General features: G+C 69.9%; 42 protein-coding genes and 4 pseudogenes. 29 read left to right on the top strand and 17 right to left on the bottom strand.

The annotated features are described in order from the left end of the window. Positions 1-153: pseudogene (locus DT019_RS37405) on the top strand (IS256 family transposase); the annotation flags it as partial. 137 nt (positions 154-290) lie between these two features. Here DT019_RS37405 and DT019_RS37400 read toward each other — a convergent pair. Together DT019_RS37400 and DT019_RS37395 are read right to left on the bottom strand one after the other, a co-directional pair. After that, positions 291-1,052, bottom strand: a pseudogene (locus tag DT019_RS37400) (metallophosphoesterase family protein). 341 nt (positions 1,053-1,393) lie between these two features. Then, on the bottom strand, positions 1,394-1,834 hold the full coding sequence (locus DT019_RS37395) for a hypothetical protein (RefSeq protein ID WP_114041458.1): 441 nt from the start codon (positions 1,832-1,834) through the stop codon (positions 1,394-1,396). 333 nt (positions 1,835-2,167) lie between these two features. On the opposite strand from DT019_RS37395, the gene DT019_RS40620 reads away from it, so the two are divergent. Further along, on the top strand, positions 2,168-2,404 hold the full coding sequence (locus DT019_RS40620; protein WP_223279963.1) for a hypothetical protein: 237 nt from the start codon (positions 2,168-2,170) through the stop codon (positions 2,402-2,404). A gap of 132 nt (positions 2,405-2,536) precedes the next feature. Further along, positions 2,537-2,779 (top strand): histidine kinase, encoded by a 243-nt coding sequence (locus DT019_RS40615; protein ID WP_223279962.1) that lies wholly within the window; start codon positions 2,537-2,539, stop codon positions 2,777-2,779. A gap of 111 nt (positions 2,780-2,890) precedes the next feature. On the opposite strand, the gene DT019_RS37385 is transcribed toward DT019_RS40615, so the two are convergent. Continuing rightward, a complete protein-coding gene (locus DT019_RS37385) occupies positions 2,891-3,577 on the bottom strand; it encodes a response regulator (protein ID WP_114041457.1) in 687 nt (228 codons plus the stop codon). Between the two features lie 1,257 nt (positions 3,578-4,834). On the opposite strand from DT019_RS37385, the gene hypF reads away from it, so the two are divergent. The 5 genes and pseudogenes from hypF to DT019_RS37365 all read left to right on the top strand — a co-directional run bounded on the left by hypF (position 4,835) and on the right by DT019_RS37365 (position 9,336). Beyond that, positions 4,835-7,132: a carbamoyltransferase HypF gene (gene hypF, locus DT019_RS37380; protein WP_114041456.1), complete on the top strand. Its 2,298-nt coding sequence runs from the start codon at positions 4,835-4,837 to the stop codon at positions 7,130-7,132. Between the two features lie 5 nt (positions 7,133-7,137). After that, positions 7,138-7,308: a HypC/HybG/HupF family hydrogenase formation chaperone gene (locus DT019_RS40610; RefSeq protein WP_223279961.1), complete on the top strand. Its 171-nt coding sequence runs from the start codon at positions 7,138-7,140 to the stop codon at positions 7,306-7,308. Positions 7,309-7,808: 500 nt separating this feature from the next. Next, complete coding sequence (locus DT019_RS37370) at positions 7,809-8,276, top strand: Crp/Fnr family transcriptional regulator (RefSeq protein ID WP_114041455.1); 468 nt, start codon at positions 7,809-7,811, stop codon at positions 8,274-8,276. A gap of 4 nt (positions 8,277-8,280) precedes the next feature. Then, positions 8,281-8,454, top strand: a pseudogene (locus tag DT019_RS40605) (CBS domain-containing protein); the annotation flags it as partial. A 171-nt stretch (positions 8,455-8,625) separates the two neighbouring features. After that, positions 8,626-9,336: pseudogene (locus tag DT019_RS37365) on the top strand (response regulator). Here DT019_RS37365 and DT019_RS37360 read toward each other — a convergent pair. Both DT019_RS37360 and DT019_RS37355 read right to left on the bottom strand, forming a co-directional pair. After that, complete coding sequence (locus tag DT019_RS37360; protein ID WP_114041454.1) at positions 9,266-10,975, bottom strand: GAF domain-containing protein; 1,710 nt, start codon at positions 10,973-10,975, stop codon at positions 9,266-9,268. The pseudogene DT019_RS37365 and the gene DT019_RS37360 overlap by 71 nt on opposite strands. Positions 10,976-11,408: 433 nt before the next feature. Then, complete coding sequence (locus DT019_RS37355; RefSeq protein ID WP_114041453.1) at positions 11,409-11,906, bottom strand: hydrogenase maturation protease; 498 nt, start codon at positions 11,904-11,906, stop codon at positions 11,409-11,411. A 170-nt stretch (positions 11,907-12,076) separates the two neighbouring features. Here DT019_RS37355 and DT019_RS37350 point away from each other — a divergent pair, with 170 nt between their 5' ends. From DT019_RS37350 to DT019_RS37330, 5 genes are all read left to right on the top strand, one after another. Further along, positions 12,077-12,946, top strand: coding sequence for a universal stress protein (locus tag DT019_RS37350; protein WP_114041452.1), 870 nt, complete (start codon positions 12,077-12,079; stop codon positions 12,944-12,946). Positions 12,947-13,019: 73 nt separating this feature from the next. Further along, complete coding sequence (locus DT019_RS37345; protein WP_114041451.1) at positions 13,020-15,365, top strand: phosphoketolase; 2,346 nt, start codon at positions 13,020-13,022, stop codon at positions 15,363-15,365. 27 nt (positions 15,366-15,392) lie between these two features. Beyond that, complete coding sequence (locus DT019_RS37340) at positions 15,393-16,238, top strand: universal stress protein (RefSeq protein WP_114041450.1); 846 nt, start codon at positions 15,393-15,395, stop codon at positions 16,236-16,238. Between the two features lie 191 nt (positions 16,239-16,429). Further along, on the top strand, positions 16,430-17,353 hold the full coding sequence (locus tag DT019_RS37335) for a hypothetical protein (RefSeq protein WP_147267405.1): 924 nt from the start codon (positions 16,430-16,432) through the stop codon (positions 17,351-17,353). Between the two features lie 1,101 nt (positions 17,354-18,454). Then, complete coding sequence (locus tag DT019_RS37330) at positions 18,455-18,958, top strand: RICIN domain-containing protein (protein WP_114041448.1); 504 nt, start codon at positions 18,455-18,457, stop codon at positions 18,956-18,958. A gap of 84 nt (positions 18,959-19,042) precedes the next feature. Here DT019_RS37330 and DT019_RS37325 read toward each other — a convergent pair whose 3' ends face one another. From DT019_RS37325 to DT019_RS37305, 5 genes are all read right to left on the bottom strand, one after another. After that, positions 19,043-19,654 (bottom strand): two-component system response regulator, encoded by a 612-nt coding sequence (locus DT019_RS37325; protein ID WP_114041447.1) that lies wholly within the window; start codon positions 19,652-19,654, stop codon positions 19,043-19,045. Between the two features lie 522 nt (positions 19,655-20,176). Beyond that, positions 20,177-20,383, bottom strand: coding sequence for a GAF domain-containing protein (locus DT019_RS37320; RefSeq protein ID WP_114041446.1), 207 nt, complete (start codon positions 20,381-20,383; stop codon positions 20,177-20,179). A 110-nt stretch (positions 20,384-20,493) separates the two neighbouring features. Next, positions 20,494-21,057 carry a bile acid:sodium symporter gene (locus DT019_RS37315; protein WP_189390290.1) on the bottom strand — a complete coding sequence of 188 codons (564 nt, stop codon included), beginning with the start codon at positions 21,055-21,057 and terminating at the stop codon, positions 20,494-20,496. Positions 21,058-21,440: 383 nt separating this feature from the next. Further along, the gene (locus DT019_RS37310; protein ID WP_114041444.1) at positions 21,441-21,779 is read right to left on the bottom strand and encodes a DUF1801 domain-containing protein; all 339 of its coding nucleotides are present in this window, start codon (positions 21,777-21,779) and stop codon (positions 21,441-21,443) included. Between the two features lie 284 nt (positions 21,780-22,063). Then, positions 22,064-22,438, bottom strand: coding sequence for an STAS domain-containing protein (locus DT019_RS37305; protein WP_114041443.1), 375 nt, complete (start codon positions 22,436-22,438; stop codon positions 22,064-22,066). Between the two features lie 237 nt (positions 22,439-22,675). On the opposite strand from DT019_RS37305, the gene DT019_RS41185 reads away from it, so the two are divergent. Further along, complete coding sequence (locus tag DT019_RS41185; RefSeq protein ID WP_114041442.1) at positions 22,676-23,161, top strand: transposase; 486 nt, start codon at positions 22,676-22,678, stop codon at positions 23,159-23,161. Positions 23,162-23,215: 54 nt separating this feature from the next. On the opposite strand, the gene DT019_RS37295 is transcribed toward DT019_RS41185, so the two are convergent. After that, the gene (locus tag DT019_RS37295; RefSeq protein ID WP_114041441.1) at positions 23,216-23,626 is read right to left on the bottom strand and encodes a nuclear transport factor 2 family protein; all 411 of its coding nucleotides are present in this window, start codon (positions 23,624-23,626) and stop codon (positions 23,216-23,218) included. A gap of 363 nt (positions 23,627-23,989) precedes the next feature. Between DT019_RS37295 and DT019_RS37290 the strand changes: the two genes are divergently transcribed. The 8 genes from DT019_RS37290 (at position 23,990) to DT019_RS37260 (ending at position 30,712) form a co-directional block, all read left to right on the top strand. Further along, complete coding sequence (locus tag DT019_RS37290; RefSeq protein ID WP_114041440.1) at positions 23,990-24,832, top strand: SGNH hydrolase domain-containing protein; 843 nt, start codon at positions 23,990-23,992, stop codon at positions 24,830-24,832. Positions 24,833-24,846: 14 nt separating this feature from the next. Beyond that, a complete protein-coding gene (locus DT019_RS37285; protein ID WP_114041439.1) occupies positions 24,847-26,076 on the top strand; it encodes an acyltransferase family protein in 1,230 nt (409 codons plus the stop codon). A gap of 124 nt (positions 26,077-26,200) precedes the next feature. Beyond that, positions 26,201-26,899, top strand: a complete 699-nt coding sequence (locus DT019_RS37280; RefSeq protein ID WP_114041438.1) for a response regulator transcription factor — start codon at positions 26,201-26,203, stop codon at positions 26,897-26,899. Further along, positions 26,896-28,344: a sensor histidine kinase gene (locus DT019_RS37275; RefSeq protein WP_114041437.1), complete on the top strand. Its 1,449-nt coding sequence runs from the start codon at positions 26,896-26,898 to the stop codon at positions 28,342-28,344. Before DT019_RS37280 ends, DT019_RS37275 begins: the two co-directional genes overlap by 4 nt. Next, positions 28,341-28,877, top strand: a complete 537-nt coding sequence (locus DT019_RS37270; RefSeq protein WP_114041436.1) for a GerMN domain-containing protein — start codon at positions 28,341-28,343, stop codon at positions 28,875-28,877. The genes DT019_RS37275 and DT019_RS37270 overlap by 4 nt, the downstream gene beginning before the upstream one ends. 574 nt (positions 28,878-29,451) lie before the next feature. Continuing rightward, the gene (locus DT019_RS37265) at positions 29,452-29,850 is read left to right on the top strand and encodes an STAS domain-containing protein (protein ID WP_147267404.1); all 399 of its coding nucleotides are present in this window, start codon (positions 29,452-29,454) and stop codon (positions 29,848-29,850) included. A gap of 403 nt (positions 29,851-30,253) precedes the next feature. Continuing rightward, positions 30,254-30,415 carry a hypothetical protein gene (locus tag DT019_RS40020; RefSeq protein ID WP_189390289.1) on the top strand — a complete coding sequence of 54 codons (162 nt, stop codon included), beginning with the start codon at positions 30,254-30,256 and terminating at the stop codon, positions 30,413-30,415. 72 nt (positions 30,416-30,487) lie between these two features. Next, positions 30,488-30,712 (top strand): hypothetical protein, encoded by a 225-nt coding sequence (locus DT019_RS37260; RefSeq protein WP_114041463.1) that lies wholly within the window; start codon positions 30,488-30,490, stop codon positions 30,710-30,712. 269 nt (positions 30,713-30,981) lie between these two features. Here the strand turns inward: DT019_RS37260 and DT019_RS37255 are convergent, their stop codons facing one another. Next, a complete protein-coding gene (locus DT019_RS37255) occupies positions 30,982-31,446 on the bottom strand; it encodes an SRPBCC domain-containing protein (RefSeq protein WP_114041434.1) in 465 nt (154 codons plus the stop codon). Between the two features lie 94 nt (positions 31,447-31,540). Here DT019_RS37255 and DT019_RS37250 point away from each other — a divergent pair, with 94 nt between their 5' ends. Further along, entirely contained in the window at positions 31,541-32,254 is a 714-nt protein-coding gene (locus DT019_RS37250; protein WP_114041462.1) for a TetR family transcriptional regulator, read from the top strand. 480 nt (positions 32,255-32,734) lie between these two features. On the opposite strand, the gene DT019_RS41180 is transcribed toward DT019_RS37250, so the two are convergent. Next, entirely contained in the window at positions 32,735-32,965 is a 231-nt protein-coding gene (locus DT019_RS41180; RefSeq protein WP_411292773.1) for a polysaccharide deacetylase family protein, read from the bottom strand. A gap of 160 nt (positions 32,966-33,125) precedes the next feature. Here DT019_RS41180 and DT019_RS37240 point away from each other — a divergent pair, with 160 nt between their 5' ends. The 3 genes from DT019_RS37240 to DT019_RS37230 all read left to right on the top strand — a co-directional run bounded on the left by DT019_RS37240 (position 33,126) and on the right by DT019_RS37230 (position 34,601). Continuing rightward, positions 33,126-33,356 carry a hypothetical protein gene (locus DT019_RS37240; protein ID WP_114041433.1) on the top strand — a complete coding sequence of 77 codons (231 nt, stop codon included), beginning with the start codon at positions 33,126-33,128 and terminating at the stop codon, positions 33,354-33,356. After that, a complete protein-coding gene (locus tag DT019_RS37235) occupies positions 33,346-33,603 on the top strand; it encodes a hypothetical protein (RefSeq protein ID WP_114041432.1) in 258 nt (85 codons plus the stop codon). The genes DT019_RS37240 and DT019_RS37235 overlap by 11 nt, the downstream gene beginning before the upstream one ends. Before the next feature lie 770 nt (positions 33,604-34,373). Next, on the top strand, positions 34,374-34,601 hold the full coding sequence (locus DT019_RS37230) for a hypothetical protein (protein ID WP_114041431.1): 228 nt from the start codon (positions 34,374-34,376) through the stop codon (positions 34,599-34,601). A 243-nt stretch (positions 34,602-34,844) separates the two neighbouring features. Here the strand turns inward: DT019_RS37230 and DT019_RS37225 are convergent, their stop codons facing one another. Next, complete coding sequence (locus DT019_RS37225) at positions 34,845-35,375, bottom strand: GNAT family N-acetyltransferase (RefSeq protein WP_114041430.1); 531 nt, start codon at positions 35,373-35,375, stop codon at positions 34,845-34,847. 273 nt (positions 35,376-35,648) lie between these two features. On the opposite strand from DT019_RS37225, the gene DT019_RS37220 reads away from it, so the two are divergent. Beyond that, complete coding sequence (locus tag DT019_RS37220) at positions 35,649-36,101, top strand: GNAT family N-acetyltransferase (protein WP_223279960.1); 453 nt, start codon at positions 35,649-35,651, stop codon at positions 36,099-36,101. A 123-nt stretch (positions 36,102-36,224) separates the two neighbouring features. On the opposite strand, the gene DT019_RS41175 is transcribed toward DT019_RS37220, so the two are convergent. Then, on the bottom strand, positions 36,225-36,641 hold the full coding sequence (locus tag DT019_RS41175; protein WP_411292772.1) for a transposase: 417 nt from the start codon (positions 36,639-36,641) through the stop codon (positions 36,225-36,227). A 477-nt stretch (positions 36,642-37,118) separates the two neighbouring features. Here DT019_RS41175 and DT019_RS37210 point away from each other — a divergent pair, with 477 nt between their 5' ends. Together DT019_RS37210 and DT019_RS37205 are read left to right on the top strand one after the other, a co-directional pair. Beyond that, a complete protein-coding gene (locus tag DT019_RS37210) occupies positions 37,119-37,724 on the top strand; it encodes a hypothetical protein (protein WP_114041428.1) in 606 nt (201 codons plus the stop codon). A 91-nt stretch (positions 37,725-37,815) separates the two neighbouring features. After that, the gene (locus tag DT019_RS37205) at positions 37,816-38,529 is read left to right on the top strand and encodes a class F sortase (RefSeq protein WP_223279959.1); all 714 of its coding nucleotides are present in this window, start codon (positions 37,816-37,818) and stop codon (positions 38,527-38,529) included. A 1,320-nt stretch (positions 38,530-39,849) separates the two neighbouring features. Here the strand turns inward: DT019_RS37205 and DT019_RS40015 are convergent. Both DT019_RS40015 and DT019_RS37195 read right to left on the bottom strand, forming a co-directional pair. After that, the gene (locus DT019_RS40015; RefSeq protein WP_189390286.1) at positions 39,850-39,999 is read right to left on the bottom strand and encodes a hypothetical protein; all 150 of its coding nucleotides are present in this window, start codon (positions 39,997-39,999) and stop codon (positions 39,850-39,852) included. A gap of 265 nt (positions 40,000-40,264) precedes the next feature. Beyond that, positions 40,265-40,954 (bottom strand): anti-sigma factor domain-containing protein (locus DT019_RS37195; RefSeq protein WP_114041426.1); only part of this gene is annotated, 690 nt, incomplete at its 5' end.

The following is a 40,954-nucleotide window of genomic DNA, read 5'->3' as shown; positions in this document are numbered from 1 at the left end:
ATCCGCCTGGTCGGCGCCGTCCTGGCCGAGCAGAACGACGAATGGACCGAGGCCCGCCGCTACATGGGACTCGACCTCCTCGCCAAGGCCCGCCTCCACCCGATCGAGTCAGAAACCCACGACACCGACCCACCCACCGAACTCACCGCATAGCCTCAAAACGAGATCACCGAGTGACCGTCGATACACCACTCCCGCGGACGTGACCGGACCCGGCAGCGTCCGCTGCCTGCTTGTCGTGGCGGCTTCCCGGGCCGCGGGCGCGCCACGCTGGTGGCGTCGGGACACCGTCACGGTGCATCACTGCGTCCGTCCCGCGGCGCGAAGGCTTCGAGAGCGTCTGCGTCGGTTGCCCGGGCATGAAGGAAGTAGTCGGCCCACTCGGCGATTTCGGGGTAGGAGGAGTCCTGTGTGACCTGGGTGATCGCGGCCTCCACGTCGAAGTCGGTCGATCGCAGTTCGACGCCGGGGCCCAGGAGTGCCCAGTGGGCCCCGGGCCGTCCGTAGGGCATGCCGACGCTGCCGGGGTTGATGACGAGTCGGCCGTGGGCGAGACGGACAAACGGCATGTGTGTATGTCCGCAGACCACCGTACGGACATCCGGGTCGAGCTCGCTGAAGACCTCTCGCCAGCGGTCAAGGCGTCAGTCCACCAGGACGACCTCTTCATCGTCACGAGGGGTGGCATGGCAGAACAGCGTCTTCCCCAGGCCGCGCACTGGCAGAGAGACTGAGCGGGACAGTTGGCCGAGATGGTCGAGGTGGTCTTCGCGTAGTTGTTCGGCGGCCCAGGGAGCGATTGGATCGGGGATCGAGTCGCGTTGGCCCCGGCGGTATTCGAGGAGTTCGCGGTCGGCGTTGCCGCTGATCCAGACGATGCGGTCGCCGAGACTGATCAGCAGGTCGAGAACCTGGGTCGGCTGCGGGCCAGCGATGATGTCGCCGGTCAGCACGATGCGATCGGCGGCGCTTACTTCTGGTTCGGCGAGCACGGCCTCCAGGGCGGGCAGGACTCCGTGGATGTCGGACAGGACGGCTACTCGGTTCAGCATGGTCACCACTGTGGGATGAGGTGCGATCGGAGGCGGGACCGTTCGCCGGACGCGTAGTTCAAGTGGTGACTGCTGCAGCGCGTGCGGTCATGGGCGTGCTTATTCCGGATCCTCCTCATCAACGCTGGTGCCGATCACCGTGGTTCGCGGTGCGGGTGGGCGGCTCACTCGGCTTGCCCCAGCGGCGGACTCGCGAAGCCGGACGATCTCCTCGTGCTGCGCGTCGGCCAGCAGAGGACGACCGCGCGGTGACCTGGAATGTCTCCACACGATAGTGATGCGGCCCGGATGTGGCCCGCCGATTCCTGGGCAAGGGCATACGGAGCGGCGCTCGACGCCGGTCAGCGCCCTCCGGGGAAGGCGGCGCGCAGTGCAGAGCCGCGGGTCATGAACGCGACTCGGATGACGGGCAGCATGCAGACGCCCTGCATCATGATGTACCACGGCGGACAGACACCGGGGATCAGGTCGACGCCGATGATCGCGATCGGCATGATGACGGTGAGAGCCCTCACGCGCTCGAAGGCCCGTCGAGATCCCCGGGAAGCGGATCCTGTCATCCGGTAGATCAGCAGGGCGACTACGGGCAGCAGGACTGCCCGGACCCACATGAACGTGTTCACCGTGGAACCGCTGACCGATACCGCGATGACCGCGAAGAGGGCGGTGGCGCTCAGTGCGCCGTGAACCTTGATGCTGCTCTTCGCTGCGTCGAAGGCCCCGTGGGTGCGGGGGGTGTTGAGGAGTGCTGCCTCGGCCGTGGAGTGCGCGTTGTTTTCCATGCTTGCGACGCTATGAATTGCTTGGCTGACGCGGTATCCGCCTGGACACACAGGCGGGTGGGGCTAGCCCCACTCCCTGCCCGAACAGGGAAGGAGCGGGCTCCGCGCGGTGCACAGGGGGAGCACCGAACGGCAAGCGAGGGAGGGGTCATGAGGCAGCTGGGTTCGTGGCGTGCGTCGGTGTGGGTTTCGTGCGGGGATGCGTCGTGGCGGTCGCCAGCATGCTGGTCCCAGCCGTGTGGGCCGCCGCCGCGGGGCTGGGGATCTGGTGGTGGCGGGAAACCCGTGGTCGTGGGTGGCGCCGCCCGTGCTGGTGGACGGGGGAGGCTCGCGTTGTCCGGCCCGGTCTGCCGGATGGTCCGCTTCCTCGTCGCGAGATGGACCGCCACCGCCATCCCTGCCGGATACCGGCAGGCCGGGCCGGTGATGCGGATGTCCACCGGCTACTGGCGGAACGGCTTCTCCTACGAGCGCAGCCGCCGGGACGCCCACCTGGACAAGAAGAGGCGGGTCCGGTGGAGAGCCCCAGCCAACTGGCGCGACCTGCGGTTCACGGGGATATGCCGCTGACCGGGGGCGTGGTCGCCGCCCTACCGTCGGCCGGGGTGGCCGCGGCGGCCCTCGGGCTCGGCAGGCCGGGGCTCGCGACGCGCCTCGCCGGGCGCTCGGCCTGGTCGTGGCCGTCGCCTCCGCCCCGTACGCTTGGCGGCTCGTCGAGCTGATCGCTGTCCGCTTCCTGCGTCGGTTACCTGCGATGGTGCTGACGGACCGGAGGATGAGCTGACCGCTCAGCGCGCGGACTCGAGGGTCGCGCAGGCTGCCGAGATCCGCCGGATCGAGCGGGACCTGCACGATGGGGCGCAGGCTCGCCTGGCTGCACTCGGGCTCTCCTTGGCGACCGCTGAGAAGCTGATGGAGAGCGACCCGCCCGCCAACGCGTCCTAGATCGCAGGGTGGTCGTCCGTGAGCGGGGGAGAGGGGCGCGGTATGGGCCGTAGCCGCTCTCCCTGGCCTTCTCCGGCGGCCCGTCCGAGCCGGGGTCGCCCCTGCGCGCGGTCAGCGTTCCTTGTCCGTCATGTGGTTGAACTGCGTCGCCAGGACGGCCGCTTGGATACGGCGTTCCACTCCCAGTTTCGCGAGCAGGCGCGACATATGGTTCTTGACGGTCTTCTCGGACAGATAGAGCCGCTGGCCGATCTGTCGATTGGTCATGCCTTCGCCGATCAGGGCGAGGATGCTTCGCTCGCGTTCGGACAGTCCGGCAAGCCGCGGATCTTCCTGCGCAGCCTCGGGTCCGCGCAGGCTGCTCATGAGACGGGCGGTGGTGGCGGGGTCCAGCATGGACCGGCCAGACGCGACGGTTCGCACCGCGGTGACCAGGTCGGCCCCTTTGATCAGCTTCAGGACGTATCCGGCGGCTCCGGCCATGATCGCGTCGAGCAGCGCGTCGTCGTCGTCGAACGACGTCAGTATCAGGCAAGCCAGTTTCGGCAGCCGGGACCGCAGTTCGCGGCAGACGGTGATGCCGTCGGTGTCGGGCAGCCGGATGTCAAGGACCGCCACGTCCGGGCGCAGCGCCGGGCCACGGACGAGCGCCTCCTCGCCCGTGGACGCTTCGCCGACCACTTCGAGATCGGGCTCGGCGTCCAGCAGGTCGCGAACTCCACGGCGTACGACCTCGTGGTCATCGAGGAGGAGGATCCGGATGGGGGCTTGCGAAGAGAAAGGGCGCGTGTCACTCACGTGTGTCTCCTGCCTCCTGGTCACGACGGCTCCAGGGTGTCGGGCGGAGCGGTGCAGTGGCAGGGGCCGAACGGCCCATTGATCTGGAGGCCGCGCGAACGCGAGGGGCGCTCGTAGCGCGAATCGGCCAGGGAGACAACGCCTCAGGGCTAGGGGACTTGGGCGGCCCGGTCCGGGGCGGGTGGCCTTCGGCGGTCGACGCGAGGGGCCCTTGTCGAAAACACCGCCCCGGCCCTCGGTTTCCGGCGGGCTCGCGCAACAGACTCTGCTCCGCGCGCACGGTGACTGCACCAGCGACGAGCCATCCCCAACGGGCAGGCTGGTGAGCCAGTTTGAGCCGCCGTAGTGGACCGGCGCCGTTATGGCTTCTGCGTTCAGGGGCGCGCATGGTCCTGCCGGAGACCACTCACGGCTCCGACGTGAACGCCCTGCTCTGTGCCACTGCCTTGCTTCGAGACCAGAACGCCCTGACGTCCAATGGGCGGCTGGTCGGACGGTTGGGCCGCTGACACGCTGCTCGCCAGGCCGGTTGGCGGTGAGTCGGGATGGTCGTGGAGCCAACCTCGGCAGGATCCGCGGCGATGACCGGGAACGCTCGCATGTTCGGGCATCGGGGTCGCTGGTTCGCCGGTACCGGTTCTCCCGGCACCGCGACAGCGAGCGGTCCTCAGCCTGACGGGTCAACGCACATCGGGGCAGCCGTGTGGTGAGCGCTGAGGCGGGGAGTCCCGGGTCGCTGTTCCCCAGTGAGGGGCGGCCACCGCCGGGAGAGAAAGCGACGACGGCGGTGACCGCCCTGCGCGCGGTGGTGGGTTGTCCCCCCCCTCCGCATCACCGCGCGCACGGTGTCCTCACCGGGAAGCCGGAGCATGCGGGAGACGCTCCGGCTCGACAGTCCGGGAGGACCCGGGCCGTAGCCGTGTATGTGTCGCTGCGGACACGGCTCCGGCCGCCTGTAAAAGCGCGCCGTTCGGGGCTCGGGGTCTCGGAGCCGCCCAAAGACTCTTGCGGCAGCCTAAAACCACCGGGTGCCTGTGAACAGACGACATCCGGGCATCGGCTGGCCGGGAGGGCGAACCGGGCCGGCGGGAAGGGCCGTTCGGCCCCTGCCGCCGGGCGATGGGGCAATCGCAGACTGAGAGCATCCCGGGGCTCCCCGGCGAGGAGAGGTTATGGCCGACCGGACACGGTCCGCTGGGGCACGGCTCGCCCTTGCGTGGCCGACCGACCGGGCCGCCCGGGGCTGAGGAGAGCTTCATGGATCAGCGTGTTGCGGTGCGTTTCGACGTGGTGGGAACCGTTCAAGGGGTTGGCTTCCGCCCCTTTGTCCACCGCCTTGCCACGCAACTGCGCCTGGACGGCTGGGTGTGCAACAGCGGGGGCCACGTGGCCGGCGCGGTGGCCGGCCCACCGGAGGCAGTCCGCGCCTTCCGACAACTGGTGCGTACCGACGCCCCCGGGGAGGCACGGGTACGGAAGGTCCATCTGACGGCTTTGTGCGGGAGCTCGCCGGTTCCCGGCTCCGGGTTCACCGTTCGGACCAGTACCGCCGCACCTGTCGCGATGGCGGGTCCCAGAGAGGTTCCGCCGGACGCAGCCACCTGCGGGGCCTGTCTGCACGAGCTGTTCGATCCTGCCGACCGCCGGTTCCGCTATCCCTTCATCGCGTGTTCCGACTGCGGGCCGCGCGCTACCGTCATCGAGGCGCTGCCCTACGACCGGGACCGCACCACGATGCGCCACTTCCCGCTGTGCCCGGCCTGCTCGCGGGAGTACACCGATCCCCTCAACAGGCGCTTCCACGCCGAGCCGCTTGCCTGCCCGGCCTGCGGGCCCGAACTGAGCTGGGAGGGGCTGCGCGGAGAGGCCGCTTTGCGCTCGGCCGTCACGTGCGTGGCGGACGGAGGGATCATCGCGGTCAAGGGGCTCGGCGGCTACCAGCTGGTGTGCGATGCGACCGCCGAGGCAGCCGTCGCCGAGCTGCGTCGGCGCAAGGACCGCCCGGCCGAACCGTTGGCCGTGATGGCTCCGGATCTGCGCACCGTACGGCGGTTGGCCCGGGTTTCAGCCACTGAGCGAAAGCTCCTGGCCTCGCCGGTGCGCCCCGTTGTGTTGCTCGCCGCCCGCGAGCACACGCCGGTGGCTGCCGCTGTGTACCCGGGGGTCCGGCGTATCGGCGTGTTGCTGCCGACCACGGGCCTGCACCATCTGCTGCTCGGCGAGCTGGCCGGCCCGCTGGTCGTCACCAGCGGCAATCAGGCAGGCGGCCCGATTGTCACCGATGACGCGGAGGCCCGGCATGCGCTTGGACCGGTTGTCGACGGCTTCCTGGGCCACGACCGGCCCATCAGGGTCCGGTATGACGACTCGGTGGCGCAGGCCGTCGGGCGCGCGGTGGTCACGATCCGACGGGCCCGGGGCCTGGCCCCGGGCCCGGTTCCGCTGCCCTGGCCTGCCCGGAGCGCGCTGGTGGCCGCCGGTGCTCAGCTTGAGCACACGTTCACCCTTGCGGAGCGACGCAGCGCTCATATCGGCCCGCACACCGGCGATTTGGCTGATGTGGCCTCTCTGGAGGCCTTCACCAGTGCTTACCGCGACCTCAAAGCCCTGACCGGTATCGAACCGCGGGCGGTGGCTCATGACCTGCACCCCGGGTACCTCTCGACGCGATGGGCTCACAGGCTGCGGCTGCGGCGGATCGCCGTGCAGCACCACCATGCCCACCTCGCCGCGTGCGCCGCCGAGCACGGCCTGCGCTCTCCCTTCCTGGGCGTGGCCTACGACGGTCTCGGCCTCGGTGACGACGGCTCCCTGTGGGGAGGTGAGGTGCTGGTCGCCGACCTTGCCCAGTACCGCAGGGTGGGCCGGTTCGCGACCGCGCCCCTCCCCGGCGGCGAGGCAGCGGTGCGCCACCCCTCGCGGATGGCGCTCGGCTACCTCGACGGAGCTGAGCCGCTGGGGACGCCCCGGCCCTACAGCTGGCTGACCGAACCGTTCGTCGAGCGCCTCGACCCTGTCATGGCCGGTGCCGTCCAGTCCATGGTCGCGCGGAACATCAACTGCCCACGAGCCTCCAGCGCGGGGCGGCTGTTCGACGCCGTGGCCGCGCTGCTCGGTCTCGCCGGGACCGTGAGCTATGAGGGGGAGGCGGCCCTGGCTCTGGAGTCGGCGGCCGGGGCGAGGCACGCCCGGCCGTTCACCGCCCGGATCGTCCGGGCTGGAGGCCTGTGGGTGTACGACCCCTCGCCCACCCTCAGCGACCTCCTCGAGCGTCAGGCCTCGGGCGAGGCCGTCGCCGAGCTGGCGGCCGCCTTCCACGTCACGATCGCCATCGCCACCGCCGAACTGGTCGGCCGGGCCGTGCAGGAGGGAGCGCCGCGCACGGTCTGTCTCGCCGGCGGCTGCTTCGTCAACCGGCGCCTGTTGACCGACGTCCGGCGCCGCCTGAGGGCGCAGGGTTTGCGGGTCCTGACCGCCAGTGCCGTCCCGCTCGGCGACGGCGGTATCAGCTACGGACAGGCCGTGGTCGCGGCAGCGCGGCTCGCCAAGGAGTGAAGCCCGTGTGTCTGGGCATACCCGGCTGGATCACCGAGACCCACGAGGAGACCGGACTGCTGATGGCGACGGTCGACTTCGGTGGAGTGCTCCGCGAGGTCCGTCTCGCCCACACTCCGCGAGCCGCCGTCGGAACGTACGTGATCGCACGTCGGGTTCGCCATTACGGAGATTGACGGGGTGGAGGCGACGAGGACGCCGGCCGTGCTGCGGGCGATGGACGAAGCAGCGAAGGGCGCGCTCGGCGAACCGCTGCCCGGCGGTCGCGGGGGCCGCACCTGAGGGGGGCCGGGTCGGCTTCCGTGCCGGCATCGAGCCGTGGAGTGCCAGACGCCATTGCTGGAGACAGCGGGGGCGCCGACGGTCCGGAACGGGTGTTTATGGTGGCTCCAGGCTGCCTCCGGGCGTAATCGACCTCAAGGCTCCGGTCGCGGCCAGAAGGGTCCTGTACGGGCCAGGCATACGGGCCGGACTCCGCATCGGCGCCGGTCGTTGGGTTCGCCCGTGACCCAGCGGCAGCCCGCCCCTGCGTGGCCGGGGCGTACGAGAACAGGACCCTTTCGGCACGGGGCCGGGACCGGTCGGCCCTGCCCCCGCTCATCGTGAAGGCGCACACTGAGAGTGTGCGACGAGGGCATGCGTGCGACGGCACGGGACCTCAGGGACGGAGGCCGCCATGATCGGGACAAATCGGCTACTGGACACGTTGCCCTCGGAAAGCCGTGAACGGCTGCTGGCGCTGGCCAGGGAAGTGACCTTCCCGGCGGGCACGCGGATCTTCTCGCAGGGCAGCCACGCCGACCGGTTCTGGATCATCCAGTCGGGAAGCGTCCACCTCGACATCCATGTGCCGGGCCGCAAAGCGGCCGTGATCGACCATCTGCGGCCGGGCGATCTGCTGGGCTGGTCGTGGATGTTCCCGCCGCGCACCTGGCAGTTGGGGGCGCAGGCGGCCGGCGATGTCCGAGCGCTGGAATTCGACGCCGCGGTGGTGGATGCCCTGTGCGACGCCGACCCGGCACTGGGCCAGAGCCTGGCCCGCCGTGTCGTCGAGACCGTCGGTCACCGGCTGCGGGCCACCAGGATCCGCCTGCTCGACCTGTACGGACCGTACGGAAGCGGCAACACCTTGCCGCTGCGCTGAAGGGATGCGCCGTGAACGATCTGTCGCCTGCTTCGTGAGCGATGTCATGACCCGCCGTGTGGTCGCCGTGCTGCGCACCGCGCGGTTCAAGGAGATCGTTGAAACCATGGCGCGCTGGCAGGTCAGCGCCATGCCGGTGGTGGACGCGGAGCGCCGTGTCGTCGGCGTGGTGTCCGAGGCAGACCTGCTGCTGAAGGAGGAGTCCCAGGGTCTGGCCTCGATGGGGTCCGGGCGGACACGGCATCCGGCGGACCTTGCCAAGGCCGGGGCCTCGACCGCGCAGGAGCTGACGAGCAGCCCCGCGCTCACCGCCCATGAGGACTTGACGCTGGCCCAGGCCGCGCGGCTGATGGCTTTGGACGACCACGAGCTGGTCCGGCGCGGATTGCACGATCTGCTGGACGCCGAACCGGACATCGTCGTAGTGGGGGAGGTGGGCACCGTGGACCGGGCTCTGGCCCGGGCGCCGGCGCTGCGGCCCGACGTTGCCGTTCTGGAGTGCGCCTGCCGGACGGCGACGGCATCAGCACCTGCCGGGAGCTGCGCTCTCGGCAGCCTGGCCTGGAATGCCTGATGCTGACCTCGTTCGACGACGACGCGCTACTGGACGCGGTCTTGGCGGGTGCGTCCGGCTATGTCCTCAAACTCATCAACGGGGCCGATCTGCTCGGCGCGGTACGGACCGTCGCCTCGGGCCGATCCCTGCTCGACCCGGACACCCCCGCGCGCCTCCTGCGAAACCTGCGCCACGACGATGAGGGGCCGGAGGAAGCCGAGGACTCGGCGCTGTCGCGCTTGACTCCGTGTGCAGCCGAGATCGTGGCGTTGATCGGGGAAGGGCTGACCAACCGTCAGATCGGCAAGGCGCTGTATCTCTCAAGAGCAGACGGTGAAGAGCCACATCTCGCGGGTGCTGGCCAAACTCGGTGTGGAACGGCGTATTCAGGCGGCGGTGCTGGCGCTGCAGCCGCATCCGCACGAGGACTCTTTCACTTCAGGCCGCGCAGCGGGACCGTCCACTCCAGATGTGTGCCCTCTTCGGGGCCTCGGCCGACGCTGAGGTCGCCTGCGAGCCGCGCGGCCCGCTCCTCCAGATTGCGCAGCCCGCTACGCCGGCCGTCCGCGACGCACCCCACCCCGTTGTCGGAGACGGTCACCGTCAGATGCTCCTTGCGTACGACCAGGGCCACCTCGGTCCGCGTGGCCTGGGCGTGGCGTGCCACGTTGGACAGGGCCTCGCTCAGGACCGCCAGCGCTTCGTCCGCGACCGCCCGCGGCACATCCGTATCCAGCAGGCCCTCCATCCGCAGGGCCGGAGTGAAGCCGAGGGCTGGTACCGCCTCCTCCACGGACCGTGCCGCCCTGGCGCGCAGGCCCGAGCCGGGTGCGTGGAGTTCATGGGCGCGGAGCCCGAATATGGTCGAGCGGATGATCTTGATGGTCTCGTCCAGATCGTCCACCGCCCGGTGCAGGCGCTCCTCCGCCTGCGGATGCTCGACGAAACGCTGCGCACTCTGCAGCGTCATTCCGGTCGCGAACAGCCGCTGGATGGCTAGATCGTGCAGGTCTCGCGCGATGCGGTCCCGGTCCTCCAGCAGGGTGACCTGTTCGGCGACCCGGCGGCGCTCCGCGAGTTCCAGGGCAAGCGCCGCCTGACCGGCGAACCCCGGCAGTGGCGCCGTCTCCGTCTCGTTGAACACGGACCGGCCGGCCTGGCGTGCCAGTACCAGGACGCCCCGGGCGCCCATCGGAACCGCCACCGCGGGACCCAGTCCAGCCCATCGTGTCGGCTCGTACGTGATGCGCGGATCTGTCGACACGTCCGGGGTCGCCACGAGACCGGCGGCCTGCAGGGCTGAGCCGGCCAGCGTGCCCTCGACGGGGACGAGGCGTCCGCGGTGAGCCTCTGCCCCGAGGCCCAGGGCCAGCGCACCGCGCAGGCCCGCCGAACCCTCCACAACGAGATCGACGACACCCAGGTCGGCCGAGGTGATCTGCCGCGCGCGGTCGACCATGGTTTCCAGAACCCGGGCCTCGGGCATCCCGGACAGCAGGCCGGCGGTGAATTCGGCACTGGCTTCCAGCCACACCTCGCGCAGCCGTGCCTCCTCGTACAGCCTGGCGTTCTCGATGGCGACGCCGGCAGCCACCGCGAGGGTGGCGAGTACGGACTCGTCCTCGTCGTCGAACTGGGCTCCGCCACGTTTCTCGGTCATGTACAGATTGCCGAAGACCTCGCCCCGCACGCGTATGGGAACGCCGAGGAAGGAGCGCATGGGCGGATGATGGGGTGGGAAGCCGGAGGAGGCCGGGTGCTCCGAGAGTTCGGCCAGCCGCAGCGGCTCCGGGTGCCGGATCAGCTCGCCGAGCAGCCCGTGGCCCGTCGGGAGGTCACCGATTTCGGCCCGCAGATCGTCGGCGATGCCTACCGGCAGGAACTGTGAGAGCTTGTCGCCCTGGCCGACGACCCCGAGCGCCCCGTACTCGGCGTCCACCAGCACCACGGCGGTCTCGACGACGCGCCGTAGCACCTGGGGGAGGTCCAGCTGCCGCCCGACGGAGAGCACCGCCTCCAACAAGGTGTGGAGACGGTCACGGGTTCCCCGCACGGCGTCGACACGCGTCTGCAGTTCTTCGAGCAGCTGGTCAAGGCGCAGCTGTGGCAGCTGCCCCGGCCCCCGTCGCGCGTCCCCACTCATCGGTGCCTCCGCACGGATCCCCTGGACAGCCGCTCCCTCCTCTCCACGGTAGTGACCAGACGTCTGTCGTACGCCGAGAGCGCAGCAAGCTGACCGATACGCACTATCGATGAGGGCGCGGTCTCGTGGCGGCTCGGTTTGCCGCACCGTCAGTTGGCCAGCGGTCCCCGGGGGCAGGGCTGGGACCGATCGGCCCTTTCTGCGCCCCAGAGGGGCAGGCAGCCCCTGGACCGCGGGGGAGGCAAGGTGGCGTGGGCGGAGCCGGCCGCTCGCAGGAAAGCCCCTTGTCCATGGTGGTGCCCCCGGTCGGCGCGGTTGGCGGACGGACAGCGGGAACGCCCGTTCGGGCCGAACGGTTCCGCCGGGCCCGCGGCACAGGACGCCGCGTCGGGTGGGAATTCGCCTGGCGCCTTCTCGCGGCGTGCCGCTCAACTCAGCTGCGGGCGGCGGCGTCGCGGTGCCGGGTGATCTCGGCCTCGACCTCCTCGGCGAGCCGTTGGACCACTTCCCCGACCGCTTCCGAAAGGCCGGTGCCGAGGGAACTGTCCGCGCCCTCTACTGCGTAGACGACGAGCCGCCCGGGCAGTCTGCCGAGCACCCGGGCGAGCTCGACGGCCTCGCCGAGGCCGAGGCCGTGCGAACTGGTCGCGGGGGTCTGCAGCCTCCGAGCGTCCAGCTCCAGGTGGTGTACATGGCCGGGGCGTGCGGGGTGCGCGTGCGCTGCATCCACGACAACCGCGAGGTCGGCGCCCTCCCACAGGTTGATCAGGCGCACCGGGTCCCCGTCACGGGTGGCCAGGACAGTGCCGGCGGGAAGCGGCCGGGCCGCGGCGCGCTCCCTCAACCGGTCGATCACCGCCCAGCCCACACCGTCGTCGCGCCGGAAGTCGTTGCCGACTCCGATGACGGCTATGCGCGTACGAATGGTCATCACGCCTCCTTCCGTCAACGGGTCCCTCCACCTTGTGGAAGGCGGACGGTGAGCGGCATGGGCCGAACGTCCCACTCTGGGGCCGGTTCGCCCCTCCCCGTGGGGGGCCGATGGTGGAAACGTCCGGTACGGCGCCCCGCTGGGGCGCGCCGTGAAGGAGGTGCCAGACCATGGACAAGCCGGTGATCGTGGGAGTTGACGGTTCCGAGCAGAGTCTGCGAGCACTTGACTGGGCGGTGGATGAGGCAGCTGTACACGGTCTGGCCCTGTCCGTTGTCCATTCCCAGGCCTGGGGGTGGTACGAGGGGTACGGTCCGTCGTTCGGCGCCAACCGGAGCGCTCTTCGGGTGTACGCCGAGAATGTCGTCGGGTCCGCCGTCGAACGCGCCAACCGTCGTGCCACGGCCGTCAAGACCTATGGGGAGCTGGTCACCGAGGATCCGGCCGCCGTACTGACCAGGATGAGCCGTGAGGCTTGCATGGTCGTGGTGGGCGGCAGGGGAGCGGGTGGCCTGGCCGGACTTCCCCTGGGATCGGTCGGACTCGCAGTCGCCGCCCGGGCCGAATCGCCGGTGATCGTCGTGCGCGGGGAGGAACAGTGCATCCGGCATGCCTTCCGGCGCATGGTCGTCGGTATCGACACGGCCAAACAGGCGGGTCACGCCGTCGAGTTCGCGCTCCGGGAGGCCCGGCTGCATGGCGCCCGCCTGACCGCGGTGCACGCCTGGCGCTGCCCGGCTCGGGAGGTCCCGGATCACCCGGACCACCGGGCGGACGCCGCACGGCACCGGGCACTGGCGGAGGAAGTGCTGCGCGCGGCCCTCATGCCCGCCGCTCGGGTGAAAGGCGCGGTCGAGGTGCGACCGGAGATCGTCGAGGGTCATGCACGCGCGGCACTCTTGGACGCGGCACTCACGGCCGATCTGCTCGTGGTCGGGGCCCGCCGGCGCAGGAGCCACCTGGGCATACAACTCGGCACCGTCAACCACGCAGTGCTCCACCACGCGGCATGCCCGGTGGCGGTGGTTCCACACCCCTGACAGCTGGTACGCGCGTCACCGGCGCGAGGTACCTGAACCGACCGACGCACCATCTCAACCCGGAGGAGTCACTGTGACGAAGGACCGGCAGCTCGACCTGGCAGCCCTGGATCTCCACTGGCGGGCGGCCAACTACCTGGCCGCGGGCCAGATCTACCTGATGGGCAACCCGCTGCTGGCCGAGCCGCTGCGCCCCGAACACATCAAGCCCCGGCTGCTGGGCCATTGGGGCACCTCGCCCGGCCTGAACCTGGTTCACACCCATCTCAACAGGGTGATCAAGGACCGCGGTGTGGACGCCCTGTGCGTCTGGGGTCCAGGGCACGGAGGGCCAGCCGTGCTCGCCAACTCCTGGCTGGACGGCACCTATTCACAGATCTATCCGGACGTGAGCCGGGACGCGGCAGGCATGGAGCGCCTGTTTCGGCAGTTCTCCTTTCCCGGTGGCGTTCCCAGCCACGTCGCGCCCGAGACGCCCGGCTCGATCCACGAGGGCGGCGAACTCGGTTACTCCCTCGCGCACGCCTACGGGGCCGCCTTCGACAACCCAGGTCTTTTGGTCGCTTGCGTGATCGGCGACGGAGAGGCCGAAACCGGGCCGCTCGCCACCTCCTGGCACTCCAACAAGTTCCTCGACCCCGTGCACGACGGCGCGGTCCTTCCGATCCTCCATCTCAACGGCTACAAGATTGCCAACCCGACGGTCCTGTCCCGTATCCCACAGGCCGAGCTCGACGCGCTGCTCACGGGCTATGGGTATGAGCCCATCCACGTGACCGGATCGGACCCGGCCCGGGTGCATCTGAGCATGGCGCGCGCCATGGACCACGCCCTGGAGCGGATCGGGCAGGCCAAGAAGCGCGGCAGCCAGCGTCCGGCGTGGCCGGTGATCGTGCTGCGCACCCCCAAGGGCTGGACCGGACCCGCCGAGGTCGACGGCGTGCCCGTCGAAGGGACCTGGCACTCCCACCAGGTGCCGCTCGCCCATGTGCGCGAAAACCCGGAACACCTGCGACAGTTGGAGAGCTGGCTGCGTTCCTACCGGCCGCAGGAGCTCTTCGACACCGACGGCCGACCCACCGATCAGGTGCTGGCCTGCGTACCGGAAGGCGACCTTCGGCTGGGCGCCAACCCGCACGCGAACGGAGGTCGTCTCACCAGGGAACTGCCCATCCCACCCCTGGAACACTTCGCCGTCCCGGCCGACAAGCCGGGCGTCACTCTGCATGAGCCGACCCGGGTCCTGGGCGGCCTGCTGGCTCAGATCGCGGCCGACACCTCCCAGCGCCGGGACTTCCGGGTGGTCGGCCCGGACGAGACCGCCTCCAACCGCCTCGAAGCGCTGTTCGGCGTCACGGGCACGGCGTGGCAGGCCGCGACCCTGGAGACCGACGAGCACCTCGCCCGGGACGGCCGCGTCATGGAGATTCTGTCCGAACACCTCTGCCAGGGCTGGCTGGAGGGCTACAACCTCACCGGCCGGCACGGTCTCTTCTCCTGCTACGAGGCGTTCGTCCACATCGTCGACTCGATGGTCAACCAGCACATCAAGTGGCTCAAGACCTCCCGCCGACTGTCCTGGCGCGCCCCCATCCCCTCGCTCAACTATCTGTTGACCTCCCACGTATGGCGCCAGGACCACAACGGGTTCTCGCATCAGGACCCCGGGTTTGTCGACCACGTGCTCAACAAGAGCCCGGAGGTGGTCCGCGTCTATCTGCCGCCGGACACCAACACCCTGCTCTCGGTGGCCGACCATGTCCTGCGCAGCCGGGACTACGTCAACGTGATCGTCGCCGGGAAACAGTCCTGCTTCGACTGGCTCTCGCTGGATGAAGCCCGCACGCACTGTGCGCGCGGGGCCGGAATCTGGGAGTGGGCCGGCACCGAGGACGGCACCCGGGAACCGGACGTGGTCCTGGCCTGCGCCGGCGACGTGCCCACCCAGGAGGTGCTCGCCGCCGCGGCCCTGCTCCGGCGGCATCTGCCCGACCTCGCGGTCCGGGTGGTCAACGTCGTCGACATGACCAAGCTGCTGCCCCGGGAGGAACACCCGCACGGGATGCCGGACTTGGAGTACGACGCGCTGTTCACCCGGGACAAGCCGGTGATCTTCGCATACCACGGCTACCCATGGCTGATCCACCGCCTTGCCTACCGCCGGGCCGGACACGCGCATCTGCACGTACGCGGCTACAAGGAATCCGGCACCACGACGACCCCCTTCGACATGGTCGTCCGCAACGACCTCGACCGGTACCGGCTGGTCATGGACGTCATCGATCGCGTTCCCGGCCTGGCCACCCGGGCGGTCGCCGTCCGGCAGACCATGGCCGACAACCGCACCCGCCATCACGCCTGGATCCGGGAGCACGGCACCGACCTCCCCGAGGTCGCGGACTGGACCTGGACCGGGTGACCCGAAACCGCACCCAGGAGGTGCGTCATGCAGCACATCATCACCGCCGGCATCGACGGTTCCGTCGAGAGCCTGGACGCCGCCGACTGGGCGGCCCGTGAAGCCCTCCGCCGGGGCCTGCCCCTCCAACTGCTCCACGCAGGGGAGGAGCCAGGAGCCCGCACCGGCCTGCCCGAACTGGACGTTCCGGCCGACCGGGTCCGCCACACGCTGGAAGACGCCGCGCGACAGCTCTCATACGCCCACCCCGCCCTGGAGATCACTCGCCGTCGCGCGGCAGGTCCCGCGGCCGACGCCCTCGTGAGTGCCGCCGGCTCATCCGAGGCGCTGGTACTGGGATCCCGGGGCTTCACGGGCTTCGCCGGATTCCTGGTCGGCTCGGTGGCCCTCGCGGTCTCCGCACGCGCCACGTGCCCCGTCATCCTGGTCCGAGCAGGAGAGCGCCCGGAAGACGAACACTGGGACTCGGAAGCCGGACCGTACCGCCCCGTGGTCCTCGGCCTTGACCTGGACCACCCCTCGGACGACCTTCTCGCGTACAGCTTCGAGGCCGCGGCAACCCGGCGTGCACCCCTGCACGTCCTGCACACCTGGACGGTCCCTCTGGCCCCGTCGGCTTCGGCCGTAGACCCGGTCGCCGAGAAGAGGGCGGCCTTGGCCGCGGCCCTGTCCCCATGGCGCAGCAAATTCCCCGAAACGGAAGTCAGCGAGAAGGTGCTCCACGGCCGGGCGAGCCACCACCTGCTCATGGCGTCGACCAAGGCGAGCCTGCTGATCGTCGGCCGCCGTGTCACAAGTGGAGCCCGACTGGGGCCAGTTGCCCACTCGGTGATCCATCACAGTCTGTGCCCGGTCGCGGTGATGCCGCACTGACATCCCCACATGAGCGCGTGCGGGCTGTCGCGCCGCACCGAGGGCAAGGCCTGCGGCGCCCGACACATCATCGCCAGGCTGTCATCCGCGGGGGCCCACAGAACCAGACTCTGCCGGGATCGGGATGCTCCCGGCCGCCACGCCATATAAGCCAGGCACGGCAGAAAGCCTGCCGGTGTCCGAGGGGAGACATGATGGGATCGGGAGCCGACAACGCCGGGGACGACATGGTGGTGGGGCGTACCAACCAGAGCGAGGAGCGCACCATCCTGGTCGCGAAGGCAGGCGACGGAGCGCTGGACGGCTACGGCGAGGACTTCGTGCTGCGGGTGGCGATCGAGAACGACAAGGTGCTGCGGGGCACTTCCGAGGGCGTGGACGCCATCCACGCCAAGGGGACCATCGCGTTTCCTGGCCAGGCGGCGGGCAACGGGATGGTGGCGACCGGAGCCAACGGTGTCGTCGGCTACGTACACGGCGCACCGCGTGACAAGGAGCAGGAACAGCAGGTGCAGGCGGGCGTGCTGGGATTCGGCGGCACTGCCCTGCCCGGTGTCTTCGGGCGCGGCGCACCCGGCGTGCTCGGCTATGGGCAGGGCGCGGCCAGGGACGCCGCCTGGGAAGCCGCGGATCCCTCGGCCGTGCTCGGCAGGGCCGAGGGCGTCGGCATCCGGGGCAAGGGCGAAGACGGCGGTGTCCGCGGGGAGAGCGAGAACAGCTTCGGCGTGGAAGGCAAGAGCACCTTCGCCCCTGGCGTGCACGGACAGAGCGCGCTGGGCATCGGCGTTCTCGGAGAAGGGGCCCCTGGCGTGTCCGGCCTCGGCCCGGGCAACGCGAACGGCGGCCAGTTCGAGTCACAGGCAGGCGCTCAACTGCGCTTGCTGCCGCGTCGAACGGACCCGCTCAGCTCTCCGCTGCCGGTGAGCCCCACCGCGATCCCCGTCGAACGCGGTCGAGGACCCGAGCTCCCGAGGACCGGGCGGGCCGGCGAACTCACCGCGCTCCAGGACCCGTCCGGCACCTGCACCCTCTGGTTGTGTGTAAGCGACCTCGGCGAGGGACCGGCCCGCTGGGCCCAGGTGCTGCTCGGGCCGACGTTCGACGGTCGCGCCTGACATCCGCTCTCAGGGTGAGGGGTTGAGGACGACGATGCGTCCCCGTGCTCGCTTCCGCAGAAGGCGGCAAACCGTCCTCCGGGACCAGTACGACCGGGGGCGCCACGCCTAGCCACCCGCACCCGCTCGGCACCCGGTCCGCTCACGGCTGGGGCGGGAAGTTGCGGAGTGGAGCGATCGGCAGGGCGCCGCTCCAGACCGACGGGACGATGTGGATCGAGGGCCTCGCCGCATACTTTTTTGACCGGGAGGCCGCGTCACCGGGGCCCAGGAACTCCAGCTGTGGCGGGTGACGACGGTGTGGATGAAGCCCTGTCCGGGTCGGTAAACGTGGCGGGGCGAGTGCGGACGAACGAGAACGCGGCGAGCGCCAGCAGGGTGGATGCGCACAAAACGGTGCGGGCGGCGTGGTACGGATCGGGCGGCGGAAGTGGTGCGCTGACGGTCACGATGAAGTGCGGCGTGGCCCACGATCAGCCAATGAGCGCTGTCCGCATCCCGGTTGCCGGGGCCGTTCGGTGTTCAGGCAGAGCGGCTCGATGTCCCAGATCCGGTGAGCGCGGTGCAGCGCCGCACCCTGGTGGGCCGGGACCGCGTACGGTGATCCGCCTGGATGCAGTCGTCCCTTGCTTCCCCTGCTCCGCCATGAGCGTCCGACGCCCTTGCCCGCCGGCGGGGCGTGGATGGTTGTGCTTCGGGGGAGAGCGCCGTGAGCGTGGGCATCGGTCATGCGCCGGACATGTATGTCCGGTGCGGTGGGTGTGAAGGTACGTCGGCTGGCCTGGGACCGCGTATTGACGCGTGGGTGCTTCGAGCGGATTTCGTCGAGGTCCGCCGCGGGACGGGAGGCAGGTGCGGCGATGGGGAGTAGCGTCAACGCTCTGGCGGTCAGTCGGCCGCCGGAGGGGCGCGAGAGGCGACTGCGCCGCTGGTCGGATCAGCGTCGGTGTTCGGACCCGGACCGCTGCCTTCAATGGACGTTGGGGCCGCTGGCGAATGTCTCGCAAGGGGCCCAGCCGGGAGTCCAGGGGCGTTTCGAGGCGATCTGACGCCCAGACATCGTGCTTCATTGACTTCTCGTGGCATAGCCGGAGGTGTCCCATGCGCGTGCGACGCAGTCTGTTCGCCTTTCTCACCGCAGTGTTGGCGGTCGTGGCCCTAGCTCTTGCCGGAGCACCGGCACACGCCGATGGCTTCGGTAACATCAATGTCTGGCATTCCAGCCACTGCCTCGACAACGCCACCGAGAACTACGCCAAGCTCCAGATGTGGTCCTGCGACAGCGGTTCCGACGAGCAGTGGCTGCTCGGATACAACCCGCAGACCACGCTGTTCAACTTCACCAATCAGCGCACTGGCCGATGCGTCACCGCACCGGCCTCCGGATCGGGGAGCGTCACGATGGCGTTCTGCAACGCGACCGACCCAACCCAGCAGTGGGGCGTCTATGCCGCTGACAATCCGGACGGGTCGGGCTGGTACGACGTGTGGGTCAACCAGTCGAGCGGACTGTGTCTGTCGACGCCCAGTGTGCGCAACGGCACTGTCGTGCAGACGACACCCTGCGACCCCTCGGACCAGTACGACCGCTGGCACAACGCATAGCTACGCGCACGGCCTCGTCCTGGAACTCCCTCATGTCGGGGGCTGGCTCTGGTCGTGTGTCAGGCTCTGCGTGGTGACACGGGCCTATGCGGAGGCATGGCCAGGGGCGGTTTCCTCCAGTTGTTGACGGAGCTCCATGAGGTCCTCGCGGTCCGCCACGGTGGCCAGTTGACTCAGCAGGCGCCCGATGTGCTGGTCGTCCGCTGCTTCCACCGCCGCGACTATCGCCGAGATGAGGCCGCTGGCCGCGGCTGGTTGCTCGGGAGACACGGGGGTCGGGGCGGGGGAGCGCGACGGGGAGTGCTGCACTGGCTGCGGTGCACCCTGATACAGGTACTGGACCTTGATGCGCAGGGCCCACGGGTCGACCGGTTTGGAGATCAGATCGGCGACGCCCAGCTCAAGGGCGTGGGCCACCAGGCGCGGGTCCGGAGCCAGGCCAGTGATCAGGATGACGGGAATGGAGCGTGTCTGCGGTAGCCGGGACAGGTATCGCACCACTCCCAGGCCGCTCACGCCAGGAATGCGCACATCAACGACGGCGACGGCCACATCGCCGCGCAGCGCGGCCTTCAGCGCGGCATCGCCGTTGGCGGCTGTGATGATCGGATGGCCCAGCGGGCCCAGGGCGCTACGCAGTGCGAACAGGGTGTCCTCGTGGTCGTCGACCACGAGCAACTTCGTGGACGGGGTCACGGTCCGCTCCCCCTTCTGGCGTGGGTGGCGCCAGTCTAGGCCCGTTCCTCTTCGCCCTGCCCCCGGTCGGGGCCCCGGGACGTGAGGGAACGTTCCCCCTGTCAACGGGTGAACTCTGGCCGGATTGCGCGGTGTTGGTGGTGCCCGCCTCAGTTCTTCGCCCGGTCGTTAAAGGGGGCACGGTGTACCCGCCGTCTGCCTTCCCCGTTGGCTCCGGTCCGCGAGTTGGCAGCCCGGACGGCCGGGAGACCGTACCCGCAGCAGCCCCGTACCGTGTCCTGGACCGGCCTCGGCCGCCGACATGGCTCCCGCACCATCCGGCCCGCCTGTCGAGCACGGCCACAGGGGCTCGTGGAGGGCAGCCGGGCCCCCGCCGCACGCGGCCGCCACCAGTGCCATATCCCACCCGGCGGTGGCCGCTCACGTCCCGACCCGCCGTGCTCGCGGCGAAGTGACATACCCGCAGGGTGCGCACCATGCGCCAGCCCGCCTCACGAGGGTCCGTGTTCCGGCGGCATCGGCTCAGAGCAGGCCGGCGGCGCGGGCCGGGGTTTGCAAGGTGCCGTGCTGTGCGGCCGTCCATGCGGTGGCCTGGCGATGGTGGGCGGAGACCACGCCGACGAGCGCGCCGTCCCGATGGGTGATCGGCGGCGAGACGACCGCCCCCACGCCGGCGTCCTCCAGCACCTCCAGGGCCGGGGTCCCCAGGAAGACCGGATGTGCCGTCACCCCGGCGCCGCCTACCGGGAGGTGGCGACATCAAGGTCACCTGGCACAGAGAGAGGTACGAGCGGCAGGCCGCTGGGGCCGGCGCCCAAGGGGCGGAGCCGGGCGGGGGCTCATACTTCGGGCCGGTGTGAGAACCAGGTGGCGGCCAAGACCGCGGCCGCGCTGGTGTTGTTCATGCCGGTGGCGAGCGTGAGGGAAGGGTGGTCCGGGCCGTTGCACCGGGTCCAGCGGGACAGCCACCGGCCGAGCAGGAACGAGAGGGCGCACGCCATGGCGGACACCACAAGTGCCAGAGCCAGCAGATCGGGATCCGGGTGGGCGAGCGCCTGGCCGAGCGCACCGGCGGCGTTGATGTAGCAGAGCAGCACAACGTTCACGAGGTTAAGTGCTTTGGCCCAGGGCAGCACTCGTGCGATGCGGCGATCGCCGAGCAGGGCCCGCGCGGGGATCCCTACCAGGCGGGGCAGCACGACCGAGGCCAGAGCGAAGGGGCCCGCCCCTGTACCGGCGAGGCTTACGAGGCGGGTGGTGTCGTCCAGGCCACCGGTGCCTGCGGGACCGACGAGCTGGCGGGCCAGGTGTAGTCCGAGCGGGACGGTCAGCGGGCTGAGCAGTGTCGAGCCGAGCACCATCGCCACGACCAGCGGGACGTTCCCACCGGCATTCTGCCCCATGATGCCGCTCCTCCCGCGATGGGCATCGCCAGCACGAGCATCACGCCGACTAGGAGGCATTCGGCCTCAACAAGGTCGGGCCATGAGCGCAGAAAGAGCGCGAGGGCAGGCAGCGCCTGTGTCAGCTCTGCACTGAGCGACTCCTGGGTCGCGTTGGCCGAGGCGGGCAGCGGCATCGCCCGACGAAACCGCACCGAACTGGTCCTGCCCGGCGCGTAATCTGCCGCAGCTTCCCTCTCCCGTCGGTCAACCTGCACACACGGACATGTCGTGCCGTCACGCCCCAAGGCCAGAAGAACGGGTGTCGACCCACATCCAATTGGGGGCGGAACGCCGTCAGGGCGTCCGTCTGGTTGTGCCTGCTGGCCGGGCCGGGCGCCCGGTCAGGGGTTCAGTGCGGCACGGATGAGAGCGCGAAGTTCATCGTCAGTGATGGCCGCCATGTCCGGGGGTCGCAGACGAATGGTGGCCTTTCCGCTGATGAGCGTGGGGTGGCGGGAGCTGAAGCCACCATCGCGGTCGGTGCCCCATCCGTAGATCGAGACGCCGTGCTGCCAGACACCGATGTGGAGCCTGCGCGTTTCGACCTCGTAGGTGGGCATTCCGTACGCCAGCGCCACGCGCGCCTGCGGGAATTCCTTCAGGATCAATCCGCTCACCCGGTCGAAGAGCGGGCGGTGACCGGGCGCAATCGCGTCGATGTACTCCTGCACAGGGTCCATGCCACCCATTCTCGTCGCCTCGCGAGCCGCCGCTGTTGCGCCGCACGCCGGGCCTGACCGCTAGTGGGCGACAGGCGGGGAGAGGGAAAGGAGCTGTCCCGACGGTGGCGCTGAGGGTGGCAGGAGTGGCGTGAATGCACCTGGTCCGCCCTGGTGTCCGGGCGGCTTGCCGACAGCCTCGGCCCACCGCGATCGAGGCCAGGCGCCGTCCCCGGACCCGCACATGACGGCCCGCGTGTCGGTCCCGCTCACCGGCAGGGCTGCCTGCGGACGGGCAGGTGCTGTCACTCGCGGGCCGGGATGCGTGGCCGGAGGGCGTCGCCCAGGGTGGGGACCGGGCGGAACGGTTCGGTGAGCCCCAGGACGCGCAGCATCCGCAGGGTGAGGGGGTGGGGGCAGACCAAGAGCAATTCGCCGCCCCGCTCGTCCAGGCGGTGGCGTGTGCGGCAGAGCAGGGCGAGGCCGGAGCAGTCGAAGAAGGTTGCGAAGGTGAGGTCGATGACGATCAGCGCCTCCGGCGGGTGGCTCGCCGCGTCCAGGCGGGGCTGGAGCGTCAGGGCGGCTGCGATGTCGATGTCGCCGTGGAGCTCCATGACAGTGTGGCCGTGGGCCCGGTAGGTGCGCAGACGCCCGGGGTCGGGCGGAACGCCGTGGATCATGGCGGCATCCTCACTGCCGACGCCCCCCTCCTGGGGGCACGGTGATCGGGTAGGGCGGAGAGCCACCGGGGTCCGGGGTGACGACGTGGAGCGAGCGTAGAACCAGGGCTCTGGGTGGGGCGACCGAGGAAACGGTTCTCATGGGCTGCAATGCCCCCATTGGAGCGAAAAGCAACACAACGACTTGACATGCTTTGAAGCCAAGGCGGCTGAGGCGTCGGAGAGTTGAAGGCGACTGTGATCTGGCCTACGACTCGTTTTGCCCGCCGCCGGCAGGTGACGGGCCTGCTCGCCGAGTTCCACGACCGGCTGCGTGACCGCGTGCGGGACAAGGAGGGCGGCCCACCGGACCCGACAGCCGCGATCGTGGACTCGCAGTCACTGCGGGCGGCGGCGGACGTCCCGCGCTCCACGTCCGGCTGGGACGGCGGGAAGAAGGTGGGCGGCCGAAGGCAGCGCCTGGTGGTGGACTGCCTCGGCATGGTCCTGGCCGTCGAGGTGACCGCGGCGAGCGTGCAGGACCGCGACCCCGGGCTGTATCCATGGCCCTTCGCTTCAGTTGGAGGCGGAACTCCCCATGCAGGCGCCCATCTGTTGGAGGGGCAGCGTTCCTTGGGGGCGGACGGACTCAACGGAGCGCGCGACGTGATGGACTTGAAAGAGCGGAGCACGAAACGGACACCGACTACCGCTCCGTCGCGCCGCCTCCTACACGTGTGCTGAGGCCGCTCGCGGACGGTGCCCAGTTCGTCAGGCTGGCCGAATCGGAGCAAACTACTATGGAAATTCGCCCAGTACCATACGGAGCCCCCGGGCTGTGTCCACGTACTCGCGGGCCCGGTGGATCAGCCCGTCCTGGATCTCGAAGACGAAGCAGAAGTCGTTGTCATAGTGGTTGCCGTTGGCGAGTGTTGCCGTCATGGTCGACTCCACGACCACCCGCTCGCCGTCGACGTAGACGCCGTGGAGGGTGACGGCGACGTCACGCGCGTACAAGCGGGGGAAGTCCTCGGAGAAGAAGAGCACGATCGCCTGCCTGCCCACCATGTGGTGGGTCCCCCCGAGCGCGACGGCACTGGGGTTCCCAGGAGGCGACAGCCATTCGGCGTCCTCGGTGAGGACTGCAGAGATCCGGTCCGGGTCATTGCTGGCGAACGCCTGGAAGGCGTCCTCGACGATGCTGCTCATGAACCCAATGTCGCCGTAGGCGTGCGGCTATGACTTGGACAGATGTTCCGACGGTGCGATCCCCTTGTGCGCGAGGGTGCGGCGGTGTTCGGGCTTGTCGGCAGGTCGGATGCCGTCCGTGCGGGTCCGCGGAAGACGCACCGCGCGGCGTCGGCGGGGGCCGATCGTCCGTCGAGCTACGTGAACGGGGCGGCCTCGGTGCGCGGCGGGCCGGTGTCGGGCACACCCTGGCCGTGCGGTTCTGCGGGGTGGCGCAGGGCCTTCGCGTGCGGGGGGCGCAGCTCTTTGACAGCCCTTCTTGTGTTGTGTGAGCGAATGATGACGACCGGCGGAATGCCTGCTGGGCGCTGTTGTGATGAGGGCATGAACAGCAACCATTCCGGTTCGACCGGCCACGCCCCCACCCGCCGCATCGCCTCCCGCGCCGCGATCGCGACAGCCCTCGCCGCCGTGCTCGGCGTCGCTCTGGTCGGCTGCGGCGGGCAGGGCAAGGACTCAGGGCAGCAGGGCCAGGCCGCAGCGTCAGGGGAGGCCGCGGCCGACAACGGCGCGAAGGTGCTCTGGGTGGGCGATTCCATCGCCGGCGCGGAGGCCCCCGCCTTGGAAGCGGCGTTGAAGGCCAGCGGGGTCGGCTTCAAGGACGCGTCCTCCGACGGCGGCGGCACGGTCGTCGACGGCGGTGACGAGATCACGGGCAAGATCTCCGGAGACACCTGGAAGCAACTGGCCGGGGACATCCAGTCGTTCCGGCCCACCGTCATCGCGTACCAGGTCACCACGTACGACTGGGGTGCGCAGGACAAGCAGCGCGCCGCCTACGAGAAGCTCGCCAGGACGGCCAAGGACGCGGGCGCGAAACTCGTCCTCGTGGCCGCCCCGCCCATCAAGATCGACGAGTTCTACCAGAAGCACGAACCGCAGATGCGCACCGCGCCCAAGGCCGCGGAGGAAGCCGCCAAGAACAGCGGTGGGGCGGCTGTCTTCCTGGACTCCTCTCCGCTGTGGGGCACCGACGCGGGCGCGGCGAAGGCCCAGCGCTCCTCGGACGGCATCCACAACTGCCAGCAGGGAGCCGCCGCCTTCGCCAAGTGGTTCAGCGAGCAGCTGGGGCGCCAGGCCGGGTTCACGCCCGCGACCGTAGACACCTGGGCCAAGGGCGCGTGGACCGGCGACGCCCGGTACGGCAACCTCAAGTGCGGCAGCTGAGGGGCCGCGCACCCATGCCTGCTCTGTCGCTCGCGCCCGCCCCCGGAGCCCGTCACCGTGCTCCGCGCGCGGGCGGCCGCGCCCACATCGCCGCGCTCGACGGGCTGCGCGGCTGCGCGGTCGCCGCCGTGCTGCTCTTCCACGCCGGGCACCTGAGCGGCGGCTTCCTCGGGGTGGACCTCTTCTTCGTCCTGTCGGGGTTCCTGATCACCGGGCTGCTGCTCGGCTCGGCACAGCGTGGCCGCCGGATCGCGCTCGGCGCGTTCTGGGCCCGTCGTGCCCGGCGCCTGATGCCCGCGCTGGTCGTGGTCGTGGTGGTGACTGTGTTTCTCACCTGGGCTTTCGGTACCGGCGAGCAGCTGCGTTTCGCGCTCGGTGACCTGCCGTGGGTCGCGGCCCAGTCGGTCAACTGGCACTACATCACCGACCAGATCGGTTACTGGAACGCCTCCGACACCCGCGTCTTCGCCCATCTGTGGAGCATCGCCGTCGAGTGGCAGTTCTACCTGTTCTGGCCGTTGGTGGTGATGATCGCGGCCCGGGGCCGGCATCCGCAGCGGACGGTGGCCGTCTTGGCGGGTACGGGTGTCCTGGCCTCGCTCGCCCTGATGGTCACGCTGGGCGCCGCGGTGGACACCACCCGGGCCTACGAGGGCACCGACACGCGGGCCGTCGCGCTGCTGCTGGGTGCCCTTGCGGCGACCGCGCCGGTGCGCGGCCTTGCCGCGAGGATGCCGCGCCGCGCGGCGGAGGTTCTGTGCCCGGTGCTGGTGGCCGGGCTCGCGGTGGCCTGGACGGTGACGGACGGCGAGAAGGCGCCGCTGCTCTTCAAGGGTGGACTGTTCCTCCACTCCCTGGCCGCCACCGTACTGATCACCGTCATCGCGCAGGTGCCGGGCGCCCGCACGGCGCGGGCCCTGGGGAGCTTCCTGCCGCGCCGACTGGGAGAGCTCTCCTACAGCCTGTACCTGTGGCACTGGCCGGTCTACCTGTTGCTGCTGCCCCGGCTGTCCGCGCTGGGGGACTGGGGTGGCACGGCGGTCGCCATCGCGGTCTCGCTCGCCGCCGCGGCCGCGACGAAGTGGCTGGTCGAGGACCCGGTCCGGTTCCGTTCGGGCTGGGCACGGGGGCACCGCGGCCTGGTCGTGGTCGTGGCCCTGGCGGTGATCGTGGCGGGCCTGTGGGGGCTGATCCCCGTTCCAGCTCCCGGTGCGGGCACGGTCGACCTCCAGCAACTGCGCTGAACCCCGCCGTCGCGGTGCCGGCCCCGCCAGGATGGCGGCGGTGACCGGCCCCGCGAGGACGGTGCGGCAGTATTCGTACCGTTATGGGCTTGTGCATGCATCGGTCGGTGAAGGGATCTGTTTCATGACGCGCGTGCTGTTGATCGAGGACGATCCGGCCGTACGCCGCGGCGTCGTCCTGGGGCTGCGCCGCTGCGGGCACGAGACGGAGGCGGTCGGCACCGGCGAGGACGGCATGGAGGCGCTGGTCGCGTTCAAGCCGGACCTGGTGCTCCTCGATCTCATGCTGCCGGGGATGAACGGCCTGGAAGTGTGCCGTCGCATCCGCGAGACCAGCCAGATCCCCATCGTGATCCTCTCCGCGCGCGGTGACGACATGGATGTCGTGGTCGGTCTGGAAGCGGGCGCGGACGACTATGTGGTGAAGCCCGCCAGCGGCGCGCTCATCGAGGCGCGGATGCGGGCGGTGCTGCGCCGCGTCGCCCCGTCACAGGCCGACACCGACGTGCGGGCGGGGCCGGCGGTCGTGGGGGAGCTGGAGATCGACCGCAGCGCGCTGAGTGTCCGCAAGCGCGACGAGGTCCTCCAACTCGCGCCGTCCGAGCTGAAGTTGCTGCTCTTCCTCAGCGGAACGCCGGAACAGACCTTCAGTCGCCGTCAACTCCTCGAAGACGTATGGGAGCACAGCTACTACGGTGACGCGCGTCTGGTCGACGCCTGTGTGATGCGGCTGCGCTCCAAGATCGAGGACGATCCGCGCCACCCCGTCTACGTGCAGACCGTACGGGGCTTCGGTTACCGCTTCGGCCCGGTGCCCGCGTGAAGTTCGCCCTGGCGCGCGGGCTGCGCACGCGCCTGGTCGTGGCCTTCCTACTGGTCGCCGCAGTGAGCGCGCTGATCACCGCGGCCCTCACCTTCCGCCAGGCTCGCGCCGGAATCCTCCAGCGCACCCAGAACGCGGCCGTGCACGACCTGCGGCTCCAGGTCGACTCGCTGGCGCCGAACCTGCCGCCCGAGCCCACCGACACCGATCTGCGCGGCCTCGCACAGCAACTGGACCGGGTCGGCGGCGCCCGAGGCTGGACCACCGCCGTCTCCCGCAACGACGGACCGCCCATCGGCACCGCCCACCCCATCAGCACCGCCCTGCGCACCGAGGCGATGCGGAGCAACACCACCGTGTACGAGCGCACCGGCCAGGCCCCGGGCCCCCGGCTGGTCATCGCCATGCCCGTCACCTACGACGCCCGGGACGGCCAGGCCGGGAAGCCCTCGGGCCTCGTCGTCTACGCCGCGCTCAGTCTCCGCGCCGAACAGGCCGACATCTCCGACCTGATCACCGCGGCCTGGGCCGGCGCCGTCCCGGCGCTCGCGCTCGCGGCCGTCCCCGCACTGTTCGCGGCCCGCCGGGTGCTGCGCCCCGTACGGCAGCTGCGTACAGCCGCCGAGAAGATCACCGCGGGAGTGCTCGACACCCGGCTCGCCGTCACCGGCAAGGACGAACTCGCCGAACTGACCGGCACGTTCAACACCATGGCCACGGCCCTGCAGCGGGACGACGCGGAACTGCGCCGCATGGAGGCCAACGCACGGCGGTTCGCCGCCGACGTCTCCCACGAACTGCGCACCCCGCTCGCCGCGATGGCCGCGGTCACCGACGCCCTCGACGAGGACGCCCACTCCGGCGAACTGCCCCCGGACACCGCCGACGCCGTACTCCTCATCAGCGACGAGACCCGCAAACTCGCCCGCATGGTCGAGGACCTGATGGAGATCTCCCGTTTCGACGCGGGCGCGGCGGCGCTCCACCTCGATGACGTGGGGCTGCGCACCCTGGTGCGCAAGACGCTTGAGCTGCGGGGCTGGCGCGAGCCCGAGCAGGTCGTCACCCACCTCCCCGAGCACGACGTACGCGTGCGGGTCGATGTTCGCCGCATCGACGTCGTCCTGGCCAACCTCATCGCCAACGCCCTGCGACACGGCGCGCCACCCGTCACCGTGCGGGCCGGGGTGATCGGTCAGAGCCTCGTCATCGACGTGGCCGACCGTGGCCCAGGCATCGCCGCGGATGTCCTGCCCCACGTCTTCGACCGTTTTTACAAAGCCGACGTGGCACGCACCCGGTCCGAGGGCAGCGGCCTCGGGCTCGCCATCGCCATGGAGAACGCGCACCTGCACCGCGGCACCCTGAGCGCCGCCAACGCGCCTGGCGGGGGAGCGGTGTTCACGCTGACCCTGCCCGCCAACCCGGAAGAGGAGCCGTCATGAGACGCCCCGTCATCGCTCTCACGGCCCTCCTCGCGGCGTCTTTGGCGGGCTGCGGCATCGGCGCCACCGGCCCGGCACCGGCCGGGCCGCCGGCCTCGGGTCTGCGCCACCCGGGCAGCGCGGACTACTACGCCCAGCTGTACTTCGTCAGCCCCTTCGGTATGCAGGCCGTCGCACGCCGCGTGAAATCCCCGGTCGGCCCTCAGCAGGCGCTCGACCTGCTCCTGGCAGGCCCCGATCCGGCGGAACGGGCCCGCGGCCTGATCACCGAGGTGCCCGCCATGCCCGGCCGCCCGACCGCGACGGCCGGTGCAGGTGCGGTGGACCTCTACCTTCCGGTACCGGTGGCACAGATGAACGGAGGGGGCCTGGGTGTCTCCCAGCTCGTCTGCACGGCCGCCGGCGCCGAGGTGCCCGGCGGCAAACAGCCCCCCGCCGTGGACGTACGGGTGCACGAAGCGCACACCCAAGGAACCTGGACCGTACGCTGCAACGCCGCCGGCAACGTCATCCCCGTCCCGAGCCCGACGTGACGATGCGTGCATCCCGGGCAACTTCGCCTACTCCCTCGGGCGGGTATACGACGAGCTGCACCGTGTGGACCGGGCCACGAAGGCGGCCGAGAAGGGACCCGGCCATTCTTCCGGAGCCGGGCGACCCGATGAAGACGGGTCGCGCGACTCGGCGACGCGCGCACCTTCGACAACCTGAAGCGGCACCAGCGCCTGCCGCTCGTCGGCGTGCCCGCCGCCTGCGGGCAGATGCCCCCTGCTGGGACGCCCAGGAGACGCCTTAGCAGGGGGCTTGCCCTCCCGGGAGGGCAAGCCCAGGCGGGTCGTAAGCGGGCCACCTCGTCTTCGGTTGTCGGCGAGCCGGGAGGGGTATGTATGTTGGACGTATAGCCGTTGGTGTCTGCCGCGCTGCTGCGTCCTACCCAGACCCTGTGGGGCGCCTCGGGTACGGGTTTCCTCAACCGCATGGCCGCCGTAGTGACCGTGCACTCCCTTCCTGGAACGTCCCGCGGAAGGGGAGGGCTCCCCATCAGCCTGGGCGGCAGCCGTGCACCCGCATCCCCGCGACCCCCACGCACCCGCACGTCCCAGCCCCGTGTCCTTCGCGGCCCTGCCCGAGGACCCCGCGGCCAGGGTGACCCGCGTCGTTCTCCCCGGACGCATCCTGTTGCTGCGGGCCACCGGCGAGATCGACATCGATACCGCCCCGCTGCTGCGAGCAGCACTGCGCCCCGGTCGGCAACACCTGACGATCGTCGATCTGTCCAGCCTCTCCTTCGCCGACTGCGCTCTGCTGCGTGTCCTCGTACCGGCACGTTTCCGCTCGCGTCTGGTGCTCGTGGCGGGCAGGCGGCACAAGGTACGGCGGCTTTTCGCGTGCACCTGCACCGACAGGCTGTTCACCTTCGCCCCGGACGTGGACACCGCTCTGCGCATGGCGATAGGCACCGCACCACCGCGCACGCCAGAGGCCGCTTGGAACGGGCGGCTCTGACAGCGATAGAGCTGTTCCTTCACGGAGGCGAGAGCGCGCGCCGCCCGGATCTCAAGGGCCACCGCACCGCGGTCGCTCTCGTATCTGACCTTTCATGAATCCCCTGGCGCCGGCAGGCGAGAGCCGCCGTGCACCCCGCCGCGACGGGCGGGAACGAGAAAGAGGACTGTGTTGTGCGTGGAAGAGTTGCAGGCCAGGGTGGCGAGGGCGTCGTGTTGTGTGATCGGTGCGGCCGGGCGGTTGAGCCTGGGCTGGCGGGCTATGGCCGTGTGCGGGATTCTTCCTGGGCGGATCCGGAGGATGCCCGGATTGATGGGTACCGGCAGGTGGCAGCCTGTGGTGCGGCACACCTGGCGGAGCTTCAGCAGTACTACCGCCGGCGCCCCTTCGTCAGCGAGGAGCAGTGGGCGGCGAAGTCGCACGCGCGATGAGCCGGCACCCCGAGGGACTCACCCTCGACGAGCTGGCTGCAACGACCGGTCTGAACACCATCCAGCTGCAAGCCGCCGCCCTGTGGAGCGCCCGGGGCAGCGACGACGAAGCGGGTCTTCCTGCGGATGCGTGAGGGCTCGGCGAACGCCGGACGGCCGCGTGGTTGCCGGATGCGGCCGTGCGCGTCCTGTCGCAGGGTGGGGTCATGGCCGCGGAGCGTGTGATTGTGGTGTACCCGCCCGATGAGACGGGCGGGCGGCGGGTGCGGGTGGATGGCACGATCCTGGGCCGTGCCCGGGATCTGCGGGATCTCACGGAGTATCTGCGGCGCGCGGGCCTGGAAGGCCTCGATGACCTGGACGTGGTTCGCTCCCTGCTGATCGAGTGGCGGGGCGGTGGGCCCGAGGACTGGGATCCTCGTCCGCCCTGACCGCTCCGTGGTGTCCGGGACGGACGTTCCGTCACCGGCAGGAACCCGCTGTCCGGCCCGGGCATACGCGGACCCCCTGGGCGTCCTTGGTCCTACGCATGACCGTGCGAATTGATCATGGCACCGCTCGGTCGCCTGACCCACCGAATGACTGACGCCTCAGCAGTCTTCTTCCGGAATCGTCGGCCAGCCGGGCGGTGCCGTCATGCACGCGGCCGGTCGGGCATCTGTGACCTCCAGATCCGACCCGCTTGAAAGGTTGGACAAGCTCAGGGGTGTTCCGGGCGCAGGGCACCTTGGTCGTCGAGGTTGTTGAGCACGGCAGGCAGGCCCTTGGTGAGCATTTTGGTGCGGACGGAGCCGAGGATTTTGGCCATGAAGAAGCCTCCGGGGCCGGTGAAGCCGGTGTGGTCGTAGGTGAAGCGCGTTCCACTGCCGTGTGGATCGAGCCGATAGGCGACCTCGGTCGTCTCGCCGCCGCCTTCGTCTTGCCATGAGTAGCGCAGCAGCGAAGGCTCGCGCACCTCCAACACCTCGCACACCACGACGCCGCTCCAGCCGGGCTTCGGTTTCGCGATGAACTTGAACGTGGTGCCGACCGTGGTGGCGAAGCCCTCCGGCCGAGCGCCGGCGCCGGTGGCCGTCCAGAGCGGGATCAGATGCGGATCGGTGACCGCACGCCAGACCTTCTGCAGTGGGTGGGGGTACTCGCGGACGATGTGGATGGCGCTCACGGTGGGCTCCTCAGGTATGGGCGCACATAAAGTACAGTGACTGTAAAGTTACAGTAACAGAAAAAGGGAGGTTGGCCAGACTATGCTTCAGGGCATGAGCACGCCTACCGTGGACTGGACGGCCTTGCGGCGCCGCGAAGAGGAGCCTGCAGCCGAGGGGCTGCGAGAGTGCAAGAAGCGACTGCTACGGCAGCAGCTGTCCGACACGGCCACCGAGATGTTCATGGACCGGGGCTTCGATGCGGTGCGCGTTTCTGAGGTCGCCGACGCCTGCGGGGTGTCGGAGAAGACCGTGTTCAACTACTTCCCGACCAAGGAATCCCTCGTCCTGGACCTGGGCGAAACCACGTTGGACTCCCTGCGGACCACATTGGCCGATCCGGACCTGTCACCGGTCGAAGCGGTGCTGGAGATCCTGTCCGGCCAACTGGCGGGCCTCACGTCCTGGCTTGCGGCGCAGGCCGACTGGACCCAAGCCAAAGCGGTTCTCCTTCGCTTCGGCCTGCTGATCGGATCCACCCCGTCCCTGCGGGCATATCAGCGGGACATGGTCGACCAGCAGGTCGCCGTGGCCGCCGAAGTCCTGGCCCGACGCGCCGAGATGAGCCCGGACGACCCCGAACCTCAGATCGCCGCGGCCGCCCTGCTCGCACTGTGGCCCGTCCAGTTCCAGGCGCTGCGCAAGCACCTGCATCGCGCCCAGACCCCCGAGGAACTGCACGATGAGGTCAGCGCAGACGTCCAGCGCGCAGCCCGACTCATCGACGCCGGACTCAACTCACTCGCCCCCGCCGGACGTAAGAGGTGAAACAGCCAACCGGCCCGGGGCAGCGGCGAGAAGCATCACCGTTCCTCCGGCCCGTCAGTCGACCCGTGCCCATCACCAACTTCCTTGGGGAGGCGGAGCTGAGGCTTGCGATCGCGGTGGGGCGGTGGCAGCGGCAGGCCTGCCAATGCAGACTGGAACCGGCCCGGTGTTGAGGCGGCCCTTGGTCAGTGCGCCTTGCCCAGGCTGGCGCTCTCGTGTCGGTGAAGGGTCCGCCGGGGGCATCACCGGGCTTCGCCGCGCAGCAGCGTGTTGGTCGGCTCGCATAACGCGTTGCGCCGATGGGCCGGACAGTTGCAGGAGGCCACTCGAAGCGTGTCAGCGCCGCGAATGACTTGCCTTGAACACCCCGTATCGCCGTCCCGGGTATACCCGGACGCTTGGGCTGGGGGCCGGCCACGGCTCCGGGGCCGGCCCGGTGGGAGTGCAGGAACGTGCAGGGGAAGTTGCGCCGGGCGCAGGTCACGCCCGTCGGGTCGGCGACGTAGCCGTCGACGAGGAAGACCTCGTGGCCGGCGTACTCGGTGAAGGTCTCCAGGATGTGTTCCCCAGCATGCAGAGCGTGGCCTTCACGTTGTTGTCCTTGAGGAGTTCGAGGATCGTCGGCGTCCGCTTCCCGTCCGGTCCGTCGTCGATGGTGTGGTTGACGACTCTCGTGGCGCCCTCGGGCCTGCGGGACAACTCCGGAGTCACTGCCGCCGTGTCGGCGGCGTTTCTTCGCGTCCGGGGGACAGGACAGGATTCCCCACGGAGCCCACGTCGACGACCGCCAGCTTTTTCGTACCATCCCGGAGCGCCCCGCCTCAGCGCTACCGTGGGGGCACACGCCAGAGACGAAGCCCAGGAGTTCCGGATGAGCAAGCCGCCGGCCCCCACGCCCGCCCGTCAGCCCCTCGATGAGCACGCCGCCGAATCGGCCCGCGCGTACGCGGCCGCGGAGCGCGCCAAGACGGACGTCCTCGCCTCGGTCCTGGAGGACATCGCCGCCAACGGCTACCCCTCGCCCGAGTCCGGCGTCCCGTGGGAGACCGCCCGCGACGCCCACCTCGCCCGCCTCGCGGACGAGCAGCCGCGTGTCGCCTGAGCACGGCGCGCGCCGCTCCCAGGTCGTCATGGTGGAGCCCGCGCTCACCCAGCTGGCGAAGCTCACCGCGTCCGAGACGCACCGTCTGGACCGCGCGATCGTCGCCATCAGCGTCAATCCGGAGCTGGGCACCGAGGTACCCGGCACCCTGCTGCGCGACTACACGGACGAGATCGACGCAGTCCGGGTGATCTACTACGTTACCGCCCTGAGGACGATCACGATCGTGGCGTACGTCGAAGCCTGATCACCGTACTGGCGCCGGCTGGTTGATCCAGAGGCTGCCGAGGGCGGTCTTGCTGGTGCCGTCGAAGTCGCCGCCGGGGATGGCCCGGTGTGGCTCACCCGCACTTTCGACGTGGGGCTCGCTGCAGGTGGCGCGCTTCTCGGAGGCAGATACTCGTCTGGTCCCCCCGCTCCTGAAGGAGCTACAGGACCAAACGCTCAGTACTGCAGGGCGGTGGTCATTCCATGCAATGTCTCAATCCCTGGCAGTGGCGCGCACTCAAGGTGCGAACGACGGCGAGCGATGAGTTCAGCCAACGCACGGAGTAGGCGACCACCTGGGGCAGACGTCCGGGGACGTACGTCACGTTCTCGCCCTGCATGCGGGTTGCACCGGCGTGAGCCCGGCGACGAGGTTTCCGCGGTGTTGTCGGTCGGCGGCGTCGGCGGCGGGGAGTGGGACGCCATCGAACTCCACAACCAGTGCGAAGGCCGAGTGGGGGACCACCTGCACGGCAACCGGGCACGCACCGCGGTCACGGAATCCGGCAAGCCGCACGCCCGCTGTCCGGCTGGGCCGTGGTGCACTCGCAACGTCCCACCTGGACGCCGCCGCACCCTCGCGCGCAGGAATCGCCTCGCCCCATTCCGCGCGCACGCGCGCCTGGTGACGCGGCAGTTGGGCTTCGGCCGCGTGCCCCCGGGGCTGCAACGCGACTGCATCTTTGGGACTACTGCGTCTTCGTTCCCGCGGAGGATGATCCGGTGGTACCGCCGCGGGAGAGTTGGCTTGTGCGAATCACCATCGGATACACGGCCGAAAGTGTCGGCTACGTCGTAGGAGCCCAGGGGCTCGTCAGCTTCGCGTCCCAGGCGTTGTTCGGCACGGAGTGGGGTTGGCTGCACAAAGTGGTCGACCTTCCGTCCCCCGCCTACCTCGGCGTCGTCGCCGTCGGGGCGGTGCTCATTCTTGGCGGAGTCAGGATGCGCAAGACGCCTCAGCCCCAAAAGGTCGCCTGACCGGCGGACCTTTCGGCCCGTGACCAGCGCGAGGCAGCCGGGCCCGGCGCCACATGGAGCCGAACCCACCTGCAGTGAAGACGGCGTGCGGGCGGACTTGGCGGCAGGGGTGCCGTTCTGGGCTGCTGGAGCTCGGCGAGCAGGCTCGCTGCTGACCCGCGAGCTGGTACGGGCCCCGGCGACCGAAGGCGGAACTTCGCGCAGAGGAGCAAACGCAGCCGACGGAGCCACCGGCGGTGACCATCAGGGCCTCAGTAGTCCGCCTACCCACCAGTCGTAGGGCTGGCCGTCGTTGGCGATGCTGCGATGGCGCAGTGTTCCTTCGACGGTGAAGCCGAGATTCTCGGCGACGGCGCGTGAGCCGGTGTTCCCGGCCATGGCCCACCACTCGATGCGGTGGACGTCGAGGGTGGCCCAGCCCCAGTCGCACAGGGCCCGAGCAGCTTCTACCGAGTACCCGCGTCCGCGCTGTTCCTTGACTGCCCAGTAGCCGAGCTCCCAGACGCCGCGGCTGATGAGGGTCAGGCAGTACGAGCCGACCAGGACGCCGGTGTCCTTGCGGAACGCGCCGAGCGTGTAGTCCTTGTCCTGGGCCCACTGGGCGGGCAGCTTCTCGCGGACGAGCTTCTCCGCGTCCGCACGCCGGTAGGGCACCGGCACCGGGGTGTAGAGCTGGATGTCTTCGTCCTGGCAGGCTGCGTACACCGCATCAACGTCGGCAGGTGTGAAGGCCCGCAGCAGCAGACGGTCGGTCTCGAGAGTCACCGGGTCCATCGCGGCAGTATGACCTCCATCAACGAGCGGCGACCAGCGAATATCCCGGCCGGGCACCGCCGATCACCACGCCCCGGGCCGGCCAGCGGTCGCCGGAGAGAGGCTCTCGCAGGACGGCCCAGCCCGCGGTGAACTGGCACCCGAGCACGAACGGAACACCCCCGCCAAGGCCGGGTGACCAACTGTCGCCGATCTTGACATGGCTGACGAGCGTGAAGTCAGATGCGATGAGAAGTCGGCATCAAGAAGCGGCACGGCCGGAGGGGGTTTGGCGTGTTCATCGCGGAAGAGAGCGTCTTCGATCCTGATGAGATGCTGAGCCTTTACGACTCGGTCGGCTGGGAGGGCTACACCGCCGACGTCGAGAAGCTCTGCCGCGGCCTGCGGAACTCTCACCTGGTCATCACCGCACGAGATGGTTCAGGAACGCTCTTCGGACTGGCCCGGACCGTCTCCGACGACGAACACATCTGCTACGTCCAGGACGTCGTGGTCAACCCAGCGCATCACCGAAAGGGCGTCGGCCGGGCCCTGGTCGAGCACCTCAAGCAGCGATACTCGCACTGCCGCTTCTTCCTCCTCTCCACAGACCACGAGTCGTCACCGGAAGGCAAGCGCAATCACGCGTTCTACCGGAGCCTTGGCTTCCTGTCCTACGAGGAGAAGCAGATGGCGGGCTTCGGGCTGCCCAGAAACCGCCCTGACCTGCGTGAGATGACGCCATAGAGATTTGCCCTCTCGGCCACGTCCCCCTCGCCGGCCCATCCATCCAGTGATGAGTGCAGGCCCCTGCCACGTCCCAGACGCGACCATGCCGTCATTTCTCAACGGCAGCCGTCAGCCCAGCGATCAACACCTGCCTCCGAAACCGGTCGACAATCGCTGTTCCCAGAGATCAACGAGGCCAGGCACGGCGACGGTGGAATGCGGCGGCATAGTCGCGCCAACTGCCTGCCCGCTCTTGTTGACTGGGTGCGGGAACGTGCCTGCAAAGAAGCCTGGAGTGAAGTGCTCGGGCCAGGAGGCAGGCCTGGCCGGGCTGAATTCCTTGCCGTGCCTGGATGGCCGACCGCTTTTCGGGTCGTAGACGCGCGGCGGTTTCGGCAGCCGCAGGTCGCGGTCCGAGCGTAGCTGTCCGACCAGTTCGACGGGCAGGTCGCACAGCCCCCAGGCCAGCCGCATCAGGTCGTGACCCGTGTCCATCACGACCAGGACGTCCCGGTCACCGTGTTGCTGCTGACCGACCGGGACCAGGCGCTCGACCACGGCCCGCAGCTGGTCAGCGGTGACTGCCGCGGCATCGTCCGTGGGGCCAGCCGGACCGCGTCCAGGGCCTGCGTCCACGACGTGTGGCGGTCCGGGGTGACGGGGTGCACGTCCTGGAGGCAGTGCTGGACGCGGTCCGCCTGAAGCCCGGCGCGGACGTGGCCGCTGTGACCTCTGATGACCCTGCCGGACGACCCGGGCTGGTTTGCCTCGGCGCGGGCATCGGCGAGCAACTCGCGTGCCAGAACGGCATGTTGCGCCGGTCGCGCCACCAGGGCCCTGTACGACGTTTTCGGGGCCCGGCCCTGCCCATGGGGTTGTTACGAGCTCTATGGCGCACCGTTACATCACTGGGCAATCTTCGCAATATGCGACATTTACGTTGTTGGAGTCAGCAGAAGTCCTCCCAGCGATCAGCCGGGCAGCCCGTCGGGCGCCGACCGGGGTTTCGTTGTGTGTAGTGAGAAGGAAGAGCTCTTGACCAGCAATCGCCGTACCCTCGTCCGCGCTGTCGCTGTCTCCGCTGCCGTCAGCGGTGCGCTGCTCGCGCCGGCCGCCGTCGCCTTCGCCGACAGCCCCGCCCCCGCGCCGTCGCAGTCCGCTCCCTCGACGCCGTCCGAAAGCAAGAAGGACGAGAATAAGAAGTCGGAGAAGGAGCAGGACGCTCAGGAGTTCAAGCTCAGCAACAACGCGGTTGCGCACGTCTACAAGCTGCCCAAGGGCGGCTACATGGCGTGGATCACGATGAACGGCCAGCGCATAGCGAACCTGAGCGCCGAGAACCCGACCGCCACGGTCAAGGGCTACAAGTACGAGCTGAACCAGGCCAACGGCTTCGTCGGCGTCCAGCACCCGGGCGGCTGGCACAGCGAGCAGGACAAGCCGAAGCCCAACTCGGACGGCAAGAAGAAGGATGACCGGCGTGACGGCAAGACCGTGACCCCGAAGGGCGGCGTCAAGGCCGGCGCCGAGGGCGTCCAGGAGCAGAACCCGGCGTTCCTCGTCGCCGGTGGCGGCATGGCGGCGGCCGGTGCGGCGGGCCTCGGCTACGCGATCCTGCGCCGCGGCCGCGTCAAGGCCTGACCCCAGGCCGTACGGCCCACGTTCCCCTCACCACCCACCGGCCGCCGGGCGGAGCCGATCCGTCCGGCGGCCGCGCCTCGCAGGAGTTGTCGTGCCCAGTACCCCCGAAGCGTCCGCCGACCGCGGCATGTCCCACCCCGGCCTCGACGGGCGACCGGACACCGTCGCGACGCGGGGCCCGCGCCCGGCCCGGCACACCCGTCGTCTCGCGGCCGTCGCCCTGCTCACCGGGGCGCTCGGGGTCGGCCTCATCGCCTGCGGCTCGGGCGACCAGGCGCCCGACGTGAACGTAAAGAACACCGCGTCCGCCGTCGCCGGGAACGCCGCCGCACCGCTCAAGGAATCCAAGCCGACCGGGCTGCGCATCCCGTCGGCGGGCGTCGACGCGAAGTCCATGCTGGATCTGGGCGTGGACGGCGACCAGGAACTGCAAGTGCCGCCGGTGGACAAGGCGAACGAGCCGGGCTGGTGGACGGGCGGAGTCACGCCGGGCGAGAAGGGCGTGTCCGTCATCGTCGCGCACTACGACACCGCCAAGGGCCCGGCGCTCATGAGGAACGTCGCCAAGGTCAAGGTGGGCGACACCATCGAGGTGCCGCGCGCGGACGGCAGCACGGCCACGTTCAAGGTGCGCGAGATCCAGCAGGTCGACAAGAAGGACTTCCCCACGGAGAAGGTGTACGGGAAGACCGACCGTCCGGAACTGCGCCTGCTGACCTGCGGCGGCCCCATCAAGGGCGGCCATCGCACGGACAACATCGTTCTGTACGCCGACCTCGTCAAGCAGCGGGCCCCGCAAGCGTGAACCGGTCAGGCAGCAGAGCAGCGAGCGGGCGGGCCGCGAGTGCGGTCCACTCCGCCGGGCACTCCGGACGCGCCGCGTCCCGCATCCGCTTCTCCGGGCGTTCGTCGTCCCCGCCACGGCCGGACTGGTCCTGACGGGCTGCGGTCATCCGGGCGGTCTGCGCAGCATGGGCGCCACCCCGACCGCGATCGCCCCCGCGCGGCTGTGGCCGGACGAGTCGACAGGCCCGGCGTCGCCCTCGACTGCAACGACGTACGGCCCGAGCCGGTCGAGGACGTGTCGATGCCGGGACGGAAACCTGTCGACGTCGTCAAGGCCCAGCGGGGGCATCCCTCGCCCACCTTCGACGACCCGCTGGTCACGTCTGGCGGGCGATATGTGCCGTGGAGGAGGCCCTGGGACCGGCGGCCGCCCCATCCTCGGGCCGGCCCGAAACTCCGGCCGGGGCCAGGACCATACCCGCCACTGCAGCACATGACCCAGCCTGGCAGAGGCTGACGCACAGTCAGCTGGAGCCGTGAGTGATGCGCAGTCGTCCGTCGTTCTGTAGGCCGGTCTCGTAGCCTTCCTGGAGCCCGCCACCGGCGAGGGCCGGTCTCCCAGTGGTGGTGGTCTTGTAGTTCAGTTCAGGCGGGTGGCGGCGTAGGCCAGCGGGTATCGGCGCCTCAAGGACCGGCCGCTACCCGCCTACCGGGTGCCGCGCACGGTCCTCGTCGTCGCCTATGCGTTGTCTTGTTCGGTGCGGAACTGGGCGAGAGCGGCCGCCAGTTGCTGCTGGAGGGGCTGAGGCAGGGGAGTGCGGTTGATGGAGTCGAGCACGTTCTCGGCCACCAAGCGCACTGTGCTGTTGGAGTGCTGGGAGACGGTGACGAGTACGTTCCAGGCGTTCTGGCCTGCCGAGTTGGAGGGAGGCCGGCCATCAGGGCGCCGCGGGCGAGGTCGATGACGGGCCTGGTCTCCAAGGCGTGGCGCAGCTGGGCGACTTCGCGGTGCAGGGCGTCGGTGTCCTGGGCGGGGTGGGAGTCGTTCACGCCGACGGCCTCAGGCGCGTGCGGGCGGGGTTCGGCGAGGGTGAACAGGGGGTGCGTTCGAGTCGTCGTGAGCAGTGTTGCCAATTGGGATCAGAGTCGACCATGCACAGCAACAGCCCCCTCGCCACCGTCGGCCCCTGCCTCGCCGCACAACTGGTGCGAAGTTCCAGCGCAGCGGATGCCGTCCAGGCGGCGGCGCTCCTTTCCGGCGTCGGCACGCCCACGCCGCATTCGATACGCCGTCGTGCACCGCGGCTTCGACGGGTACACAGGGAAGTCTCCCTGCCGGTCAGTGGGCCGATGCGCCGAACTCGGCATGCTGGGCGCGCAGAGCGAATTCCGCCTCGTCGCCCGGCTCGCGGACGGGAGGGGGCAGGACCGTGCGGTGTGCTTCCTCGCGTGCCTCGGCGAGCAGGACCCGGAATTCTTCATCCGTCATCGCCGTCACCTCCTCTCCCGACAACCAGCTGGGAACCCCGTAAGGGATTCGTCACTGACGGGCCCGCAGATTGGTCGTTCGGCTGCCCACGCCGGCTCCGCGGGATTATCCCTTCAGCCCGAGCCATCGACATGGGTCCCAGAGGAGGCAACGCCATGTGCTGTGCTGCAGCCGCCTGGCCAGGCGGCCCTTCCAAAGTGACGGGTCATGGGGCGTCCCACACCCGCCGGACAACGCGGAGCGTGGGAGGCCCGTCGGGTGTGATTCAGGCGCGGGGGAATGCCATGAGCGCCAGCGGCGTGGTGGTGGGATGGATGGATCCGCCGGTCGGTTCGACGGTGATGCCCATGGCGGAGGCCTGGCCGACGGGGCCGGTCAGCAGGACGGCTTCGGTGGTGCGTGCAGGGTCCATCAGGCCTGCTGGGCGCATCGTGCCGGCATCGTCGAACCACAGCTGGTAGACCTTGCCCGACGGGGGCCGGGGGAGGCCGGAGGCCAGGAACGCGGCCTGGTTGAGGCTTCGGGTCACGACCAGGGTGCCGGTGGCGTTGTCTTCGAGATGTCCGGTGGTGACCTTGGCATCGGGGGCCGCGAGAACGTCGGCCAGCTGCTGGGACTTCTGCTGTTCCGCTTCTGCCTGGTTCCGCGCGGTGTCGGCCTGCTGGTGTTGCCAGATGGCGATGCCGCCGGACCCGAGGGCTGCGGCCAGGCAGGCGGCGAGGGCGAACCGGGCCAGGGCCCGCCTGCGGCCGGCGCGCGCCGCCACCGGGAGCACGGGCGTGGTGGGGGGTGGCTCCTGCCGTACGGTGGTGATGCTGCGCAGTACGTTCGTCTTGAGGGCGGCTGGGGGAGTGGTGGTCATGGCGAGTCCCAACCGTCCGGCGGTGGCGGCCAGTTCGCTGACTTCCTGGGTGCAGGACGGGCAGGCGGCGAGGTGGCGTTCGAACTCCTCGCG

The organism is Streptomyces sp. SDr-06, from assembly GCF_003324565.1.
Taxonomy (GTDB): domain Bacteria; phylum Actinomycetota; class Actinomycetes; order Streptomycetales; family Streptomycetaceae; genus Streptomyces.
Note: the sequence above shows the minus strand (reverse complement) of the source record. Positions and strands in the feature narration are given on the sequence as shown.

Bases quoted from the DNA above. Each gene is read 5' to 3' on its own strand.
- DT019_RS37395 (WP_114041458.1), bottom strand. From the start codon at position 1,834: ATGGAAAACAACGCGCACTCCACGGCCGAGGCAGCACTCCTCAACACC.
- hypF (WP_114041456.1), top strand. From the start codon at position 4,835: ATGGATCAGCGTGTTGCGGTGCGTTTCGACGTGGTGGGAACCGTTCAA.
- DT019_RS37370 (WP_114041455.1), top strand. From the start codon at position 7,809: ATGATCGGGACAAATCGGCTACTGGACACGTTGCCCTCGGAAAGCCGT.
- DT019_RS37360 (WP_114041454.1), bottom strand. From the start codon at position 10,975: ATGAGTGGGGACGCGCGACGGGGGCCGGGGCAGCTGCCACAGCTGCGC.
- DT019_RS37355 (WP_114041453.1), bottom strand. From the start codon at position 11,906: ATGACCATTCGTACGCGCATAGCCGTCATCGGAGTCGGCAACGACTTC.
- DT019_RS37350 (WP_114041452.1), top strand. From the start codon at position 12,077: ATGGACAAGCCGGTGATCGTGGGAGTTGACGGTTCCGAGCAGAGTCTG.
- DT019_RS37340 (WP_114041450.1), top strand. From the start codon at position 15,393: ATGCAGCACATCATCACCGCCGGCATCGACGGTTCCGTCGAGAGCCTG.
- DT019_RS37335 (WP_147267405.1), top strand. From the start codon at position 16,430: ATGATGGGATCGGGAGCCGACAACGCCGGGGACGACATGGTGGTGGGG.
- DT019_RS37330 (WP_114041448.1), top strand. From the start codon at position 18,455: ATGCGCGTGCGACGCAGTCTGTTCGCCTTTCTCACCGCAGTGTTGGCG.
- DT019_RS37315 (WP_189390290.1), bottom strand. From the start codon at position 21,057: ATGGGGCAGAATGCCGGTGGGAACGTCCCGCTGGTCGTGGCGATGGTG.
- DT019_RS37310 (WP_114041444.1), bottom strand. From the start codon at position 21,779: ATGGACCCTGTGCAGGAGTACATCGACGCGATTGCGCCCGGTCACCGC.
- DT019_RS37305 (WP_114041443.1), bottom strand. From the start codon at position 22,438: ATGATCCACGGCGTTCCGCCCGACCCCGGGCGTCTGCGCACCTACCGG.
- DT019_RS37295 (WP_114041441.1), bottom strand. From the start codon at position 23,626: ATGAGCAGCATCGTCGAGGACGCCTTCCAGGCGTTCGCCAGCAATGAC.
- DT019_RS37290 (WP_114041440.1), top strand. From the start codon at position 23,990: ATGAACAGCAACCATTCCGGTTCGACCGGCCACGCCCCCACCCGCCGC.
- DT019_RS37285 (WP_114041439.1), top strand. From the start codon at position 24,847: ATGCCTGCTCTGTCGCTCGCGCCCGCCCCCGGAGCCCGTCACCGTGCT.
- DT019_RS37280 (WP_114041438.1), top strand. From the start codon at position 26,201: ATGACGCGCGTGCTGTTGATCGAGGACGATCCGGCCGTACGCCGCGGC.
- DT019_RS37270 (WP_114041436.1), top strand. From the start codon at position 28,341: ATGAGACGCCCCGTCATCGCTCTCACGGCCCTCCTCGCGGCGTCTTTG.
- DT019_RS37260 (WP_114041463.1), top strand. From the start codon at position 30,488: ATGGCCGCGGAGCGTGTGATTGTGGTGTACCCGCCCGATGAGACGGGC.
- DT019_RS37250 (WP_114041462.1), top strand. From the start codon at position 31,541: ATGAGCACGCCTACCGTGGACTGGACGGCCTTGCGGCGCCGCGAAGAG.
- DT019_RS37240 (WP_114041433.1), top strand. From the start codon at position 33,126: ATGAGCAAGCCGCCGGCCCCCACGCCCGCCCGTCAGCCCCTCGATGAG.
- DT019_RS37225 (WP_114041430.1), bottom strand. From the start codon at position 35,375: ATGGACCCGGTGACTCTCGAGACCGACCGTCTGCTGCTGCGGGCCTTC.
- DT019_RS40015 (WP_189390286.1), bottom strand. From the start codon at position 39,999: ATGACGGATGAAGAATTCCGGGTCCTGCTCGCCGAGGCACGCGAGGAA.